The sequence below is a fragment of the Gordonibacter sp. An230 genome, from assembly GCF_002159915.1.
Taxonomy (GTDB): Bacteria; Actinomycetota; Coriobacteriia; order Coriobacteriales; family Eggerthellaceae; genus Rubneribacter.
Window position 1 is genome coordinate 1 of sequence record NZ_NFJP01000003.1, and the last position, 57,671, is coordinate 57,671.

The window sequence follows — 57,671 nt, forward strand, 5'->3', positions numbered from 1 at the left end:
TCCCCCGCGCGTCGGCCCCACCCCCAGCTCCCTCCCGCTCCCGCGCCGCACCGCGTCGCCGCGTCGCCGCGTCGCACCCCGCTCCCGCAAATCGCTGAAAATATTTTCAAAAAAGTCCTTGACCCTCGACGCGCTTCCGCTATACTGAATCTCGCACTTTTTCGGGGCCTTAGCTCAGCTGGGAGAGCGCATGGCTGGCAGCCATGAGGTCAGGGGTTCGATCCCCCTAGGCTCCACCACTTGTCATCGAGCCGGATCGCAGATCCGGCTCGTTTTGCGTTCTGGCCAACAGAAGCACCTGCCACCGATCTTTCCACCACGGCGCAAAGCCAGCCCGCAAAGTCGGCCCATCCGGCCGTCCCCCCCTGCCGCGCTTCGCACGCAACACGTTCCCCTGCCCCACCGCCCCACCAACACGCACGCCGCACCTCAGAGAGCAACGCCCAATCGTGGATAGCGAACACGGGGTGGCGAATCGCGCAACGCCTAGCGCGCGCCCAAATGCGCGGACGAAGGCAGCGCGCCAAACCCTGCCGTCAGCGCCCTGCGGCCCCGAAGCACGACCGTCGTCCACGCGCCAGCACCCGCCACCCAGGCAGACCCCTCGAAACGACCGGGGGCGGCTGCTTTCAGCAGCCGCCCCCGTATCCGTCACTCCGCTTTCTCGGATGCGTAGAACGTGGCCTTGTCGAACACGTCGGCGATCGACTTCCCATCCGCGAACGGCAGGGTCAAAAACTCGCTCAGCGTCGGCACCAGCTCGCTCGCATCGACGTAGTGGCCCTTCTCGTTGAGCTTCGTCGTGTCCTGCGCCCGCCAGTACTGGTCGTTCACATCGGTGAGGTAGTACGTCGCGCCGTCGACCTCCATGTACACGGAATGCTTCGCGTGCAGATAGGTCGGCAGCTCGTCGAAGGACACGTCGAGCGCCTCGGCTGCTTTCGTTCCCATAGCGACCCCTTTCGTCCGGGAATACCTTGCCCTTCATCATAGCAAGAACGCCGACCGAATGCATCGAGAAAAACCGATTCGGACGGCAGATTCAGACATCGTCTCCGTCACCTCTGCCGTCTTCGCGCTTTGCGAAGAAGCGCTCGGCGATGCGAGCAGCCTCGGCGGCGTCCTTGCCGTAGAAGTCGGCTCCGATCTGCGCGGCGTACTCGGGCGTGAGCACCGCCCCGCCCACGAACACCCGCGCTTCGGGCGCTCGCTCGTGCACGAGGCGCACCGTCTCCTCCATGGCCCGCACCGTGGTGGTCATGAGGGCCGACAGCCCCACGAGGCGCGCGCCCGTGCGCTCCACGGCGCGCACCACTTCCTCGGGATCGACATCGCGCCCGAGGTCCACCACGCGAAAGCCGTAGTTCTCCAGCAGCATCTTCACGATGTTCTTGCCGATGTCGTGGATGTCGCCTTTCACCGTGGCCACCACGATGGTCTTCGCGTCGTCAACCTCGGGCGCGGCGCCTTGGCGGGCGCGCACCACGTCGAAGCCGGCTTTCACGGCTTCGGCCGACGCCATGAGCTGCGGCAGGAAGAACGAGCCGCGCTCGAAGCGCGCGCCCACCTCGTCGAGCGCGGGAATGAACACGCCGTTCACCACGTCGAGCGGATCATGGTCGGAAAGAAGGCGCTCGGCAGCCTGCGCCATGGGGCCCTTGCGGCCCGTGAGGATGAGATGCGCCATCGCGCGCACGTCCTCGGCAGCGTCGGCAAGGGCGGGCGGGACGGGAAAGGAGTCGGCACCCTGCACCCGGGGAGAGCCCGCATCGGCGCCCTGAGCCCCCGGCACCCCCGCGAGAGCCGCGCCCGCGCCAGCTGCGGGCACCGTCTTCTCAGCGCTCGCCAGCGCATACGGGTCGAGCGCGCCCGCATAGCCCTCGATGAACGCACGCGCGCCCGCATCTTGGCCGTTCAGCACCTTGAAGGCCGCCACGGTGTCGCGATAGCGCGCCGAGAGCGGGTTCAAGATGGGCAGGTCGAGCCCCGCTCCGAAGGCCGCCGCCAGAAACGTCGCGTTCACCAGGCCGCGCTGCGGCAGGCCGAAGCTCACGTTCGACACGCCGAGCACCGTGCGCACGCCGAGGCGCTCCTTCACGAGCGCGACGGCGCGCACGATCTCGCGCGCCTCGTCCTGGTTCGTGGCGGCCGCCATGACGAGGCAGTCCACCGCCACGTCTTCGCGCGGGATGCCGCGACGCTCGGCCTCGGCCACGATGCGCTCCGCCACGCGCAGACGCCCCTCGGCCGTGGGCGGGATGCCGTCTTCGTCGAGCGTGAGGGCCACCACGGCGCAGCCGTACTTCTTGACCAGGGGAAGCACGGCGTCCATGCTCTCGCGCGTGCCGTTCACGGAGTTCACGAGCGGCTTTCCGGCGTAACCGCGCACAGCGGCCTCCACGGCGACCGGATCGCTCGAGTCCACCACCAAAGGCAGCGTGACCGTAGCTTGCAACTTCTCCACGGCGGCACGCAGCACGGCCGGCTCGTCAAGCTCGGGCAGACCCACGTTCACGTCGAGCACGTCGGCGCCGGCCTCCTGCTGGGCCACGGCCTCTCCCACGAGGTGGTCGAGGTCGCCCGCGCGCAAGGCCTCCTTGAGCTTCGGCTTGCCCGTGGGGTTGATGCGCTCGCCGATGACGGCGATCCGCGCCGCGCCGCGCGGCAGCACGACGGCCTCTTGCGCGCTCGTCACCACGAACGCCTCCTCGCGCGCAGGGGGCGCGGGCACCGCGCGGGCGTCGACGAGCGCGCGCAAACGCGCGATGAACTCGGGCGACGTGCCGCAGCAGCCTCCCACGAGGCTCGCCCCGGCCTCCACGACGGCCTCCATCGAGCGCGCGAAGGCGTCGGAGTCCACGTCGTACACCGTGCGCCCGCCCTCGACGCGCGGTAGGCCGGCGTTGGGCTGCACGAGCAGCGGGCAGCGGGCGAAGCGCGCCATCTCGCGCACCGACGGCAGCACTTCGTCCGGCCCGAGCGAACAGTTCAGGCCCACGGCGTGCGCGCCCATCGCCGAGAGCGCGGCCGCGGCCACGCCCGGAGGCGTGCCGAGGAACGTGCGGCCGTCCTCGCCGAAGGTCATCGTCGCGATCACGGGCAGATCGCAGCGCTCCTTCGCAGCCAGAAGGGCCGCCTTCGCCTCGCGCAGATCGGCCATCGTCTCGATGAGCACGAGGTCGCACCCCGCCGCGACGACCGCGTCCACCTGCTCGGCGAACAGATCGTACGCCTCCTCGAACGAGCAGGTGCCCAAAGGCTCCAGAAGCAATCCCGACGGCCCGACGTCGCCCGCCACGTAGCGCGCCCCCGCCGCCCGGGCGCACGCCGCGGCCGCGCGGTACGTCTCGGCCACGCTCGCCGCGCCCGCCAGCTTGCAAGCGTTCGCGCCGAACGTGTTGGTGGTGACGACCTCGGCTCCGGCGGCCACGTAGTCGGCATGGATGGCGGCGATCTCGTCTGCGTGCGTGAAGTTCAAAAGCTCCGGCAGCGCGCCCGCCTCGGCCAGGCCGCGCACCTGAAGCTGCGTGCCCATCGCGCCGTCGAACACGAGGAACCCCTCGCCGCGCAGGGCGCGCCCCAAACGCTCGTCCTTGACGGCGACGTCGGCAAGCGGGTCGCGAAGCGTCGTCTCAGCCATGGCAGGTCCGTCCTTTCCCTTTGAGCAGGCACCCCTCGCGCGCAGGGCACGTCGCGCAGTCGGCGTGGGCGCGCACGGGCGCTCGGCCCGAGGCTCCGTCCCGCGCGCCGCCCCGGTTCGCGTCCCGCGCGCCGTCTGATCCCCCGCCGTCCGCGCGAGCCTCGTCGAACAGGCCGATCACGGCCGTCACGCTCTTCGTGGGCACGAGCAGGTTGCCCGCCGTCACCGAAAGCCCGATGCGGCGCGTCGCGTCGAGCGCCTTGAGGAACGCCGGCTGCACGGACAGCGGCAAGTCGCCGTAACCGGGGCTGTAGCGGGCGCTCGCGCGCAGACCGCGCGCGGCGGCCTGCGACGCCACGGCGGCGTCGCAGGCGTCTGCAGCCGCTTCGACGAGCGCGGAGGCAGCCGCCCCGTACAAAAGCGCGTCGGTCGGGCTGATCGCCGCGTGCTTGCGCAGCTCGCGCTCGCAGGCCGCGCCGAGCGTGCACGCCAGAAGCGCCACCTCGCGCGCGCCGCGCAGATGCCGCGCGATGTCGCGGCCCGGCAGCACGAGGCCGCAACCGGCGAGGACCACCTGCGGGCCCTCGCCGTCCTCGCCGTCCCAGCGGGTGAGCGCCTCGTCCACGGGAAACGACGCGCTCGCGCACGCCGGTCGCAGCTCGCGCTCGCATGCGCTCGCAAGCTCCTCGAAGCGCGCAAGCAGCTGCGCGTCCAGCTTCTGACCGGCATAGCCCAGATAGCGCAGCGCCTCGTCGCGATCAAGCGACAAGACGGCCCCGCCCGCGCCCGATCGGGAGGGCAACGCGCCATCCGACGGCGCGCCGCCGCCCTCGCGGCCCGCGGCCCCGCGCTCTACGGCGCGAACCGAGCCTACGCCCGCCATGCCGCCCTCAGCGCCGCCATGCTCGCCCGCGCGATGTCGGGCTGGTTCATCGTGTAGACGTGCAGCCCGTCCACCCCGTGCGCGTCCAAGTCGACGAGCTGGGCGCACGCGTACTCGACGCCCGCGCGGCGCAGGTCGTCCGGTCTGTCCTCGAAGCGCGCGAGCAGCTTGACGACAGGCGACGGCAGCGACGCGCCGCACATGAACACCATGCGCTGGATTTGGGCCTTCCCCAGAAACGGCATGATGCCGCACGCGATGGGCGCCGTGACGCCCGCGTTTCGCGCTGCCTCCCAGAACCGGTAGAAGAACTCGTTGTCGAAGAACAGCTGCGTGACGAAGAAGCTCGCGCCCGCGTCCTGCTTCTGCTTGAGGTGCTCGATGTTCGCGCGCGCGTCGTCGCAAGCGATGTGCCCCTCGGGATACGCCGCCGCGCCCACGCAGAACCCCTCTTCGGCCAAACGCGAGATCAAGTCGCGGGCATAGCGGTACGTCCCCGGCTCGTCGGCGCCCGCCGCGTCTCCGCGCAGGGCGAGCACGTTGTCGATGCCATGGGCTCGCAGGTCGTCCACGGCGCGCGCGATCGTCTCCTCCGTGGCCCCGACGCAGGTGAGGTGCGCCACGGCGGGCACGTCGAAATCCCGTTGGATCATCTGCGCAACGTCGGCGGTGGCCCGCTTGTTGCCGCTGCCGCCCGCCGAATACGTCACGCTGATGAAGTCGGGGGCGAGCTCGGCAAGCTCTCCGGCCACGTCATGGGCCGTCTCAAGCGTGAGATCGCCCTTCGGCGGGAATATCTCGAACGAGACGGGGCGGCGCCCGCAAGCGCGCGCCGTGCGGTATATGCTTCGTATCGTGGTCATGGAGCCATTATACGAAAGCCCGGACGCCCGCCGCGCCGAAGCCCTCCAGGCCGCAAAATCGCCACGAGCCCCCCGGCACGCCGGGGCTCCGGCTGACGCCGCCGGGATGCGCGGGCGAGCAGCGGGCGGGCGCGTACGCATGCGGACGGCGGCTGCGCCCGGTGCGGGACAGGGTGCCATCGCTCCGCCCGCGCACCCCGCACGCACGCCTATCCCGCCCGCACGCCCGCCTCGCATGCGCGTTTCACCCGCGCGCCCCGCACGCACGCCGCGCTACCTGCGCAGGCCGCGCAGCGCGCCCGTCGGCAGAAACGTGAGGATGCCGCCCACCGCGCACAGCAGAAGCACGACAGCCGCCGTGAATCCCGACACCGGAGCCACGTTCACGCCCACGCCCACGAGCGCCCACAGGAACACCACGGGAAACACCCAGTCGTCGTAGCTCTTCTTCATGAGGTAGCCGAGCGCCAGCACGCCTGCCGAGAGCGCGATGGCCGACAGCCCGTTGAAGAACGGCAGCCCGCCGTCGAGCGCGCGCGTGATGAGGATGGCCATGTTCGCGATGGTGGCCACCGTCACCCACGCGGTGTACAGGGAGATGGGCATCCACTCCGCGCCGCGCCGCGCCGTTTTCCGCACGTTCAGGTACAGCGCGGCGAGCACCACCCATTCGGCCAAGATCACGACGAACGACACGCCCACGGCCTCGAAGTGCCACAACGCCAGCCACAGCACGTTGAGCACGCAGCTCGCGATGAACAGCGCCGAGGTGGCGGTGAACGCCTTCGGGCGGGTCGCGGCGTTTCGCGTGTAGGCCACGAGCCACACGATGAGGGCCACGTAGATGACCGACCAGATGGCGAACACGTAGCCGGCGGGCGTGAACCACGTGAACACGCCGTACGCCACCGTGGCCGAGGTGTTGCCGCCCACCTGCCCTCCCTCGATCACGGCGTTGCCCACGAGCGTGAGCGCGTAGACGATCCACATGGTGACGGTCTCCACCGTCAGGTAGCCGCCGCGTTCGAGCCTACGACCCGTCTTCGTGTTGCGGGCGCGCTGGACGACGCCCGGTGCCGACGCGGCACGATACGCATGATTCGACATGATGCACCTCGCTTTCCTTCAAAGGTCGGTGCTTTAGTGTAGCGCCGCGCACGCGCGAAGGCCGTTACGGGAGCTTCGCAGTCCCTCATCGCTTCGGCGCAGATCAGAAGCGTGTTTATCAGCGATGAGAAGGCGCGTCAGCCCACGCGGGCGCGCAGGTAGTCGCCGGGCGCGAGCGCGGCGTGAACCTCGAAGGAGTAGCGCTCGGCCGAACGGTTCGCCACGGCGACGGGCACGGGCGCGGCGTCACTCGGATCGTCCGGCGCGGGCGCGGGAAGCCATGCCAGGTTGCGCACCCGCACGCGCGCGACGGGACGGCGCGGCGAGAGCACCTCGAGCTCGTCGCCCTCGCGAAAGCGGTTGTGGCACACGACGACCACGCGCGCGCCCGCCCGTTCCACCGTGGCCGCGTGCACGCACTCCCTCACGTAGCCGTCGCGCTCGGGCGACTGTTCGGCGCGCCCGTAGTAGAACCCGGTCGAGTACGGCCGGTGCGAGATGGCGTCCAGCTCGGCAGCCGCCTCGGACACGTCCGCGCCGTCGAGCACCGAACGGTAGGCGTGCACCGCCGTGGCCACGTAGAACGCCTTCTTGTTGCGCCCCTCTATCTTGAGCGAATCGACGCCGGCCTCAATCAGGTCGTCCAAGTGGGCGATCATGTTGAGGTCGCGCGCGTTCATGACGTAGGCGCCGCGCACATCCTCCTCCACCGGATAGAACTCCCCGGGCCGCCTCTCCTCCACAAGCGCGTAGCTCCAACGGCACGGCTGGGCGCAGTGCCCCTTGTTGCCCGAGCGCCCCGTCATGACGGAGCTGATCAGGCACCGCCCCGACACGGCCATGCACATGGCGCCGTGCACGAACGCCTCGATCTCCAGATCGCGCGGCGCGTCGGCACGCAGACGAGCGATGTCGGCCACGCTCATCTCTCGGGCGCACACCACGCGGCTCGCCCCCAACTCGTACCACATGCGCGCGGCCTCGGCGTTCATCACGCCCGCCTGCGTGCTCACATGCAGCTCCAGGGAAGGCGCGTGCTTGCGCGCGAGCGAGAGCGCGCCGAGGTCGCTCACGATGAGCGCGTCCGCGCCAGCCGCGTCGAGCGCCTCCAGGTAGGCGGGCAGCGCCGCCACGTCGTCGGCGTCCATGAGCGTGTTGAGCGCCACGTACGCCCGCGCTCCGGACGCGTGCGCGCACGCCACAGCCGACGGCACCTCGTCAAGCGCGAAGTTCTCCGCGCGCTGGCGCAGCCCGAAGCGGTCGCACGCGAAGTACACCGCGTCCGCGCCGAAGCGCACCGCGGCCTCAAGCTGCGCCCGCCCGCCGGCGGGCGCAAGAAGCTCGGGAGTGTGGTTTCGTTCGAACATGGTTGGATGCCCTGTCTGCCCTGCCGTTCGCGATGCCAGCGAGAAGCGCAGGGGCGCCGCCCGCCGAAAGCCCTCCGAAGCGCGCTTTCCCGCACGCGAGGAGGGCTTGAGGCGGCAAGGCAGAACGCCTCCGCGCTTCGCGGCGTCGATCCGACGCGCCGTCTCAGGCCCGCACGACCCTCGGGCCCTGCGGAGTGTCCTCGACGGCGAGGCCCAGGCCCGAAAGGCCGTCGCGCACGGCGTCGGCGCGGGGCCAGTCCTTCGCCGCGCGGGCTTCCGAACGGGCCGCGAGCAGCGCGTCCACAGCCTCCGCAGCGTTTTCGCCCTCGTACCCGGCCATTTCGGCGGCCAATCCCACAACCTCGGCGGGATACGCGCCGTCCGCACCCTCGGCCTCCTGCGCCGCAGCCTCCACGTCGACCCCGAGCACGCCGAGCAGATCGACCACGAGCACGCGCGCGTCGCGCACGAAGGGCACGTCGGTGAGCGCGAGGGTCTTGCCCGTCGTCCGCGCGTTCACGTCGGCGACGAAGTCGAAGATCTCCCCGAGGGCCTTGCACGTGTTGAAGTCGTCGTCCATGGCGAGGATGAAGCCCATCTTCGCCTCGCGGGTGCGCTCCATGAGCGCGCGCACATCGAGCGGCGAGGGGATGTCCTCGGCGTTGGCCAGGAGCCAATCGAGGTTCTTCACAGCGTTTCTGATGCGCCCGAGCGCCGCGCCGGCCTCGGCCAGACGCTCGTCGGAGAAGTCGAGCGGGCTGCGGTAGTGCGTCTGCAGCATGAGGAAGCGCAGCACGGCGGGATCGGTCGTCTCGAGCACGTCGTGCAGCAGCTTGAAGTTGCCAAGCGACTTGCTCATCTTCTCAGAATTGATCTGCAGCATGCCGCCGTGCATCCAGTGGTTCGCGAACGTGCAACCGCACGCGGCCTCGCTCTGCGCGCGCTCGTTCTCGTGGTGCGGGAACACGAGGTCGGCGCCGCCGCCGTGGATGTCGAACGGCAGGCCCAGGTACTTGCGCGACATGGCCGAGCACTCGATGTGCCAACCGGGCCGGCCCATCCCCCACGGCGACTCCCACGCGGGCTCTCCGGGCTTGGCCGCCTTCCACAGCGCGAAGTCGAGCGGATCGCGCTTGCGGTCGGCCACGTGCCCCGCGCCGTCGATCTCGGCGCGCAGCTCGCGATGCCCGCTCTCCATCTCGTCGACGTTGCGGCCGGACAGCTCGCCGTACGCCGGATACGAGCGCACGGCGAAGTACACGTCTCCGTCCACCTCGTAGGCGTGCCCTCCGTCGATGAGCTCTTGGACGAGCTCGATCATGGCGGGGATTTCCTCGGTTGCCTTCGGGCGCACGTCGGGATCGAGCACGTTTGCGGCACGCATGTCCTCGATGAACGCCTCGGTGTACTCGGCGGCCACCTCGGCGGCGTCGCGCCCCTCCTCGGCGGCCTTCGCGATGATCTTGTCATCCACGTCGGTGACGTTCTGCACGAACGTCACGTCGAAGCCGCGCCACATGAGATAGCGGCGGATGACGTCGAAGCTGATGAACGTGCGCGCGTTGCCGATATGGATGCGGTTGTACACGGTGGGGCCGCACACGTACATGCCCACCTTGCCGCGCTCAAGCGTCTCAAAGTTCTGCTTGCTGCGCGTCTTCGTGTCGTAAAGCCTGATCATAGAAACGTTCCTTCGCTCGTTGGAAACGTGTCGGATACGGTGCGCCTATCGTAGCACAACAAGGCCCCGCGCCGGTCGAGATGCGCGGGGCAATCGACGCGGCAACGGCGTCGGAAAAGGCGCGGCGAAGCGGCAGCCACCCGCGATCCACGGCGGCCGACCCCTACGAGCACCGGCAGAGCAAGCACACGGCGCTCGCGGAGATGCCCTCCTCGCGGCCCTCGAATCCCAACCGCTCGGTGGTGGTGGCCTTCACGCCCACGTTCTCCACGGGAACGCCCATGGCGCGGGCAAGGTTCTCGCGCATGGCGTCGCGGTACGGCGAGAGCTTCGGCGCCTGCGCGGCGATGACGGAGTCCACGTCAAGGATGTCGTAGCCCTCGGCGCGCACCTTGTCGGCCACGGCGGCCAAGAGCTTGAGCGAGTCGGCCCCTTCATAGGCGGGGTCGGTGTCGGGGAACAGCTTGCCGATGTCGCCGCCGCGGATGCCACCCAGAAGCGCATCGGCAACAGCGTGCGCGAGCACGTCGGCGTCGGAGTGGCCCAAGAGCCCCCGCGTGTGCGGGACGTCCACGCCGCCCAGGATGAGCTTGCGGCCCTCAGCGAACGCATGCACGTCGAAGCCCTGCCCGATGCGCAAGGACGCAGGATCGAACGCGTGACTCGGCGACGGTCCCATCACTCCTCGACCCCCTTCATATACATCGTGCGCACGGCGGCGGCCAGCATGAGGTAGTCCTCCGGCACCGTCAGCTTGATGTTGTCGCGCTTGCCCTCCACCACGAGCACGCGCCCGCCCAGCCGCTCGATGAGCGACGAGTCGTCGGTGCCCATGAAGCCGTCGGAGAGCGCCGAGGCGTGCGCGCGGCGGTAGATGCCGGCGCGGAACACCTGCGGCGTCTGCGCGTTCCAGAACACACGGCGGTCGGGCGTGCCCACGATCACGCCGTTCTCCACTACCTTGAGCGTGTCGACGGCCGGATGCGCCACCACGGCCCCATCGCAGTCAATGTTGCCCTTGAGCGTGGCGATGGTGTGCGCAATGAGATCGGGCGTGATGAGCGGGCGAGCGCCGTCGTGCAAGACGACGTAGTCGTAATCGTCCGGCACGTATTCCAGGCCCGAGAACGCCGACTCCTGACGGCTCGGTCCCGCAGGCGCCACCACGATGGGCGTGACGAACGGGAACGGGTCGATGGCGCGCTTAAGGTACTCGTCGCAGCGCTCCTCGGGGCACACGATGACGATGAGGCCGATGTCGCCCACCGCATCGAACGCCTCGGCCGACCAGGTGAGGATGGGCTTGCCCGCGATCTCCACGAGCTGCTTGCCGCCCTCCTTGCCGAAGCGCTCCCCCGTGCCCCCGGCCAGGATGATGGCCGCCGTCTGCGGGTTTTTGTCCACCTCGCCCTTGAGGCCGACGAGCGATTGCGCAAGCGTGTCGATGTCGAGATCGTCGCACGCCAGCTCGGGCGCGCGCAGCACCTCGGACGAGAACACGGGGTCGATTGTCTGGGTCATAAAGCCTTCCTCTCCGCCTTGCGCATTCCTTCTCCGCCCGTCTGCGTCGCTGCGGACAGCGACGACTCCGTGCGATGCCTGCAAGCATCGCCCGCCGCCCACCACGCCGCGCCCGCCGTCCGCAGCATCGGCGAAGAACGCCGTCGACTTCGCACGGGCGATCGCATGCGCGCCAGCCTAGTCTCGCTCGTCCGGCCGGCGAACGGTGATCTCCTGCGCCTTCAGCGTCACGCGGGAATGGGGTGGAACCGACGAGGTGACGAACGCGGAGCCGGCGATGACCGACCCTTTCCCGATCACCGTCTCGCCGCCGAGCACCGAGGCGTTGGAGTAGATGGTCACGTCGTCTTCGATGGTGGGATGGCGCTTCACCCCGGCCAGCCGCTGCCCGCCGCGCGTAGACAGTGCGCCGAGCGTGACGCCCTGGTACAGCTTCACATGGTCGCCGATGACGGTGGTCTCGCCGATCACCACGCCCGTGCCGTGGTCGATGAAGAAGTACTCGCCTATCTCGGCGCCGGCGCCGATGTCGATGCCCGTGCCGCTGTGCGCCAGCTCGGTCATGATGCGCGGAATGATGGGCACGTTCTGCTGGTAGAGCACGTGCGCGACGCGGTACACGTAGATGGCGTACAGGCCGGGATACGAGAAGATGACCTCCTCTTTCGAGCCTGCCGCCGGATCGCCGTCGTAGAGGGCCTGCACGTCGGTGAGCAGCACCTGCTGGATGCGGGGAAGCTCGTCGAAGAACACCGTGCACACCTCGGAGGCGCGCTTGCAGATATGCTCGGGCGTTCCCCCGCCGCACAGATGGCGGGCCGGGTCGGCCTCCGCGGCATCGCGGTCGTCGGAGGTGTAGGAGAGGGCGAGGACGATCTGCTCGCGCAGCACGCGCTCGATCTGGATGAGCGTCTCGCCGATGAAGTACTCCGGGCTCGTGGAGGGCGTGAGCATCTCGTCGCCGAAGTAGCCTGGAAACAGCACCCGGCGCAGATCCTTGATAACCCACTTCACAGCCGACCGGCTGGGAAACCTCCGCCCGGGCTTCGTGAAGAATATCTCGTCGGCCTCGTAGTTCTTCTCGATGCCCTTCACGATGCGGTCAAGGTTGTCTCCGAACATGGAACCTCCTGAGGTCGGCCGATCCGCTGCGCCTTCCGCAACAGCGACGTTTCCAGTATACGACAAATGCCGGCGCACGACGCAGGAAACCCCTGCTCTTCGGGCTTCGGATTCCACAACCCAAAGAACAGGGGCCCCAACGAACCGCTCTGCGAAGCCAGTCCGTCGCGCCGCTAGTCTGCCGCGCCGCCCGACATCGAGCCGCCTCTGCGCACGCCGGCGTGGCCCAGGTCGTAGTTCGTCAGCAAAAGCTCGGCCTCGCGCGCGATGCTGTCGCGCTTGCGCGGCTCGGGCACGGCCCCCGAGCCTTGCGAGAACACGAGCTCGCCGTCTGCCGCATCCACGTCGATGATGGATCCGGCAGTCCACTTGCCCTCCAAGATCTCCTCGGACAGCGGATCCTCCAGCAAGCGCTGGATGGCGCGGCGCAACGGGCGCGCCCCGTACGTGGCGTCGGTGCCCTCCTTGGCGATGAGCTTGCAGGCCGCCTCGGTCAGGTTGATGGACATGTTCTGCTCGATCAAGCGCTCGCGCAAATCGGCCACCATGAGCTTCACGATCTCGGCGATCTGCTCGGCGGTGAGGCTCTTGAACACGATGATCTCGTCGATGCGGTTCAAGAACTCGGGCCTGAACAGCTTCTTCATCTCGGCCATCACGCGGCTTTTAATCTCTTTGTCGGAAAGCCCCGCATGCTCCTCGGTGGAGAAGCCGAGCGTCGTGGGCTGGGCGATCTCGCGCGCACCCACGTTCGACGTCATGATGATCACCGTGTTGCGGAAGTCCACCGTGCGGCCTTGCGCGTCGGTCAGACGGCCCTCCTCCAGAATCTGGAGCAGGATGTTGAACACGTCGGGGTGCGCCTTCTCGATCTCGTCGAACAGAACCACCGAGTAGGGACGCTGGCGCACGGCCTTCGTGAGCTGGCCGCCCTCGTCGAAGCCCACGTAGCCCGGAGGCGAGCCCACGAGGCGCGACACGCTGTGCTTCTCCATGTACTCGGACATGTCGAACGACAGCAGCGCGTCCTCGGAGTTGAACAGGAACTCGGCGAGCGCCTTCGAAAGCTCGGTCTTGCCCACGCCCGAGGGGCCAAGGAAGATGAACGATCCGGCGGGGCGCTTCGGATCCTTGAGGCCCGATCGCGAACGGCGAATGGCCTTCGACAGCGCCGTGACGGCCTCCTCCTGGCCGATCACGCGCTCATGCAGCACGGCCTCCATGCGCAGAAGCTTCTCCGTCTCGGCTTCGGTGAGGTTGCTCACGGGCACGCCGGTCGTCATGGACACCACGTCGGCGATATCCTCGACGGTGACCTGGTGGATGGACTTCTGCGCGTCCTCCTCCCACTTCTTCTCGGCCTCTTCGCGCTTCTTCTTCAGCTCCGATTCCTGGTCGCGCAGCTGGGCGGCGCGCTCGAAGTCCTGCGCGGCGATGGCCCCGTCCTTCTCGCCGCGCAGACGACGCAGCTCGTCGTCGAGATCGCGCAACTCCTTCGGCAGCGTCATGTTGCGGATGCGCATGCGGGCGCCGGCCTCGTCGAGCACGTCGATGGCCTTGTCGGGCAGAAAGCGGTCCTGGATGTAGCGGCTTGACAGCGCCACAGCCGCTTGCAGCGCGTCGTCGGTGAAATGCACCTGGTGATGGGCCTCGTAGCGGTCGCGCAAGCCCTCCATGATGCGCATGGCCTGCTCCTCGTTCGGCTCCCCCACGGTGATGGGCTGGAAGCGCCGCTCGAGCGCCGAGTCCTTCTCGAGGTGCTTGCGGTACTCGTCGATGGTGGTGGCGCCGATCACTTGGATCTCGCCGCGCGACAGCGGCGGCTTCAGGATGGCGGCCGCGTCGATGGAGCCCTCGGCCGAGCCCGCGCCGATGAGCGTGTGCATCTCGTCGATGAACAGGATGATGTCGTCCGCGTCCATGACCTCCTTGATGCACTTCTTCAGGCGCTCCTCGAACTCGCCGCGGTACTTCGATCCGGCCACGAGCGCGCTCACGTCGAGCGTGAACAGGCGCTTGCCGCGCAGGATGTCGGGCACCTGGTTCGACACGATGAGCTGCGCCAAGCCTTCCACGACGGCGGTCTTGCCCACGCCAGGCTCGCCGATAAGGAGCGGGTTGTTCTTCTGGCGGCGCGAGAGCACCTGCATGACGCGCTCGATCTCGCCCGCACGGCCGATGACCGGGTCGAGCTTGCCGTCGCGCGCCTTGCTCGTGAGGTCGGTGCCGAACTCCTTGAGCACGCTGTCGGAGCCTTGGCCCTGCGCGTCGAACGCGTTGCGGCCGGCGTACACGGGACTTTGGCCCACGAGGTCGTTGAGCGCTCCGCGCACGTCGTCGCCGGACACGCCAAGGCGCGTGAGCACCTCGAGCGCGGTGCCGTCGCCCTCGCGCACGATGCCGAGCAGCAAGTGCTCGGTGGAGATGTAGGATTGGCCCATCTGCATGGCCTCGCGCAGGCTGTTCTCAAGCACGCGCTTGACGCGGGGCGTGAAGGACAGGTGCCCGGACACGTCGGTGTCCTCGTCGATGGCGACCACCTGGCGAATGGCTTGCACCACGCCGTCGTACTTGACGTTCAAGCGGTCGAGGGCTTGGGCGGCCAGGCCGTCCTTCTCTTGTATGAGGCCGAGCAGGATGTGCTCGGTGCCCACGTAGGGCTGATGCAGCGAGCGGGCCTCATCCTGCGCGAGGACGAGCACCTTGCGCGCCTTGTCCGTGAACTTCTCAAATGACATGTCAGCCTCGATTCTCGCGGCGGTACTTCGGTGTTACCCGCACTATGCTAGCACTCACACGCAAAGAGTGCCAACGCGGCTCATGCCGCACACGCCCGCTCCATAACTTGCGGCGCGCGAGGCGGCGCGGCAAGCGGCGTGATCGGGCACGGCGGCTCGATAATGCAGCGTGATCAGGCAACGCGATCGAGCGTGGCGGCTTGACCGGGCGCGGCGGCGCGACAATCCTACCATGGCGGGCCTCGATGCGCGGCGGAGGCCCCGGTTGCCTCCGAACGTGCTCGCATCTGAGACGATTCTGAAACGTGCCGCGCGCTGAAGGGCGAACGGGGCGAACAGCGGCGGTCGCTCAGCAGAGCGCGCGAAACCGCGTGCGTAGTGGCGGGTTTTGAGGCTCCTATTTCCCGTCAAGCCCTATTCTGGGTTTCCCCATCTTTCTCCGGCGGACAGGCTCTCGAGCCAGCTCCGGTGCCTTTGGAGAAGGGGCGCGTCCACGAGGCGCCCCCTTTCCATCTCGCTTATCCGCGCGCTCGCCACGCCGAGGGCGCGGGAGGCCTGGGCCTGCGTGGCCCCGGCTCTCAGGCGCTCCGACTTGGCCGCCCTCGCCGACGCCCTGTAGGGCTCGCAAGCCGCGTCCGTCGGGCGCACGAGGGCGCCGTACACCTCCCGCGCGATGTAGCGAACGAGGATGCGCTCGATCTCGCGCCTGCTCTTGCCCTCCTTCGTGCGCTTGTCGACGTACAGCTTCGTGCGGGAGTCCCGCCTCATGCGCTGGCGGGCGATGGTGTGCAGCGCCCGGTTCGCCTGCCGGTCGCCGCCGCGGTTCAGGCGATGCCGCTTGGCCTTGCCGCTGGAGGCCTCGACGGGGGAGGCTCCGCAAAGGGAGGCGAACGCCGACTCGCCGCTCACCCTCTCGGGGTTGTCCCCGGCGGTCACGGCGAGCCTCGCGGCGCTTATCGTGCCGCAGCAGTGGATGCCGGGCAGGGCGGGCGCGTTGGCGAGCAGTATCTCCCTCATGGCCTCCTCGTGGGCCGCGGCCGCCTTCTTCGCGCCGATCCACGACAGCGACAGGGACCGGAGGGACTCCCAGAGCGACGACTCGACGACGTCGCGGGCCCTGCGCCTGCGGGAGAGCGCCTTCATCAGGGCGGGGGTCTTCATGCCGCCGAGCTCCCCGCGGATCGGCGCCGGCGCGGTCACGATGAGCGCGTGCGCGGAGTTCGCCGCCCTGGTCGACTCGCTGACGGCGGCGTCGCGCGCGACCATGCGGAACCTGAGGGCCTCCGCCCAGCCGCCGCCGGCCTTCGGGGTGCCGGACGCCTTGCCGGCCAGGGCGTCCCGCGCGGCCCTCTCCGCGTCGGCCGGGTCGTTCTTGTCCCGGCCCGCCATCCTCCTCTCGCGCTTGGGCCTCACCGCCTCGACGACGTCGTAGCCCAGCTCTGCGAGCCTCCTGGAGATCCCGGCCCCGTACGAGCCGGTCCCCTCCACCCCGACCACGACGCAGTCGCGCGGGTCGCCGATCGCCGCGGCGATCCGGTCGTACCCCTCGCCGTCGGCGGCGTACGAGCCGGTCGCCACGACGCGGCCGACGAGGTCGATCACGCACAGCGCGTGCGTGTCCTTGTGGGTGTCTATCCCGGCGGCGACCGTCCCTCTCTCGTTCATCCTTCTCCTCTCCTCGGGTGCTCGGCGACCCTCGGGCGGGCAGACGCGTCACTGGCGGGAGCGCTATAATGCAGATGCTGCTCTGCGGCCGCGCCCATGCTCCTATCAAGTCATGGCCGGTCCTCGGGTCGCCGGGACGGCGCGGGGCGACTCAAACCAAAGACAGCCCTCGGGCGTCGGACGGAAAACGAGCCACCGCGCCGTCCCTGCAACGCAGGTTACCCTTCTCTGGCCAGAAGAAAAAAAGAAGGGCGAACCCATTGACGATTATCAGTGACGGAAAACCGCGGTCGAAGGGGGCCGCCGAGGGCGGCGCCTTCCCGCTGTTTCGTGAAACGCCTGGTCGCGCCCGCGCCCGCGCACCCGCCCATCGCGAGCGCATACGAGCGACCGCGGTTTTCCGTCAAAACCCGCCACGAACCCCCGGTCTCATGGCTCCAAGGTGCAACTCTCGGCATCCGACTCCCTGCCTTAAGCGCCCCGTGCACCCATCGCAATCGCAAGCGCCTCCTCCGCCAAAGTTCTGGAACGAGTGCGGTTTCGTGCGCAGCTTGGACGCGCCGCCGCAGATCTACGACAAGCCGAGGCTTTCGATGCGCCGATCCGCGCATCGAAAGCGCACAAGGCCCGCCAACGAAGCCTCGCGGCTGTTTTGACATGCCGCCGCACGCGTGCGTTGCAAGCGCGCGCCCGTCAACTCCTGCGCATCGCCGCGCATCGTCGCGAGAGCACGCGGCTCGGCAACTCTCAAGTACCGCCCCAAGCGCACGCGATCCGGCAACCCCCGCACGCCGTCGCGAATGCACGCGGCACGAACACACGCAGCTTGTCGGCTCCTGCGCGACGAGCCTTGGGCGACCTCGGATCGCCCTCCTCTCCGCGCAAGCCGCGTTCGGCAAGCCCCGCGTGAACCCTCGATCGGCAATCCCGCTTCGGGGCTCGCTCGGAAAACCATGCGGAAACCTTGCGCGAATCCAGCGCGAATCCAGTGCGGATCCGATGCGGATCTTGCACAGATCAAGCGCGGATCAAGCGAAAACCCCACGCGGCTCCAACGTGGGAAAATAGACGGTTCACCTGGCCATACACCGTGCTACACTCACAACATGAGAACCATCCTCTCCCATACATCGGCCTTGGAGCTCTGGCGGTCGGAGTGGGGCGACTCCGAATCGGCCCGCGCGCGATGCCGTGCGCACGAAGTGCCCCGAAGCGCGCCGCCATCCCGCGATATGCGCGTCAATCCGTTCGTCCTGGACGGAACCCTGACCCTCCCCGTACACGTGCTTGCGCTCGAAGGCCGCCAAAAAAGCGCCGCTCTCTCAGCTCATCGGACAGGTCCTTTGCCGGAGGGCTCGCTGCGCGCGCTCGCCCTTCCGGGATGCGACGAACCCCTCTTCGTCACAAGCCCCGAGCTCACCTTCGTCCACATGGCATCGCTTTTGGGATTCGCGCTCACGGTCCACCTCGGATACGAGCTCTGCGGAACGTACGCGCCCGACGAATCCCAACCGTTCGGGCTGAGGTCCCGAAAACCCCTCTCCGCTCCGGAGAAACTCGGCTCCTACCTGGACAGGGCGACGGGCATGCGCGGCGCGAAGAAAGCCCGAGTCGCCCTTCCCCACGTCATAAGGGGGTCGGCCTCACCGCGAGAATCGACGCTCGCCGAGCTCGTCACGCTTCCCTATCTGCGCGGAGGAAGCAGCATCGAGCATCCGGTCATGAACGAGGTCCTTCCCATCCCCGCGAGAAATCGCTGGGCGACCGACCGCTCATCGCTGCGCTGCGACCTCCTCTGGCCCGAGAAACGCGTGGCCGTGGAGTACGACAGCACGCTTTGCCACACCGGAGCCGAGCGCATAGCCGAAGACGCCTCCCGCAAAAACGCGCTCGAAGCCCTCGGCTTCATCGTGGTGACCGCGACATGGAAGCAGGTGGAGAACTACCGCGAGTACAACCGCTTCGCGAAGGCGCTGGCCAAGCACCTTGGCGGAAGGATCAGGCCAGCTTGCTCCGACTTTCCCGCTCGCCAGTTCGCGCTCCGCAGGGAGCTGCTCGAACCAATCCGGCCCTCTTTCCCGAGCGCCCAGGCAAGCCGAATGCCCATTCGTGGCGGGTTTTGACGGAAAACCGTGGTAGCCCGCACGCCCTTGCGGCGTGCGGACGCACGGGCACCGGTGCGACCAGGCATTTCCCGAAGCAGGGAAGAGGCGCCGCCCTCGGCGGCCCCCTTCGACCGCGGTTTTCCGTCAAAACCCGCCACGAAGCAAGGGCATCTCTGTCAAACCAGGATTGACATAGGCCAGATCGGCCCCGCCGCGCGCGGATCGCCCAGATGCCTCGGAAGCCCCCGATCCGTCAGGCGGGAACCTTGCGGGGCGCCCGACCAGAGGGGTCTAGCTCGGATCTAGAGGAACATGGGTTCGTATCGATCCTGATTTAACAGAGACGAAAGGTTGAGCGCGCGAACGCCGACAAATGGAACCTCCCGCTCGGTTGCGAGGCCAAGAGCACCGCGCCCGCGCCAAGCGGTCTGCACGCCAAAACGCCCCGAAGCGCAAAACACCGTCGAACCATCGCCCCTTCTGCACCGACGAAGCGCAAACGTCCGAAGGCCGCCCGGCGGAGAGCCGGGCGGCCTTCTCGAAGATCGTGCGCGGCAGCGCTAGTACAGCTTCGCGCCGGCGGGGATGCGGTCGTCCACCATGAGCAGATTCAGGCGCTCCTCGCCCTCCTCCTCGTGGACGGCGCTGATGATCATGCCGCACGAATCGATGCCCATCATCTTGCGCGGCGGCAGGTTCGTGATGGCGACGAGCGTCTTGCCCAGCAAATCCTCCGGTTCGTAGTAGGCGTGGATGCCGGAGAGGATGATGCGGTCTGCATCTGTGCCGTCATCGAGCGTGAACTTGAGCAGCTTCTTGCTCTTGGGCACCGCGACGCACTCCTTCACCTTGACCGCGCGGAAGTCCGACTTGCTGAACGTCTCGAAGTCCACCTGCTCTTCGAACAAAGGCTCGATGACCACCTTCGAGAAGTCGAAGGCGGCGGGGGCGGGGGCGTCGGAAGCGGCGGCGTCGGCGGCCGCTTCCGCAGCGCGCTCCCGCCCGCCATCCGGAGTTTCGTCCCGCATGTGCGGGATCGAACGGTCCAGTGGACTGCTCGAAGACATACTTCCCGCCCGAGCGGGCGCGTGCTGCTCGTCCCTCATGTGAGGGAACAGCAGCACATCCCTGATGGACGGCGCGTCGGCGAGCAACATGACCAAACGGTCGATGCCCACGCCCACGCCGCCCGCCGGCGGCATGCCGTACTCGAGCGCGCGCACGTAGTCCTCGTCGTAGCCCATGGCCTCGTCGTCGCCCATGTCCTTCGCCTCAACCTGCGCGCGGAAACGCTCGGCCTGGTCGACCGGGTCGTTCAGCTCGCCGAAGGCGTTGGCGTACTCGTGCCCGCAGATGAACAGCTCGAAACGCTCAGTGAGGTTGGGGTCGCCGGCCTTCTTCTTGGCCAGCGGCGACACCTCGAGCGGATGGTCGATCACGAACGTGGGCTGGATGAGCTTCTCCTCGGCCACGGCCTCGAAGATCTCGGCGATGAGCTTGCCTTTGCCCCACGCGCTGTCCGCATGCCCGCCGTTCTTCTCAAGGATGGCCGCCAGCTCGTCGCGCGTGCGTGCGAAGCTCACGTCCTCGCCCGCGCCCGCGCTCGCCAGCTCGATCATCGACTTGCGCGGCCACTCGCCCGACAGGTCCACTTCCTGGCCCTGGTAGGTGATCTGCAGCGTGCCGCATGCGGCCATCGCCGCCGCCTGGATGTAGCCCTGGGTGAGCTCCATCATGCCCTCGAGGTCGGAGAACGCCTGATAGGCCTCCATCGTGGTGAACTCGGGGTTGTGGTAGGGATCCATGCCCTCGTTGCGGAACTGGCGGCCGATCTCGAACACCTTCTCGAACCCGCCCACCAAAAGGCGCTTGAGCGGCAGTTCCGTGGCGATGCGCAGGTAGTAGTCGCGATCGAGCGCGTTGAAGTGCGTGACGAAGGGCTTCGCGTTCGCGCCGCCCAGGATGGGATGCAGAAACGGAGTCTCAACCTCGTAGAAGCCCTGCTCCTCCATGTAGCGGCGAATGGCCGCCACGATCTTGAAGCGCTTCTCGAACACCTGCTTGACCTCGGGGTTCATCACCAAGTCCACGTAGCGCTGGCGGTAGCGCGTCTCCTTGTCGGCCAAGCCGTGGAACTTCTCCGGCAGCGGGCGCAAGCTCTTGCTCAGAAGCTCGAACGACGCCACGGCAACGGACAGCTGCCCGCGCTTCGTGCGCATCATGGTGCCGCGCACGCCGATCCAGTCGCCCACGTCGAGATCCTTCAGCTGGCGATAAGCCTCCTCGCCCAGCGCGTTGACGCGGCAGAACAGCTGCATGTCGCCCGACGAGTCACGCAGCTCGAGAAACGCCAGCTTGCCCTGGTCGCGCTTGGCCATGACGCGGCCCGCCACCTGCACCTCGTCTTCAGTGGACGCGCCGTCCTCGAGATCAGCGTAGCGCTCGTTCAACTCGGCCAGATGGTGCGAGTGCTTGAACGCATGCCCGTACGGGTCCTTTCCCGCAGCGATGAGCGCCTCGCGCTTGGCGCGGCGCACCGCGATGGGATCGTCTTCGATGATCTGCTGGGTCTGGTCGGGAGTTTCGCTCATAGGTTGTCCTCGAACTCGCAGGTTGGCGTGGTAAGTCAGCAAGGGCGGCTGGGGTGCTCGAGATTCGCGGGGCGACGGAGGGCGAAGCGTACTTCGGTACGCGAACCCGCGTCGCCGTGCGAAGATTGGGCGCGCCAGCCGTCCGCAGCGTCGGCAGGCTCCGGCGCTCTGCCGAACGCCGGAGCCCAAATCCTTAGTGCTCGATCTTGACGATGGTCATGGAGATGGCGCGGCCGGTCGGGCCGGTCGTCTCCACCTTGTCCCCCTTCTTGCGGCCCAGAAGCGCCGAACCCACCGGCGACTCGTTGGATATCTTGCCAGCCGCAGCGTCGCTTTCCGCACCGCCCACGATGGTGAACACGCGCTCGCGACCACCCATGTCCACCGTCACCGTCGAGCCGATGTGCACGTTGTTCGAACGCTTCGGCGTGTTGACCACGGTGGCCTCGGAGAGGATGCGGCTGATCTCGGCGATGCGCGCCTCCATCATGCCCTGCTCGTTTTTCGCGTCGTCGTACTCCGAGTTCTCGGAGATATCGCCAAACTCCCGCGCCACCTTGATGCGCTCGCCGATCTCGGCGCGCTTCTCCGTCTCGAGATAGTGCAGCTCGGCCTCGAGGTTCTCCTTGCCTTCCGGCGTGAGGATAAAGTTGTTGTCAGCCATGTTCCTCCACCTGTCCACTTGCATAAAACAGGCACGCTTTCCACAAGCGTGCGATCCGGCTCTTCTTGCGATGGAAGCGCGAGTGCATCGCGCCGATATGAAAAAAGCGGTATGTGCGAGGCGTGGGCCGTCTGCACATACCGCGCTCGAACGAAAATCAGAGGGTTACTCGGCCTTCTTCCTGACCGTCGTCTTCTTCGCCGTCGTCTTCTTGACAGGCTGCTCCTCAACCTCCTCGACGACCTCTTCCTCGTCATCGGCGTCTTCGATGGCCTTCTCGCCGCCACCGATGCCCTCGCGGAGGTTCTTGACGGTCTTGCCAAGAGCGCTGCCGAGCTTCGGAAGGTTCTTCGGGCCGAAGATGAGCAGAATCACCACAAGGATGATGAGAAGCTCCGGCATTCCCATTCCAAGGATCTTCATACGTTCCTCCAAGTTGCTCGCGCGGATCCGCCCGCTGCGGTTCCACCCCGCCCCATCGTCTTCGACAAAGCGGCTCTCCGATGCAAAAAAGGGATGTTCGCTTTGATGGAAACATCCCCTTTAGCTCCATGGTCGGGATGACAGGATTTGAACCTGCGGCCTCTGCGTCCCGAACGCAGCGCTCTACCAAGCTGAGCCACATCCCGATGGCTGCTCACGCAGCGACGGTTATAATAGCACAACGAATTGAAAAGCAAAAGCAATAACGCCGACAATTTCGCATCCATCGCTTCTCCACCGAAGCCGTCACCAAAGCCCCCTCGCCGAAGTCGGTAACTTTCGGCATCTTTTCAATTCCCGCTTTCCGCCCCAGGCCATCATGGCAGATTGAAACCAACCGGGGTTCGCTATCGACGTTTTACGCTGCGATGCTGGAAAAGGCTACCAATACTCGCAGCTCGACCTCGCACGGCCAGGGTTTTGCCTTAGAAGTCTTCAAGCCTCGACTCGCCGATGCCGCGAAACCGGTTCGCCGGATTTCGCCGCCGATCGAGCAGGGCGAACACCTTCACGATGCCCGAGGCGGCATCCAGCGTGTAGCAGATCGTCTTGGTGGTGCCGGGCAGATGGTACTCCCTGCAAGTAGATGGCAACTCGTCTTCGCCGGGCTCGGCCTCGTGCCCATGGCCGATCTCGGGGAAGCGCTGCAAGAGATCGACCGCGTTGAAGAACCGGTTTTGACCCGGCCCGTCATCGACGCCAAGTCCTCGATCGCGGGCCGGGCGATCAGCACCCTGCAAGCGCTACTCATCGCCCGCCCGCTCCATGCCGAGCGCCTGCTTCGCCTGCTCGACGGCGAGCATGTCGCCGCTTTCCATGGCGGCGACCCCGCGCCGGAACTGGCGGGCTTTGCAGCCGGCCCGATCCCGCTCGTTCGACGTGCGAAGCGTCACGGGGAAGGGCAGCCCTCGCTCCCTGATGACGGAGCGGGCGAAAAGGTTGACGGCCGTGGTCGCGTTCATGCCCAGCTCGCCGACGATCTTGGTGAACTCCTGCTTGACCGCATCGTCCATGTTCACGGAAAGACTCTGCACCTCCTAGCACGCCTTTTCGACACGGTGAAGCGGGATGCGCTCTATTGCCCCCAATTGGTCCGGACTTCGTTTTACGACAATTTCGGAGTCGACATAAGCACGAACGAAGTATTGGGAACGATTATTCATCCGCCGGAGATCATAAATTCCGAAGAATGCGTTCTCATGTACCTGCAGCAAAACGATTAGCAGTTGCGAGCATCTTCGAGTCGGTTATGTGCCCGTCAACGCTTTAGCCTGCGAAATGTGCTTTGATGTGCAAGGATCAGTTTTGGCAAGGCGCAGACGACGCGCTCCGCATGCCGCCTGCGCCTGCCGCGACCAGAGGATTGACGATGAAACGAACCATTGCCCGCCTTCTAACCGGCGCGACGCTCTTCATGGCGGCGACCTGCTTTTGCGGCTGCGCCTCGGACGAAGGGCCGACCGCCCCGGTCGACGCCGCCATCGGCGTCATCGAAACGCGATCAGCGGAAGAGACGAGCAGGATCGTCTTCTACGACAGGGAGATGAACGAGGTGGCGCAGCTCCCCCTCGGCTGCGCAACGCTGGGGAACATCTTTTACGACCCGCTGGTCTACGAAGGTAGCCTGTTCGCCATCCCCCAAGGAAACTTCAAGACCAAAGACGGCGAGGCCGTCCTGCAAGTCGATCTGGACTCCCTCGCCACCGAAACGCACACCATCCGGCAGCCGGCCATGAACGACGTGGCCGCAAGCGACGCGTACGTCTTCACTTGCAACACGCTGAATTACGCGTCTTACATAAACCGTTGCCGAACCGACGACGGAGAGGTGTCGAGCGTGTCCATCGAGGGGGTCTACGTGTCGAAGATCATCTGGCACGAAGGCAGCCTGTACGCTTTCGGACTGGACCTCGACGACAATTCTCCGATGATCCTGCGCTACGACGAGAACCTGACCCTCAGGAAATCGATCGATTGCGGCGGCTGCGTCTACGCTTCGAGCGTCTACAGGGCGGTTGCGGACGAGAGCCGCATCTATTTCTGCAGCTTCGACGTCGCATCGAGAGGCCAGATCGGCGTCCTGGAAACGAAAAGCGACACGCTGAGCTCCATCCAGCTGAACGAGAGGGGCGCTTCGAGCATAGCCTTGGCGGACGGCAAGCTCTACGTCGCCCATTGCGACATCATGCAAGAGCAAGGCGACAGCGTGCTGAGCGTCGTGGATCTGGAGACGGGGTCCGTCGAGGAGCGCGCCCTTGAGCACGGGACGGACCAGATGACCGTAACCGACGGGTCGATATACATGCTCGACAATTGGTCGATACACCGATACGACGCCGAAAGCATGGAGCCCGCGGGAAGCAAGCCGATCGAGAAGATGCCCGGCAGCTACAGCTATCTTTCAGGATTGTTCCCGGTGAAGTAGCCCTCAAACTATCACGATTTCGGCACCCAACAGGAGAAGGGCGCATTCCGCCGGAGGCCCAATGCGAAACAAAGCGCTGCGGCCACCTGCGCTCCTCAAAACCGAACATACGCACGGGCGTGACGGATGCTAACGTTTTTGAGTTTGCAGCGCGAGCCGCAAACTCCTTTGACCGGATCGGCAAACGCGCCGAAAAGCGCGCCCGCTTCATCAGCCGGCATCGGCCAGCGAAATCCCTTCGGAAAAGAAGGCGTCTCGAAACCCGCATACCACCTCTGGGCTGCCCATAAGCTCGAAGGCGTCAAACGCTCGACGAGATTATGCATACTCGTCACAGCTAACCGGCATCGTTTCAAGAACAAAAAAGCGATGCTGCGGCTAATTCTTGCTCTGAAATGGCCTAACATTTACGAGAGGCGCGCTGCAAGCTTTTCCTGTTGCAAAAGCTCAAGAAAGCAAGAAGCCAGCACCCCTCCCCCGACCCTGAATCACCCTCTTCTTTAACCGGAACGAGAACGGCGTTTCCAGCCATGCGAGCATATCAGAGCTCTGCAGCAAATCGACAGCATTCACCATCGAAAGCGATTCCGACAGCGCACGTCGCTTAATAATTACGGCATCAAAATACGCCGATCATGGGCTATGACCTTTTTGTCCCGAATCAGCTAAGGCAAAACTGCACCTAGCATATCTCGCTTGCGACATCAACGATTGCGAGCAGGGCCCTTCGGTGGGAAACCATCCCGAAAGCAACTTCTCCACCGAAGCCCCGCCGTCGACGGCGGGCAATGCCCGCCCGCGCTTCGTCCACCACCGCCCGAAGCGCGACGGCCTTGCCATGCCCGCCGCCCAACGACTGCCAGCTGGGGACGGACGCCGCCGAGTGTCCGGTGCCGACGCGCACGCGCTCGGGTATACTGATGCACGAGAACCGCGAAGCCCGCCTCCGCACGGGCACGTTGAAGGAGATGCCCATGGCCCTAGTAGACACGCTGCGCATCACGACGGTATCCGTTGCGAAGGACCGCGTGGAGGCGACGATGCCCATCACGCCCGATCTGTTCCAACCCTTCGGGTTTTTGCACGGAGGCGCCACCATCGCGCTGCTCGAGACGGTGGCGAGCATCGGAACGGAGCAGAGCACCGACTTCGACGTCGAGCGCCCGTTCGGCATCGACGTGCACGTGCGCCATCGCAAAAGCGGCACAGCCGGCCTTCTGCGCGGCGTGGCCGAGCTCGAGCGCGAAGAGCCCGCGCGCTCGGGCGGAATCAAGCAGTTCTGGCGCGTCACTGCCTTCGACGACGAGGGCGACGTCGTCTCCGACGGCACCGTCATGACGAAGATCGTGCCCCTCGCGCGCCTGGAGGAGAAGGCCCGCGAACGCGCCGCGAGCCGCGAGCAGGTCCTTTAGCGCTCGCCGCCCGTCGAATCCGACCGCGCATCCGCACGCTGCGGAACCGCCGTCTGCGAGGCGTCTGCGACCCTGAACGCCTCCTCCGCCCTCGAAGCGCGATCTGTCTGCGCGCGGTCCTCAGTCTGCGGATGCGCTGCCCGGGCACGCGCCCCAGTCTGCGAATGCGTCGCTCGCCCAGCCGCCTCTGCCCGCGGATGCACCTCCGGCCGAGGCGCACGCAAAGCCTCCTCGTCGAGGCGCTTCGCCACATGGGCCGTGCCGCCGATGCGGCCCTTGCCCTTCTCCTGATCGCGCGCGACGCGCTTCGCCTCGCGCTTGAACGTCTTGGTGGTTTGGATGAGCACCGCGCCCACGAGGAACGGGAACCAGAACACGATGCCGCGGTACACGAGCGCGATGGACAGGCCCGCCGCACCCGACGCGCCGAACGAGGTGAACGCCACCACGACGGCCGCCTCCACGACCCCCACGCCCTGCGGCGTGATCGAGATCATGGCGAACAGGGTGGCGACCACATAGCCGCAGATGAGCGCTTCGGGATGCGTGACGCCGAAACCGACGCCCACCAGGCTGAAGCACGCGAGCTCGCACGTGCTGGCGAATATGGAGCAAGCGAACGCCTTCGCGGTGGTCTTGGGGTTGTGCCCGATGAGGCCCGCCGCATCCGAGAACGAGGCCACGGCGCGCTCCACCCACGGATCGAGCGCGGGCTTCTTGAAGCGCGCGAGGATGCGGTTCACCAGCCGCTCGACAGGGCGCAGCAGCCTGAGCACGAGCGCCGGCCGCTTGCGTCCGAGCACGAGCACGAGCACCATCCCGCCCACGAGCACGATGACGAGCAGCCCCAGCAGAAACCACAGAGGCGACAGCCCCACCGTGAACGCGAGGATGGCGAATCCCACGAGCATGATGGTGGCGAAGCCCGAGTCGATGGTGATCTGCATGAGCAGCGCCGCGCTCGTGGCCTTGCCGGGAGCGATGCCGCGACGGCGCGCGTCGTCCACCACGAGCGTCGTGCCCGCCAAGTTGAGCGAGGGCGCGATGGTGTTCATGAAGAACGTGCCGAACACGAGCGGCAGCGTCTCGCGCGGGCCCATGCGCTCGTCGACGGCCTCGAAGGCGTAGGAGTACGCGAAGCTCTGTGCGAAGTACTTGCCCAGCTGCGTGAGCAGCGCCGCGACAAGCGGGACGACGGAGCCCTTCCTGATGGTGTCCGCCAGCTCCACCAGCTGGTCTCCGCGCAAAAGCACCACCGCGAGCACGATGACGATGATCAGCCCCACAAGCAGGTTTCTGATGCTGAATTTCACGATGGCGCCCCGATTTCCTCCCCCCGCGCCTAGCGGAGGAACTCCTTGAGGTCGGAGCACATGAGGAAGTCCAGTTCGTCTGCCGAATCCGCATCCGTCTCGAGGAAGAGGAAGCCGTAGCTGCCCACGCGATCCGCATCGAAGCGCCGCAGCTCGAGCACGTTCGAGAAGCGGGCGGCGAACGCGTCGTAGTCGAACGCCTCCTCACCCGTGGCGTCGGCCGGCGGGTTCAGAAGCGACATCGTGTACACCTTGCCGTCCTTGCCGGAGAACGCGGCGTCGAAATCGGGATCGCGCCCTTCGAGGAACGCCTCGTACGTGCGGTAGCCGTACGCGTGGAAGCTCACGTCGGTGCCGCCGAGGCCCGCGAAGCGCAGCGGGTTGAACTCGATGGGCGTGAAGTGCCCGTCCTTCACGCGCACCTCCACGTGCACGGGAACGCTGCGCGCGCCCACGAGCGCGTTCACACGATCGAGCCATGTGGCGAACAGGGGCGCCGTCTCGCGCACGAGAGGCGCGCTCGTCACGTACATGCGGTCGGACGTGTCCGCAGCCGATGCGAAATCGTGGCGCAGCACGTTGAGCAGATGCGCGCGGCCCTCCTCGTCGAAGTAGGCGTCGAGGGCGTACTCGGTGCCCTCGACGTAGCCCTCGAGGATGAACGAGCCCGAGCCGACGACGCTTTCCGGATACCTGCTCCGCCAGACCGAGGAGTTCTTCCGTATGTCGGCGAGCGCGCGCTCCCAATCGTCGCGGTTTCGAATCACGTGGACGCCCATGCTGCAGAAGCCCACGGAGGGCTTGAGCACGAACGGAGGCTCGAGCCGGGAGAAATCGAGCTCGAACAGCTCGTCGGCCGAACACGTCTTGAAGAGCAGGCCGGGGTCGAGCTGCGCAAGGGCGGCGCGCATGGCCGCCTTGTCCTTGAACAGGCTGATGGCGCGCACGAGGTCGTCGTTGCGCACGTTGTCCGCGATCCAAGCGAGCGCGTTCTCCGAGTTCGTGTAGACGCGCTCGCCGCCTTCGAGGCGCGAGACGGCCTCTTCGCGCGGCACGAGGTTGAGGCGCGCGGGCGCGAGCGAGCGGGCGAAGCCGTTGTCGAGCACGGGATGCTGCGACTCCTCGAGCCAAGAGACGAGAAGCTCGGATGCGTACGGCTCGTCGAGCACTATCACGGCAGATCCTCCTTCGGTGCGATCGCGACGCCCGCAAGCACGAACGGAGGGCGTCCGTGCGAACAAGGGCGGCACAGGGCAGCATACCCGCCCGCGCCGTCGCGCGGGCGGTCTGCGCGCTTTCTTCAGCCTGTCGTTTTCAAGTCGTTTTCCGTTGCACCCTTCGCGCGAGGGCGCGGTTGCGCGCTCGATCCGGCCATCCCGCGAACGTCGACCCGGAAGGCCCCAGTATAGCACGAGCCCCGGCCCGCCTCGGCGCACGAAAACGCCCCGAATCGGCACCTGTCGCCCCGCCGCTCCGAAAGGAGGGCGAACCGACCGGGCGCTTCTCTCAAACGCGTCTCCCCCGTCCGCCGACAGGCGTTCGAAGCAACGATGATTCGGATCCTTTTCGCCCACGGCTCGAAAAGCCGCGGATGCGGGCAGACCGGCGGAGCAGAGGCAGCAGACGAAGAGGCGGGGCGCGTCCGGTAGACGGACGGAAGGCGAGCAGCGGGCAAACGTCGCGCGGACCAGCGGCAACCGTCCAAAAACGCCGCCCCGCCTTCGAAGCCAGAGCAGAAGGCGGGGCGGCATCAGCGAGAGCCGATCAGTGGCGGAAGTGGCGGTGGCCGGTGAACACCATCGCGATGCCCTGCTCGTCGGCAGCAGCGATGACCTCCTCGTCGCGGATGGAGCCGCCCGGCTGGATGACGGCCGTCACGCCGGCCTGCGCCAGCACATCGAAGCCGTCACGGAACGGGAAGAACGCGTCCGAAGCCGCCACGGCACCCTGGGCCTTTTCGCCCGCTTGCTCCACGGCGATGCGCGCGGAGTTCACGCGGTTCGGCTGACCGCCGCCCACGCCCACCGTGGCGTGGTCCTTCGAGATAAGGATGGCGTTGCTCTTCACCGACTTGCACGCCTTCCACGCGAACAGAAGCTCGGTCAGCTCCTCGTCGCTGGGCTGGCGCTTCGTGGGCACCGTGAAGCTGGCGGGGTCCTCATGCACGGCGTCGCTGTCCTGGCACAGAAGGCCGCCCTCCACCGAGCGGTACTCCACTTCCCCGCCGGCGGGGTTCACGCCGCCCGTGGACAGCAGGCGCGCGTTCTTCTTCGCGGCGTACATCTCCAGCGCGTCGGCCGCGAACTCGGGCGCGATGATGGCCTCCACGAACTGCTTGTTCTCGAAGATCGCCACCACGACGTCGCTTGTGACCGGGCGGTTGAACGCCATCACTCCGCCGTAAGCGCTCACCGGGTCGCACGCGTGCGCGCGCTGGTAGGCGACCACGAGGTCGCTGTCCTCGCACACGCCGCAGGGCGTGAGGTGCTTCACGATCACGCACGCCGGGTTGTCGTACTCGCGCACGGCCGCCCACGCGGCGTCCACGTCGAGGTAGTTGTTGTACGACATCTCCTTGCCCTGATGCTGCGTGGCGTGGGCCAGGCTGTGCGCCGCGCCCGCGTAGTCGTCGCGGCGGTAGAACGCGGCGGACTGGTGCGGGTTCTCGCCGTAGCGCAGGTCCTGCGCCTTTGAGAGCCCGAGCGCGCGGGCGGCGGGGAACTTGTCGTCCTGCGAGGCATCGGCGGCGGCCGCCTCGCCCAGCTGCACGCCCATCCACGCGGCGATGGCCCCGTCGTAGGCGTTCGTGGTCTGGAACACGCGCAGCGCCAGCTTCGCGCGCGTCTCGCGCGTGGTGGCGCCGTTGTTGGCGCGCATCTCAGCCAAGATAGCGTCGTAGCTGGCCGGGTCGGTGACCACGGCCACGCTCTCGAAGTTCTTCGCAGCGCTGCGCAGCATGGACGGCCCGCCGATGTCGATGTTCTCGATGCACGTGGCGAAGCCCGCGCCGCCCGCCACCGTCTTCTCGAACGCGTAGAGGTTCACCACCACCATGTCGATCATGCCGATGCCGTGCTCGGCCGCCTGCGCCATGTGGTCGGCGTTGTCGCGCTTCGCCAGCAGGCCGCCGTGGACCATCGGGTGCAGCGTCTTCACGCGGCCATCCATCATCTCGGGGAAGTTCGTCACCTCGTCGATGGGCGTGACCGGCACCCCGGCCTCGGCGATGACGCGCGCCGTGCCGCCCGTCGAGATGATCTCCGCGCCGAACTCCTCAGACAGGGCGCGAGCGAACTCCACCACCCCCGTCTTGTCCGTCACCGACATCAAAACCCGCTTGATCTGAGGATCGCTCATATGGCCTTACATCCTTTCTTTCGGCGACGGCGCCTGAAACGCGCTGCCGCATTCCCGTGCTGGCTGCGCCAACCCACAACGTTTCCATTATGAACCCGCACAGCTGCCCGGACTCCCGCGCATAGGCCGCCCCCTCCCACAACTCGGCAGACGGCGGAAATAGGGCAAGAACCGGAGGCGTCGGAGCGGCGCACGAGAACCGTCATTGGAGGTGCGCGAGAGCCGCCATGGCGGCGCGAAGATCGAACGGCCGCCGAATTCAAAAGCTTTACCCGCCCTTTGCACGGGTCTGCTACAATCGCACCCGCTGTTTTCAAGAAAGGAGAAGCGAGATCATGTCCCGTGCGCACTGGATGGCCCTCATCGGGCTGGCGTTTTCCGCATTCGTGATGAACACGTCGGAGTTCATGCCCATCGGGCTTCTGATCGACATAGCGGAAAGCTTCTCCTTGACCGAGGCCGAGGCAGGGCTCATCATCTCGCTGTACGCATGGGCGGTCGCGCTCTTGTCGATCCCCCTCATGGTGCTCGCCTCGCGGTTCAACCTCAAGGCCGTGCTGCTGGCCTCCATCGCCCTGTTTGCCGCAGGGCAGGTCGCCTCGGCGCTGGCTCCCTCGTTTTCCCTGCTCGCAGGCGCGCGCCTCATGGTGGCGGCGGCCCATGCGGTGTTCTGGTCCATCGCTTCGCCGTTGGCGGTGCGCGTGGTGGGCGAGAAGCACAGCAGCGTCGCGGTGGGCGTCATCGTCACGGGATCGTCCGTCGCCATGGTGTGCGGGCTACCGCTCGGCCGCGCCATCGGGCTGCTCCTCGGCTGGCGCATGACGTTCGCCTGCGTGGGCGCGGTGGCGCTGGGCATCCTGGCCTACCTCGCCGCGGCCACCCCTCGCCTCGCCGCGGGAAAACCCTTCTCGCCCCGCGAGCTTCCGACGCTCTTCGCCGCGCCCGCGCTGCGCAACATCTACGTGGTCACCGCGCTGTTCGCCACCGCACACTTCACCTGCTACAGCTACATCGAGCCGTTCTTGCAGCAGGTGGCTCATTTCCCCGACGGACTGATCACCTTCACGCTGGTGCTCTACGGTGCGGCGGGCATGGCGGGCAGCGCCCTGCTCTCGCGCGCCTACGGCCGCATGCGTTTCCCGCTCATGCGAGCCGTCGTCATCGGCGTGGCGGCGTCGATGGCCCTGCTTTTGGCGACGGCGGCAAGCGCGGCCGCGACGGTGGCCGTATGCGCGCTGTGGGGCGCATGCTACACCGCCTACAACGTGGCGTTCCAGTCGGAAGTGCTGGCCAATTCGACAGAGGATGCCTCGGCGGTGGCCATGTCGGCGTACTCGGGCATCTTCAACTTGGGGATAGGAAGCGGCACGTGGATCGGCGGGGCCGTGGCGCAAGCAGCGGGCATCGCCGACGTGGGATTGGCAGGCGCGCTCGTAGGGTTGGCGGCGTTCGCCGTGTGCTCTGTGCACCTCGTGCGCTCCATCAAGCGCGCGGAGGCGCGCGCGGCGTAAGACGGACGGGAGCGGGCCGACGGCGAGGCAAGGCGGCCGCCCCGTCCCCGGCGACCCCAGGGGCGTCGATAGGGAACGCAGGGTGACTCACCATCGCAAAATGAAACCCAAGCGGGTTGGGGTTGGCGACCCGGCATCCCGAACCGCCAACCCCATCCTTGTCGCAGGAAGCGCGCGGGCGAATACTAACGCGCAGCCCTACTCCCGCCCGAGGCTCTTCTCGTGCTTGGCGCGGGCCTCCTCGCTGTAGCGTTGGCGGTAACGCACGTCCACCAGCTCGGCGACGATGGCGATGGCCAGCTCGGCGGGGGTCTTGGCGCCGAACTTCAGACCGATGGGGCGCTTGACGCGCTCCCAGTCGGCCTCGGTGGCGCCGGCGGCCAACACGAGGTCGTGGACGCGGTCGTTCTTGCCCGCGCACCCCATGAGCCCGACATAGTGCGCGCCGTGCCGCGTGGCCCACACGCAGCCCTCGGGGTCGAACATGTGGCCGCGCGTCAGCACGCACACGTAGTCCTGCGGCGCGCACGCAAGATCGGCCAGCCCATCGAAGCCGCCGCCCTCAAGCACGATGCGCCGCGCGCTCGGGAAACGCGCCTCGCTCACGTAGGCAGGATCATAATCCACCACCGTCACGTCGAAGCCCACGTGCGCGGCCAGCGCCGCCACCTCGCTCGCCGCGTCCGACGCACCCAGAAGCCATACGCGCACCGCCTCGAACAGCGGCACGGAAAGCCAGGTGAGGCCCTCGAACTGCTCATTGTGCATGCTGGGGCCGCGCGTGACGTCCTTCATCTGGAACACGTCGCGCGGACTCGGCTCGCGCGACGCCACGATCTCCTTCGCGTCGTTGCAGAAGAACACGAGCGGCTCCCCGTCGGCCGAGCCTGTGTCGCCGTACTTCTTCGTCACCTCGTTGTCGGTGTTGCGCTGCGCCTCGTCCGCATCGTAGACGACCTTGAAACCCAGCCACGCCAAGTCGCCCTCGTCGATGGCGCGCAGCGCACGCTCGAACGTGGGGATGTCGGCCGCCGTGAGGCGTTTCGCCAGCATGTCCAAATACGCGGGCGACACATGCCCGTTGCCTTCCAGGGCCTCCGCCGAGAAGCAGGGGAAGTCCTCCGCGGAAAGCACGGGCGCGCGCCCGGCCCTCAGATCGGCGATGATGGTCTGCAATACGGCTTTTTCCATGATGGGAACTCCTTCGCGCTATCGGGGACGGCTCTCACGACACGGCGTCGATGCGCACTGTCCTTTCAGGGGTGATGCTCACGCGGCCCTCCGCCACCCAGCGCAACACGCGCGGGTACAGCGCATGCTCCACCGCGTGGATAGCCGCCTCCAACTCGTCGAGCGACATGCCCTCCTCCACGCGCACCGGCTCCTGCGCCACGATGGGGCCCTTGTCGTAGTCCTCGTTCGCGAAATGCACGGTCACGCCCGTCACCTTCACGCCCGCCTCGTAAGCGTCGCGGATGGCGTGCGCGCCCTTGAACGACGGCAGAAGCGCCGGGTGCAGGTTCAGCACGCGATCGGGGAAGGCGTCCAGCATCACGGGCGTGAGCTTGCGCATGTAGCCCGCCATCGCCACGTACTCCGCGCCCGCCGCGCGCAGCTCCTCCACGATGCGCGCGTCGGCGGCCAGCGGGTCGGCGTACACGTCGCGGTTGAGCGCCACCGCGGGGATGCCCGCCGTCCGCGCGCGCTCGATGCCGTACGCGCCCGGCCGCGACGAGATCACCTTCACGATATCCACCGGCAACCCCTCGCCCGCCACCGCGTCGATGATGGCCTGCAGGTTCGTCCCGCTGCCGGAAAGCAGCACCCCGATCTTCAACGGCTCCATCGCGCCTCCTTCCGATTCCCAACCTTCCATCTCTGCCCGTTTCACGCTGCAACGCGAAACGGCGCGCCTCCTCTTTGCAGAACCGCCCGCGCGCACACCGACCATCTCAAAGCTCCCGAGCGGTCACGCGCCGCCGGCTACCGCCTTCTTCCCCGATCGCACAGCGCCGTTCAAACCCATCGCAAACCGATGCCGATCAAAGCACCGCGCGCCGCAGCATGCGAGCGCGAACCGCAAACCCGCGGAACGCATCGCTCATCTGCAAGCCCGGCCCGACGCCTACCCCTCGTAGCCATACAGCGCGCCCTCGTTCGCGTAGCGCACCGCCTTCGAACCCGCGACGATGCGGCCCGCGCGGTAGGTCGTCTCGCCGGCGGCGCGCAAGGCGGCCTCCACCTCCTCGGCGCGGGCGGGATCCACGATGAGGATCATGCCCAAACCCATGTTGGACGTCTTGAGCGCCTCCCCCTCGTCAAGGTGCGCCGCGTCGCACACGAACTTCGCGATGGGAGGAACGGGCCACGTGCCCAGATCGACTTCGGCGTCGCACGCTTCGGGCAGCGCGCGGTCGAGGTTCTCCGTGATGCCGCCGCCCGTGATGTGCGCGAGCGCGCGCACGGCACCGGGGCATGCCTTAAGTGCGGACAGCACCGGCTTCACGTAGATGCGCGTGGGGGTCAAAAGCGCCTCCTCGACGCTGGCGCCGCCAAGCTCTTCGCGCGCAAGGCGCAGCTCGTAGTGCGTCTTCCCCTCCACGCACACCTTGCGCGCGAGCGAGTAGCCGTTGGAGTGCAAGCCGCTCGACGCGAGGCCGACGAGCACGTCGCCCTCGCGCACGCTCTCGGGATCGAGCATGCGCGACCGATCCACCACGCCCACGCAGAAGCCGGACAAGTCGTAGTCGTCCGCCTCCATCACGCCGGGATGCTCGGCCATCTCGCCGCCGATGAGCGCGCAGCCCGCCTGCTTGCACCCCTCGCCGATGCCCTTCACGATCTCGGCCACATTCTCGGCCTTCAACTTGCCGATGGCCACGTAGTCCAAGAAGAACAAAGGCTCGGCCCCGCACGCTAGGATGTCGTTTACGCACATGGCCACCAAATCGATGCCCACCGTGTCGTGCTTGCCGGCCAGCTGTGCCACCTTGAGCTTCGTGCCCACGCCGTCGGTGCCGCTCACTAGAAGCGGATCCTCCATGCCCTTGGCCGCCGCGATAGAGAACAGGCCGCCGAAGCCGCCGATGTCGCCCACCACCTCGGGACGGTACGTGGCGTGCACCACGTCCTTGATGGCCTCGACGGCGCGCGCGCCCTCGGCGGTGTCGACGCCCGCCTGGGCGTAGGTCACAGCCTCCTCGCCCATCCAGCTGGGCAGAGAGGGGGCGTCGCTATTCTGGGCCGGGTTGACGGTGATTCTGTCGGTCATGCTCTCTCCTTGCACCTCTGGGTTCTATGCGTCGGCGCCCTTGGCGCCTTCGGCGTACACGTCCTCGAAATCCTTCTTGGTTGAAAAGCTTTTCGCTGCGAGCGCCTCAGGGATGGCCACCGGGTAGTCTCCCGTGAAGCAAGCATCGCAAAAGCCCTGGTGTCGTGCATCGGGCACAGCCGCCCGCAATCCTTCGAGCGAGATGAAGGCCAAAGAATCGGAACCGATCCACGCGTTCATCTCGTCTAGGCTCATGTTCGCCGCGATCAGTTGATCGCGCGTGTCGGTGTCGATGCCGTAGAAGCACGGCCACTTGACCTCGGGGCTCACGATGCGCAGATGCACCTCGGCCGCGCCCGCGTCGCGCAGCATCTGCACGAGCTTCTTCGAAGTGTTGCCGCGCACGATGCTGTCGTCGATGACGACGAGCCGCTTGCCGCGGATGACCGATGGAAGCGGGTTGAGTTTGAGGCGTATTCCCAGCTGGCGCATGGCCTGCGTCGGCTCGATGAACGTGCGGCCCACGTAGCGGTTCTTCACGATGCCGTCCGCATACGGGATGCCGCTCTCTGCCGCGAACCCGAGGGCCGAGGGCACGCCCGAGTCGGGCACGCCCAGCACGAGATCGGCCTCCGCGGGCGCCTCTTGCGCGAGGATGCGGCCCAAAGAGCGCCGGGCTTGGTAGACGCTCTGATGGTCGATCACGCTGTCGGGGCGGGCGAAGTAGACGTACTCGAAGATGCACGAAGCGCGCCGACCTGCGGGGACGCCCTGTTCGGAGTGCACGCCCTCGGCGTTGAACCGCACGATCTCGCCCGGCTCCACGTCGCGCACGTACGTCGCGCCCACGATGTCGAGCCCGCACGTCTCGGAGGACACGACCCAGCCGCGCCCCTGCGGCAGCTCGCCGATGCACAGCGGACGGATGCCGTTCGGGTCGCGGAACGCGTAGAGCGCGTCAGGGCTGGCCAGCACCATGGCGTAGGCACCCTCGATCGCCTCCATCGCGTGCCGGATGCCGTTGCGCAAATGGTGCGTCTTCTGCGTCACCTGGCCGATGAGCTTCGCGGCTGCTTCGCTGTCGGTGCCGGCGCGCAGCTGCACGCCGTCGCGGACGAGCCGGGCGCGCAACGCCGCCGTGTTCACGAGCGTGCCGTTGTGCGCGAGCGCGATCAGCACGTCGTCGATGGCCGAGATGTGCGGCTGGGCCGCCTCCCACGAGGCCGCGCCGCCGCTCGTGGAGTAGCGCACGTGCCCCACGGCCACGAATCCCTCGAGCGCAGCCAGCGTGGCCTCGTCGAACACCTGCGTGACCAATCCCAGGTCCTTCGCCGCCATCATCGTCTCGCCGTCGCCCACGGCGATGCCCGCGCTCTCCTGGCCGCGATGCTGCAAGGCCTGCAAGCCGAAGCACGTCATGCGCGCGACGTCCTCGCCTGGAGCGAACACGCCGAAGACGGCGCACTCCTCCTCCAACCGGTCGGGACGCTCCGATCGGCCAAGGCGGGCGCGATGTCGAAGGACGCTCACGCGGCGGCCTCCCCGGCATCGTCAGAGGACGCCTCGCCGACGGCCTCCCCCGTCGTCTCGGCGGCCGCCTCCCCCACCGCCTGGACGGCGTCGGGATCGGCCGAAGCGTCGGCCGTGCTCTCAGTCACGGAGGCGAACAGCACGTAGCGCTTGCTCGAAACGACGTTGTCGCACGTGGCGAACGCGAACGTGCGCCCCATGTCGGAGGCTGCGGCGATGCCGTCGGCCTTCACGACCGAGCGGTCGATCTTGTCCTGCACGTACTCCACGCGAGCGGCGTCGTCGGTGAACCTCGTCTGCGCGAGCGGATCGTTCTCGTCCACGTGCATGAGCGAGAACGTGGTCAGGCGGTAGTTGCCTTGGGGCGTGAGCAGGTAGATCGTCCGATGCTCGTCGAAGGTGGCCTGGTCGGCGAAATCCGCAAAGCACGCGAACATCGACCCGTTGTTCAAATGGTGGCCGTAGACGATGTTGTTCGGATCGGAGAAATCGCCCGTGTTCGCCGCCGACAGGAAGATGGTGCCGTACGTGGGCAGCCAGGACCCCCCCTCGTTGCCGTTGAAGTCGCGCGTGAGATAGGTGCTGTCGTCGTCGGTGTGCACGATGGGGTAGTTCACCACCGTGCCGGGAACGTAGATCCAGCCCACCACGTCGGGGTTGATGGCGCGCAGCGCATCCCAGTCCACCGAAAGGTCGGCAAGCGACGTGCCCTCGATGTCGGACGGAGCCGAGAACGCCTGCTCGGCGATGTCGTCGTAGGCGCGCTGGCCCTGCCAGTAGCTAAATCCGATCACGCCGAGGGCCGCGAGCGCGATGACGAACACGACGAGCGCGATCCAGAACACGACACGCCACGGGCCGCCCTTCTTCGGCGCTGCGGACGGTCCGCGACCGGCTGCGGGCTGCGCCGGACGGTAGCCTCCCGCAGGCTGCGCCGGACGGTACGTTCCGGAAGCGCCCTGGGGCCTTTGCGTCCCTGGCACGCCTTGCGGACGGCGCTGCCCCGTCTGCCACGCGGCGTCCTGCGGACGGTACGACCCCGCCTGCCGCGCGCCCTGGGGCCTTCCCTGCGCCGGCTGCGCAGCGTCGCCCTGGGGGCGAGCGCCCTGGTGCGGGTGCGGCGCGCTCTGGGACGCCGGCGCGGTGCCCGGTCGGCGGTACGCGTTCGCAGCGGGAGGGATCTGGCCGGGCCGAGGCTGCGCACCGGCCCGATCACCCGCCTGAGACGCGGGCCGACCCGCGCCGAAGCTGCGCTGCGGCTGCGATGCCGGATCCTGGGGCGCCGGCCCGCGCGCATGGCGACCGCGCGGGGGAACGTCGGGATGCTGTGGATATTCGGACATACTCGCCCTCCAAACGCCGTCGAACGGAGGCGCCGAACCCGCCGAACGCCGCCGCAGGACAGTCGCAACTTGCCGTCTCTCAACCGTTACATAATAAACAAACGCCCCCGAGATGGGGGCGCGTTCTGCGAAAAACGCACGTTTCCGACGGGAGCCGGAGACGGCGCCCTACTTCTTCATCTCGTCGATGAAGCCTTTCGCGATGAACACCACAATGATGAGCACGATGATGGCCACGATGATCCAGATGGCCTCCATGGGCACGGTGATTCCGAAAAGCGTCATGCTGATTACCCCTTTTTGCATTCAAGCGCGCAAGCGCGCACGGTCGCGTTCGATGTCGGCATCCATAGTAGCGCTATCTCAGGTTTCCCGCAAGCGCGCTTCGAGGGCGTCGTTGATGATTTTGAGCGCCTCGACGCGGGCGCGGCGCTTGTCGTCGCTCTCGAGCACTATCCAGGGGGCGATGGGCGTGGACGTGAGGCGCAGCATATCGTCCACCGCGGCTTGGTACTGGGGGCGCTTGTCGCGGTTGCGCCAGTCCTCGTCGGTGATCTTCCACCTTTTGGCGGGATCCTCCTCGCGGTCGCGAAAGCGGCGCAGCTGCTCTTCGGGGCTCACGTCCACCCAGAACTTCAGCAGGATGGCACCCCAACGCACCAACTCGCGCTCGAATTCGTTGATCTCGTCATAGGCGCGCGTCCATTCAGCCACCGACGCGAAGCCCTCCACGCGCTCCACGAGCACGCGTCCGTACCAGCTGCGGTCGTAGATGCCCACGTGGCCCGCTTTCGGCAACCGTGTCCAGTAGCGCCACAGGTGCGGGTGCAGAAGCTCGGGCTTGGTGGGGGCGGGGCTGGGGAAGATGGTGTAGGCGCGCGCGTCGAGCGCCTGGGCCACGCGCTTGATGTTGCCACCCTTGCCGGCCGCGTCCCATCCTTCGTACATGAGCATGAGGGGGATGCGCTTTTGGTACATCTCCATCTCCAGCCGGTTGAGGCGTTTCTGCTGCTCCTTGAGCTCACGCTTGTAGACTTCCGGGTCGAGGGCGGGCGCGCTGTCCTTTCCATCGGCCTCCGGCGGGTCGGGCAGAAGACGGAAGCGCGACGCGCGCGGGGCGCGGGCGCTTGCCTCGGCCGCGGCGCGCTCGGCCTCCTCGAGGACGCGCGCCGCCTCCTCGGGCGTGCGCTCTGCGCACGAAGCGCCCGCCAGCGCGCCGGCCGAGTTCGCCTGCGCCTTCGCTGCGGCTTGGGCGGCCTCGGCATCGGGCGCCGCCGCGAGCGCGGCTTCGAGCGCGTCGACAAGCGTTTTCGCTATCTCGAGGTTCGCACGGCGCTTGTCCTCTCCGTTGACCAGGTGCCACGGCGCATAGGAGAAATCGCTTCCTTCGAGCAGGTTGTCGTAGAGGCGGTAAGCCTCCTCGTAGGCGTCGACGCTCGCCAGCTTGCGCTCGTCCACACGCCAGCGCGTGGCGGGATCGTCGTGCAGACGGACGAGGCGCTTTCTCTGCGCCTCCTTCGTGACGTGCACGAAGAACTTCGTCACGAGATAGCCGTCGTCGACGAGCTGCCGCTCGAAGTCGGCCGCCGAGGTGAGCGCACGACGCAGCGAGTCGATGTGGCGCTCGTCGCGCGCCTCGGCGATGGCCTCGGCCATCGGCTTCCTCTCCCCCTTCGCGTTCTTGCTCCCCTCGGCGCTGCGACCGCCCAGCACAAGATCGCCGTACTCGGCATAGAGCATGCGCTGGGTGGCGACGGTGTACCAGCCGCGGTCGTAGAACGTGATGGTGCCGCGCATGCCGAGCGTCTGCCAGAACTGCTGCATGGCGGGATAGAAGCCGGTGACGCCGTACTCGGCCCCCGCAAAGGCGCGCGCGGCCTCCACGTCGAGGTTCTCGGTGACGTGCACGCTCGTGGCGCGCGCGTCGAGATGGTACATCAGATCGGAGATGCGGCTTCCCTTGCCGGCGCCGTCCCACCCCTCGAACAGCACGACGAGGCCCACACCCCGTTCGCGCGCTTGCTGCTGCAGCACGACCAGGCGCTTCATGAGCGCATCGCGCTGCTGTCGGTACTCTTCTTTCGGCAGCGGCGCAAGCGAGAAGTCGACGGTTTCCAGCATGGCTCGTCCTTTCTCCGGTAGCCCGGCCATCATACCACAGGGGCGGGCCGACCCCGACTCGCAGGGAAAGAGCCGGAAATGCGGAAACGCAGGGAATCGCAAGCGCAACGTGAGAGCGGATGCGCGAGCGCAACTCAAGAACGCGGAGGAGCAAACGCCTGACCCCGCCGCGCGCATCCATCCCGTGCGGACTGTTCGTCGCGAAATGGCCACGGATCGGTGTTCTGGCACGAAATGCACCCGCCCGGGCACGACCTCCAGTTCGCCACCTGGGGATTCGCCATCTTCTCTCCCCCTCTTCGCATGGAAAGCGCCGAAATCCGTGCCAGAACGCCGATCCGTGGCCAAAAAACCGCTCGCCCGCTGCACGCCAGAGGGCCACGCGCCCGCATCGCCCCCTCTCGCCTGGAAGACTCCACAATCCGACCTAACGGAAGAGAGCGGAGAACGCCGGGGGGGGGGGCGATCGGACGCATGTCGGCAGAAGCTCGGCGGAAGAAGACGCGTGCGCGAGCGCGAAAGGACAGCTGCAGCGAAGACTGGACCGCGACCGGGCAAGCTCCCCTCGTGCCCGCACCCTCAGCGCACGGCCACCGACGCCTCTCCATCAAGCCCCGGTAAAATCTTGGCGGCAATCCGTCAGCGCGCTTTGCGCGACGGGCGCGGGTTCTTTAGAATGGAATCGTTGAGCGAGCCGCGCAGCGTCCGAGGAGGCGACGCGCAGCCGCAGAACGCGAAGCGCAAGAGACAAGGAAGCACCATGCCCAACTACGGAGTCGTCGACCTCGGATCGAACTCCATCCGCCTCGTCGTGTACGAGGTGAAAGACGACCGCCTGACCGCGTACACGAACCGCGACTTCAAAAGCCTCGCCAACGACAAGGTGATGGCGGGGCTCGCGGCCTACGTGGAGAACGGAGCATTCACACAGGCCGGCATCGAGAAGGCCGCGAGCGTGCTCAAGGGCCACGCGAAGCGGGCGCGCTTCTACCGCTGCAAGCGCCTCGAGGTGTTCGCCACCGCCGTGCTGCGCAACGCGACGAACCGCGCCGAGGCCGTTGCCGCCATCGAGGACGCGAGCGGGCTGCCCATCAACCTGCTGTCCGCTCGCGACGAGGCGCACCTCGGCTTCGTCGGCGCCACGTGCGACCGCTCGGTGAAACGCGGCACGCTCGTGGACATCGGCGGCGGATCCACCGAGCTCACGCGCATCGAGAACGGGCGCGACTTCGACGACGCGAGCATAGGCCAAGGATCGCTCTCGTCGTTCGCCGCGCACGTGCGATCCATCCTGCCCACCGGACCCGAGATGGACGCCATCGCCGCCGAGCTGCTTGGACGTCTGGCCGAGCTACCACAGGCCGAGGCGTACCGCGCCGAAACGCTCTTCGGCATCGGGGGCAGCGTCCGCGCCGCCGCCAAGATGCTCGCACAGACCGCAGGCGGGGGCGCTCGCCCAAAAACCATGACGCCCGACGACGTTCGTGCCATACTGCACTGGTGCCGCGTCGACCCCGACGCGTTCGCGCATACGGCGCTCAAGGCCTCTGCCGAGCGTATCCACACGCTCGTGCCGGGCTGCGTCATCCTCCTCGCGCTGTTCGAGGCCTTCGAAGCCAAGCGCCTGGAGATCTGCAAATACGGCGTGCGCGAGGGCTACCTCATCGAGCGCATGCTGTCGCCGTCGGCGCGTTGAGCGCGCGGTCGGCAACGTACAGGAAGGGGACGTCTATGAAAACGCCGAACAAGCCGTCGATCGACCTCGTCGAGAAGAAGCAGACCTCGCAGCCGAAGGCAGCGCCCGATGTCGCGCAAGCGGCTGCGAGGAAAGGCGACGCCCGCAGTGCAGACGCCGACCAAGCCTACGCCTCCCTGTCGGGCGGGCAGAGCGCCGCAGATGCCGAGAAGATCGCGCCGATCGCGCCCCCTTACCTGCAGAATCGCGAGCTTTCATGGCTCGCGTTCAACGAACGTGTGCTCGACCAAGGCGCCGACGAGACGGTGCCTTTGCTCGAACGCCTCAACTTCATCTCCATCTTCTGGAGCAACTTGCAGGAGTTCTTCATGGTGCGCGTGGGCAGTCTGACCGACCTCGCGCTCGTGAAGAAGCACATCGTCGACTCGAAGTCGGGCCTCACGCCAGCCGAGCAGCTCGCCGCCATCTACGCGCGCTGCCACGAGCTCTACCCCATCCAGGAGCGCACGTTCGAGGAGGTGCGCCGTCTGCTGCGCGAGCGCGGCGTGAGCCACCTGCGCCCCGAGGACTTAAACGACGAGCAGCGCGCGTTTCTGACCCGCCACGTGCACCAAAACGTCATGCCGTTCCTCTCGCCGCAGATCATCAACGCGCGCCATCCGTTCCCCCACCTGGAGAACGGCGCTTTGTACGTGGTGGTGCGCCTCGACGAGGGTCACGATGCCGCCAAGAAGAAGGCTGCGAAGGCCAAAGGCACCGACAAGGCCGAGAAAGCCGACAAGGCGAAGAACCTCGGCGCCGAGGGCGTGACGCTCGGCCTCGTACCCATGCCGCGCCAATGCGAGCGCGTGATCGAGCTGCCGGGCGAGGGCATGCAGTTCATCCTGCTCGAGCACGCCATCGAGATGGTGGCCGCCGAGATATTCAGCATGTACGCTGTGAAGCACACGAACGTCGTCTGCGTCACGCGCAACGCCGACCTCGATGCCACCGAAGGGTCGGACGAGGCGGACGAGGACTACCGCGAGCACATGAAGCGCATCCTCAAAAAGCGCTCGCGCTTGGCCCCGGTGCGCTTGGAATGCGAGCGGCCGCTCTCGAGCACGCTCGAGAAGCTTCTGCTCAAGCGCCTCGGCCTGAAGGCGTACCAGGTGTACGCCACCGCGGTGCCGCTCGATATGGGCTACACGTGGGGCCTCGGCGCGCGTCTGCCCGAGAAGCTGCGCGCCGCGCTCACGAACCCGCCGTTCTCGCCCCAGTGGCCCGCATGCCTCGACCGCAACCGGCGCATCATCGACCAGGTGGCCGAGCGCGAGGTGCTTCTGTCCTACCCCTACGAGAGCATGGACGCCTTCGTGCAGCTTCTGCGCGAGGCAGCGAACGATCCGTCGGTCATCTCCATCAAGATCACGCTGTACCGCCTGGCCAGCCAGTCACATCTCGCCGAAGCGCTCATCGCCGCAGCCGAGAACGGCAAGGAGGTCACGGCGCTGTTCGAGTTGCGCGCCCGCTTCGACGAAAGCAACAACATCGAGTGGTCTCAGCGCTTCGAACAGGCCGGCTGCAAGGTGATCTACGGCTTTCGCGACTTCAAGGTGCACTCGAAGATCTGCTGCATCACGCGCCAGACCGAGCACGGCCTGCAGCACATCACGCAGCTGGGCACCGGCAACTACAACGAGAAGACGGCGAAGCTCTACACCGACCTGTCGTTCATCACCGCCGATGAGACGATCGGCCGCGACGCCACCGAGTTCTTCCGCAACATGGGGCTTGAGAACACCTCCGACAACTACGGCATCCTCTGGGTGGCTCCCCTGCAGATCAAACCGATGATCCTGGCGAACATCGACGCGCAGATCGAGCGGGCGCGCGCAGAGCAGCCGTGCGGCCTGTTCTTCAAAACGAACTCCGTCACCGACAAGGACGTGATCGAGAAGATCGTCGAGGCGTCGCAGGCCGGCGTGCCCGTGACCATGTTCGTGCGCGGCATCTCGTGCATCGTGCCGGGAATCGAAGGGTTCACCGACAACGTGCGCGTGGTGTCCATCGTCGGACGGCTTCTGGAGCACAGCCGCATCTACGGTTTCGGCCCGCGCGAGGACATGAAAGTGCACCTGTCGAGCGCCGACCTCATGACGCGCAACATGGACAAACGCATCGAGATCGCCTGGCCCATCCTCGATGCCGACCTGCGCGAGCAGATCCTCGGCTATCTGGACGCGTGCATGAGCGACACGGCGAAGCTGCGCGAGCTTCTGCCCGACAGAAGCTACACGCCTCTCGGAGCGTTCGCGAAGCGCGGCAGCGAAGGCGAGACGGAGCTGTTCGACTCGCAGGACTTCCTCATCAAGCGCGCCCAGCAGCGCAGACTCGAGGCGGCCGAGCGGGAGGCCTCTCGCGACGTGGCGCGGCGTCGGGCCGAGCAGCTGATGGCAACGAACGAGATGACCGAGCGCGAGGCCGGCAAAGGGAACGCGCGCCTGTCCGATGCGCGCGCGAGCGCGCACGAGGCCGAAGTGATCGCCGCCGCAGCGAACACCGCCGCCGAACTGGCAGCGCAAGCCGCCGCGCGCGCCGTCGAGCAGGCGGCTCAGGCGGCCAAGACCGCCGAAGGCCGAACAGAGGACGGCGAACATGAGAAGACGGCGCTCGAAGCCGACGTCATCGAGGTTTCCGTCGCCGAGAGCAGTGCGCTACGCACAGCGGAAACGCAGCTGAGCCGCATGACCTCCGCCTCGGAACCTAATGTGCGCAAACCGAGCCTGCTCGTGCGCATCTTGAGCAAATTCGCGCGTTGAGGCGTCTGCGCGCAGCGCAAGCGCAGACGCGCTCCGCGAGAAGCACCCCACCCCGGGGCTTTAGGGTGCCAAGCACACAGCCGCCCCTTGCGCAACGTGTCGCAAGGGGCGGCTGGCTGTAGCTTTACCTAGATTTCGCGCTCAACCACCTCGGCGATGGCGCGCGCATGGCGCTCGGCGTCTTCGGCGCACGCGGCCTCCACCATGACGCGCACCACCGGCTCGGTTCCCGAAGGACGCAAAAGCACGCGTCCGGAATCCCCCAAAGCCGCCTCGGCGGCGGCCACGGCCTCCCGCACGGCGGCGTTGCCGCCCACGGCGTGCTTGTCGGCCACCTCCACGTTGATGAGCGTCTGGGGGAAGCGCGTCATCACGCGCGCAGCCTCTTCGACCGACGCGCCCGCACGGCGGCACGCCACCAAGAACTGCAACGCCGTCACGAGGCCGTCGCCCGTTGAATTGTGCTCGAGGAAGATCATGTGGCCGCTCTGCTCGCCGCCGATGGCGAAACCGCCTTCGCGCATGGCCTCGAGCACGTAGCGGTCGCCCACCTTCGTCTGGACAAGCTCGATGCCCGCATCGCGCAGCGCATGTGAGAGGCCCAGGTTGCACATGACCGTCGACACCGCCGTGTTGCCGGGCAACAGCCCGCGCTTCTTGAGGTCGATGGCGCACACGGCCTCCACCACGTCGCCGTCGATCTCGTTGCCCCGCGCGTCCACCATCATCACGCGGTCGGCGTCGCCGTCGTGCGCGATGCCCACGTCCGCCCCGATCTCGGCCACGAGCGCGCGCACGGGCTCGAGATGGGTCGAGCCGCACTGGACGTTGATGTCGGTGCCGTCGAAGTCCTCGTTGATCACCGTCACGTCGGCGCCCAGACGACGCAGCGCCTCGGCGCTCGTCATGCACGACGCCCCATGGCCCACGTCGAGCGCCACCTTGAGGCCCGCAAGATCGATTCCCTCATCAGCTACCGTGGACACAGCATGGGCGATGTAGAGCTCGCACGCCTCCTCCACCGGCAGCGCCACGCCCACGGCATCGCCCGCCGGCAGATCCTCAGCCGCCGCGCCGCCCGCAGCCACGAACGCCTCGATCTCGTCCTCCACCGCGTCGGGCAGCTTGAAGCCCTGGTTGTCGAACAGCTTGATGCCGTTGTACTCGGGCGGGTTGTGCGATGCCGAGATCACGATGCCGCCGTCGCAGGCGAGCTCGCGCACCAGAAGCGCGATGGCCGGCGTGGGGATGATGCCCGCCAGAAGCGCCGTGCCGCCCATGGACATGACGCCAGCTGCTACAGCCGACTCCAGCATGTCGCCCGACAGGCGCGTGTCCTTGCCGATGAGAATGGTCTTTCCCTGAAACGCCACAGCCGCTTGACCGAGTTTGAACGCCAAATCGCACGTGAGCTGCGTGTTGGCCACGCCGCGCACGCCGTCGGTCCCGAAAAGTCGTGCCATGTTGATACCCCTCTCCAATCTAGTCGGTTCAGTAAACGTTAGCGGGGGCTTCAGCAGCACCCGAGATCGAGGGGATGGCGACGACGAAGCGCGCTATGGTACGCAGATCGTCGGCGCCGCCGCGAAGGTCGGGCGCTGCTGAAGGTCGCAGCGTCGAGCGGTCCGACAGCCATAGGCCGCCGAAACCGCCTACTTTCCTCTCTTGATATGTTCTTCGCACAAGCGAACGGCGCCCCGTGGGCGTTCGGCCTCGGTCATCCTCGCGTTCAACTCCGCAGCGAACTCGTCGAGATCGATGCCGTAACGCTCGAGCACGACGAGAAGATGATACACCACATCGGCCGCCTCGTAGCGCAGGTGGTCGACGGCGGCGGCGTACTCGGGCGGCAACTCCACGGACAAGACGCCGCCCTCATCTGCGTCAGCCACCGCAAGCGTGGCGGCAATCGACGAAGTGGCCCAGGACTCGACATCCTTCGCGGCCAGCGCCATCTCGCCAGACTCCTCCATGACCTTCTTCAGCACGTCGTCCGGCGAACCGAAGAGCAAGCGATGCGTGTAGCTCTCGTCGCCTGCGCCGCGTCGGGCGGCGATGGTGGCGGCAAGGGCCTCGAGCGTCGCCCCAATCTGAGACGACGGCGAATCCTCGTTTTCCGGGAGATAGGTTTTGAGCGCCATGAGAGCCCCTTTCAGGTCGCGGGAAAGGAAGAGGAACTGCAGAAGAGGGCTTTGCGCGAAAGCGGTCGACGCGCGCATCGCGCGACCATCCTGCCACCGCGAGCCTTTCGCTGCGGCAGAGAAGCGGCACGCTTGCTCCATCGCCTCCGCCACGGAAAAAGCAGGGCGCAATAACCCTTTCTTGAAAAGGAGGGGGCGCGCCGCAGCGCACCCCCTCCTGTTCGCGTGGCCTACTCCTCCACATCCTCGGCATCGTTGGATGCCTGTTCATCTTCTTTGCTGGTCAGCCCGAAACCAAGCGACCCGACCGAACCCAGAAGCGCGTCCAGCTCCTCCAAGTTGCGCTGGTAGGAGCGCGGCGGCAGGGCCTCGCCCAGCATGTCCTCGCCGGACGTGTCGAACGTGGGCGGCTCGTCCCCGCCGATGAGGATCGTGTCGTCAGGACTGAACACCATGTCGAGCAGCTGCGACATGTCGTCGCTTGTGGCGGCAAGGTCGTCCTCGATCACGTGCATGAGGTCGCGCGCCGCCAAACCCTCTTTCAGCTCCTCGATGGCCTTCACGCCGATGCCCTCGATGCGCAGCAGGTCCTCCTCGGTATGCCCCACGAGATCGGCCACCGTCTCAATGCCCGCCTCGGAGAACTTGTTGGCCCAGCGCTGCGACACGCCCAGATCGTCGTAGATGTACAGGCGCGCGTCCTCGTCGGATAGCTGCGGCCCGCGGTGGCCGAGGGAAAGCCCGCTGTAGTAGCTGCCGTAGTTCGACCCCATGTTGAGGTAGCCCTCGCCATCGAGCGACCAATCCTGCGGCTGCGGCAGCAGCTCTTCGATCTCGCGAAGCGCGTCGGGCGCGAAGTCGGGCAGCTGCTCGCCCTGCACGCCCGCCACCGGACGGCCCTTGTAGGTGAGCCCCACCTCGCGGTAGCGCGAAAGGCCGGTGCCCGCCGGGATGGGCTTGCCGATGATGACGTTCTCCTTGAGGCCGGCCAGATGGTCCACCTTGCCCTCGATGGCCGCGTCGGTGAGCACCTTCGTCGTCTCTTGGAAGGAGGCAGCCGACAAGAACGAATCCGTGGCGAGCGACGCCTTCGTGATGCCGAGCAGAAGCGGCTGGCCCACCGGCGGCTCCTTGCCCTCGGCGATCAGCTCGTTGGCCACCTTCTCGAACTCGAAGCGGTTCACCTGGCGACCCGGCAGGTAGTCGGAGTCGCCGGCGTCCATCACGGCCACCTTGCGCAGCATCTGGCGCGCGATGACCTCGATGTGCTTGTCGTTGATGTCCACGCCCTGACTCACGTACACGCCCTGCACCTGGCTCACGATGTAGCGCAGCGTGGTGTTCGGGTCGGTGAGGCGCAGCAGGTCATGCGGGTTCACGGAGCCCTTGGTGAGCTGCTGGCCCACCGTGACCTCGCAACCGTCCGCAACGCCCGGCAGCATCTGGGCGCGGGCGCTCACCACGTACTCGCGGAAGTTGCCCTGCTGGTCGTGGATCGTGAGCGTCTTCTGCTGCTTGTCGCCCGAGATCTGCAGCGTGCCGGAGATCTCGGCGAGCACGGCGAGGCCCTTGGGCTTGCGCGCCTCGAACAGCTCCTGGACGCGCGGCAGACCGTGCGTGATGTCCTCGCCGGCCACGCCGCCGGTGTGGAACGTGCGCATGGTGAGCTGGGTGCCCGGCTCGCCGATGGACTGGGCGGCGATGATGCCCACCGCCGTGCCGATGTTCACCGGACGGCTCGTGGCGAGATCCCAGCCATAGCACTTCTGGCACACGCCGTGGTCGGCGTGGCAGGTCATGACCGTGCGGATGACCACTTCCTCGATGCCGGCACGATCCATCTCGCGCAGCTGCTCCATGCGCTCGATGTACTCGCCAGCGGCCAGCACCACTTCCCCGTCGGCACCCGCAGCGTCCTCGAGCAGGCAGCGGCCGATGAGGTTCTCGTCCAGATCGCCCTTCTCGTTGCGCAGCGGATACGGCACGCCGTCGGTCGTGCCGCAATCGATCTCGCGGATGATGACGTCTTGCGCCACGTCCACGAGACGGCGGGTGAGGTATCCCGAGTCGGCGGTGCGCAGCGCCGTGTCGGCGAGGCCCTTGCGGGCGCCGTGCGTGGAGATGAAGTACTCGAGCACCGACAAGCCCTCGCGGAAGTTCGCCTTGATGGGGCGGTCGATGATCTCGCCCTTCGGGTCGGACATGAGGCCGCGCATGCCGGCGAGCTGGCGGATCTGCTTGATGTTGCCTCGAGCGCCGGAGAACGCCATCATGTAGATGGGGTTGAACTTGTCGAAGTTCTCGGCCATGGCGTCGCCGACTTCTTCGTTCGCCTCGTTCCAGATGTCGACGACCTGCTTGTGACGCTCTTCGCGGCTCATGAGGCCCATCTCGTAGTCCTCGTCGATGGCCGCGACCTTCGCGTCGGCGGCCGCCAAGATCTCGCCTTTGTTCGGCGGAACCGTGGCGTCGTACACCGACACGGTGACGCCGGCGCGCGTAGCGTAGTGGAAGCCCGCGTCCTTCAGGCCGTCGAGGATGGCCGGCACGTCGGAAAGCTCGTAGCGGTTGCAGACGTCCTCGACGAGGCGGCTGATCTCCTTCTTGTTCATCTCGTAGTTGAGGAACGGGTAGTCCTCGGGCAGCACCTTGTTGAACGTGATGCGGCCGATGGTCGTCTCGATGCGCTCGCCCGCGCGACGATCCTCGAACACGCCGAAAGCCGTGGCCACCTGCGTGTCCTTCGTGAGGCGCACCCAGATCTTGGCCTGCAGGTCAAGCTCGGCGCGCGCGTCGTAGGCGTTCATGGCGTCGTCGAAGTCGATGAATGCGCGTCCCTCGCCCGGGAAGCCCTCGCGAGCCGCCGTGAGGTAGTACAGGCCGATGATCATGTCCTGCGTGGGCACGGTGAGCGGACGGCCATGCGCCGGCGACTTGATGTTGTTGGCGGAGAGCATGAGCACGCGGGCCTCGGCCTGCGCCTCGGCGCCGAGCGGCACGTGCACAGCCATCTGGTCGCCGTCGAAGTCGGCGTTGAAGGCGGTGCAGACCAGCGGGTGCAGCTTGATGGCCTTGCCCTCGACGAGCACCGGCTCGAAGGCCTGGATGCCCAGACGATGCAGGGTTGGCGCGCGGTTCAAGAGCACCGGATGCTCGGTGATAACCTCTTCGAGCACGTCCCACACGTAGCTGGCACCGCGGTCGACCGCGCGCTTGGCGGCCTTGATGTTGGCGGCGTACTCCAGCTCCACCAGGCGCTTCATCACGAACGGCTTGAACAGCTCGAGCGCCATCTGGCTCGGCAGACCGCACTGGTGCAGCTTGAGCTGCGGGCCCACGACGATGACCGAGCGGCCGGAGTAGTCCACGCGCTTGCCCAGCAGGTTCTGACGGAAGCGGCCCTGCTTGCCCTTGAGCATGTCGGAGAGCGACTTGAGCGGGCGGTTGCCCGGACCCGTGACGGGGCGGCCGCGGCGGCCGTTGTCGAACAGGCTGTCGACGGCCTCCTGCAGCATGCGCTTCTCGTTGTTCACGATGATCTCGGGCGCACCGAGGTCGAGCAAGCGCTTGAGGCGGTTGTTGCGGTTGATGACGCGACGGTACAGGTCGTTGAGGTCCGACGTCGCGAAGCGGCCGCCGTCGAGCTGCACCATCGGGCGCAGATCGGGCGGGATGACCGGGATGACGTCGAGGATCATGTCCGTCGGCTTGTTCGTGGACTTCAGGAACGCGTCCACCACCTTGAGGCGCTTGATGGCCTTGGCGCGCTTCTGGCCCTTCCCGTTGGCGATGACCTCGCGCAGCTCCTCGGCCACGGCCTCGAGATCCATGGCCTCCAGCAAATCGCGCACGCTCTCGGCGCCCATGCCGCCCGTGAAGTAGTCGCGGTAGTTCAGGCGCATCTCGCGGTAGAGGGCCTCGTCGGGCACGAGCTGCTTCGGCTCGATCTTCATGAAGGCGTCGAACGCGTCCTGGCGCAGGGCCTTGCGCTCGCTGAACTCCTCGTAGATGTCGGCGATCTCCTCTTCGACCTCTTCGGGCGTCATGCGCTCGTCCTCGTCGATGTCATCGACGAAGTCGTCGTCCTCGGGCACATAGTCCACCGACAGCTTGCGCGTGGCCTCGATGAGGCGCTCGCGCTCGGCATCCAACTCCTCAAGATCGGCGGCCAGCTCGTCGCGCAGCTCGTCGACGTCCTCCTCGCGGGCTTCCTTGTCCACGCTCGTGATGATGGAGGAGGCGAAATACAGCACCTTCTCCAGCTCCTTCGGCGGAATGTCCAAGAGGTAGCCCAGGCGCGAAGGCGAGCCCTTGAAGTACCAGATATGGCTCACGGGCGCAGCCAGCTCGATGTGGCCCATGCGCTCACGGCGCACCTTGGAGCGCGTGACCTCCACGCCGCAGCGCTCGCACACGATGCCCTTGAAGCGCACGCGCTTGTACTTGCCGCACGCGCACTCCCAGTCCTTCGTGGGACCGAAGATCTTCTCGCAGAACAGGCCGTCCTTCTCGGGCTTGAGCGTGCGGTAGTTGATGGTCTCGGGCTTTTTGACCTCGCCGCGAGACCAGCTGCGCACGTCCTCGGCGTTGGCGAGGGAGATGCGCAAGGCGTCGAAATTGGTGACGTCGAATTCCGTCGTCATTTACAGCTCCTCCCCTTCTCCGATGAGGTCGTTCTTCTCGTTTTTGGTTTCGCCCATCAATTCTCCCAGTTCGGCGGCGATGCTGTCGAGCGCGTTCGCCGCGTCGTCCTCTTCGGTCTTGCGCGCGTCGGCGGCTATCGCATCGTACAGCGCGCGGTCGGAGTCCTCTTGGCCGTCGGCATCGCGGGTGACGTCGATGGTCTGATGGTCGTGGCCCTCAAGCTCCACGTTCAGGCACAGCGACTTCATCTCCTTCACGAGCACCTTGAAGCTCTCGGGCACCTCGGCGGCGGGGATGTTCTCGCCCTTCACGATGGACTCGTAGCTCTTCACGCGGCCGGCAGTGTCGTCGGACTTCACGGTGAGGATCTCCTGCAGCACGTTGGAGGCGCCGTAGGCGTAAAGCGCCCACACCTCCATCTCGCCGAAGCGCTGACCGCCGAACTGCGCCTTGCCGCCGAGCGGCTGCTGGGTGATCAGGCTGTAGGGGCCGGTCGAGCGAGCGTGGATCTTGTCGTCCACCATGTGGCCGAGCTTGAGGATGTAGCTTTGGCCCACCGTGATCTTCTCGCGGAAGCGCTCGCCGGTGCGGCCGTCGTACAGCCACGTCTTGCCCTCGCGGGACAGCTGCGGCACGAACTCGTCGCGCGCTTTGTCGCCGTATTTCGCGTGGTTCATGTTGATGAGGTTGCGGTTGGCCTTCTCGATAGCGTCTGAGATCTCGCGCTCCGTGGCGCCATCGAACACAGGCGTGGCCACGTGCATGGGACCCTCCACGACCTCTTCGGTCTCCTCGGCGTCCGACCAGCCCCACTTCGCCGCCCAGCCCAGATGGTTCTCAAGCAGCTGGCCGACGTTCATGCGGGACGGAACGCCGAGCGGGTTCAGGATGACGTCGATGGGGGTGCCGTCGGCAAGGTAGGGCATGTCTTCCACCGGCAGCACGCGGGAGATGACGCCCTTGTTGCCGTGGCGGCCGGACAGCTTGTCGCCCTGCTGCACCTTGCGCTTCTGGGCCACGTAGATGCGCACGAGCTCGTTGACGCCCGGAGCCAGCTCGTCGCCGGCTTCGCGGGAGAAACGGCTCATGCCGATGACGCGGCCGCCGGAGCCGTGCGGCACCTTGAGGGAGGTGTCGCGCACCTCGCGAGCCTTCTCGCCGAAGATGGCGCGCAGGAGGCGCTCCTCGGCCGTGAGCTCCGTCTCGCCCTTCGGCGTGACCTTGCCCACCAGCACATCTCCCGGGAACACCTCGGCGCCCACGCGGATGATGCCGTCGGCGTCCAGGTCGCTGATCATGTCCTCGGAGATGTTGGGGATCTCGCGGGTGATCTCCTCGGGGCCGAGCTTGGTGTCGCGCGCATCGATCTCGTACTCGGAGATATGGATGGAGGTGAGCAGGTCCTCGGCCACCACGCGCTCGGACACGATGATAGCGTCCTCGTAGTTGTAACCCTCCCACGGCATGTAGGCCACCATGAGGTTCTGGCCGAGCGCGAGCTCGCCGCCGTCGCAGCTGGGGCCGTCAGCCAGCACGTCGCCCGCCTGCACCTCGTCACCCTTGCGCACGATCGGGCGATGGTTGATGCAGCCAGACTGGTTGGAACGCTGGAACTTCGGCACGAGGTACTCGTCGTACTCGCCGTCGTCGTTCAGGATGATGATGGTCTGGCCGTCCACGTAGTCCACGACGCCCGGGTTCTGGGCGACGAGGATCTCGCCGGAGTCCACCGCGATGCGGTGCTCGATGCCGGTTCCCACGAGCGGGGCGCTCGGACGCAACAGCGGCACAGCCTGGCGCTGCATGTTCGAGCCCATGAGGGCGCGGTTCGCGTCGTCGTGCTCGAGGAACGGGATGAGCGAGGTGGCCACCGACACCATCTGACGCGGGGACACGTCCATGTAGTCCACCTGCGCGGGCGGCACCTCGTCGGGCTCGCCGAACACGCCGGCGGCGTCCTTCGTGCGGCACAGCACGCGCGCGGCCTCGTGGAAAACGCCCTGGTCGTCGAACGTGCCGAACTTGCGCGTCTCGGGGTCGAACAGGTCGTTGGCCTGGGCGATGACGTAGTTCTCCTCCTCGTCGGCCGTGAGGTAGTCCACGTCGTCGGTGACCTTGCCGTCCACGACCCGGCGGTACGGCGTCTCGATGAAGCCGTAGGGGTTGATGCGAGCGTAGGTGGCCAGCGAACCGATCAGGCCGATGTTCGGGCCTTCAGGCGTCTCGATGGGGCACATGCGGCCGTAGTGAGAGGTGTGCACGTCGCGCACCTCGAAGCCGGCGCGCTCGCGCGAGAGGCCGCCCGGGCCGAGGGCCGACAGACGGCGCTTGTGCGTGATGCCGGCGGCGGGATTGGTCTGGTCCATGAACTGCGACAGCTGCGAGCTTCCGAAGAACTCCTTGATGGCCGCCACGATGGGACGGATGTTGACCAGGGACTGCGGCGTGATCTCGTCGGGCTCCTGCATGCTCATGCGCTCGCGCACGACGCGCTCCATGCGCGACAGCCCGATGCGGAACTGGTTCTGGATGAGCTCGCCCACCGTGCGGATGCGACGGTTGCCGAAGTGGTCGATGTCGTCGGTCTGGAAGCCCTCCTGGCCCTCGTGGAGCGCCACGATGTAGCGCATCGTGCGCACGATGTCCTCGTCGGTGAGGGTGGACGCCTCGTAGTCGGGTTCGAACCCGAGCTTCTTGTTGATCTTGTAGCGGCCGACCTTCGCCAAGTCGTAGCGCTGCGGGTTGAAGAACAGGCCCTCGAGCAGCGTCCGCGCGGAGTCGATGGTGGGCGGCTCGCCGGGACGGAAGCGCTTGTACAGCTCGATGAGCGACTCCTCCTTCGTGGTGGCGGGATCGCGGTCGAGCGTACGCAGGACCATCTCGCTCGAGCCGAGGAGCTCGACGATCTCCTCGCGAGACTCGGCGAGGCCGAGGGCGCGCACGAGCAGCGTGGCGGGCTGCTTGCGCTTGCGGTCGATGCGCACGGACAGGATGTCGCGCTTGTCGGTCTCGAACTCGAGCCACGCGCCGCGGCTCGGAATGACCTTCGCGTTGTAGATGGTCTTGTCGGAGGCCTTGTCGCGCTCGGCGGCGAAGTAGACGCCCGGGGAGCGCACGAGCTGCGACACCACGACGCGCTCGGTGCCGTTGATGATGAACGTGCCGCGCGGCGTCATGAGCGGGAAGTCGCCCACGAACACGTCCTGCTCCTTTATCTCGCCGGTCTCGCGGTTGATGAAGCGGATCTCCACGAACAGCGGCGCCTGGTAGGAGACGTCCTTCTCCTTGCATTCGTCCACCGTGTACTTCGGCTCGCCGAACTCATGGCGGCCAAACTCCACGCACATGTCCTTCGTGCTGTTCTCGATGGGGCTGATGTCCCTAAACGCTTGCGCCAGACCCTCGCCCTTGAAAAACTCGAAGCTATCCGTCTGGATGGCGATGAGGTTCGGGACGTCCATGACGTCGGGGATCTTCGCGAAGCTTCGCCGATCCCTGTAAAGGCTGGTCTGATCAGTCGCTTTTTCTTGAGCCACGAGGCGTTTCCTCCTTCATGAGCACCCGCACAAATGCGAAAAATTCGCAATTGATTAAAATACGATGCACGTCAAGTGCTGTCAAGGAAAATTTTTACAAACTGTGGAAATTTACTGTTGATTTGGGCTTTTAACTGGGATGATGAGAGTATGTCAACCGAACGGCCCGCCCGACCGTCCTCGTCCACCCCGGCATCTCGACCACAGGGAGCTCCCATGAAACTGCGCAAAGACTTCACCTGCCCGCTCGAACTCGTCCACGACATGATGAGGGGCAAATGGAAATGCATCATAATTTGGAGGCTTCGCCTCGGTCCTACCTCGCCCTCCGATCTGCTGAGGGACATAGAGGGCATCACCGAGAAGATGCTGCGGCAGCATCTGCGAGAGATGATCGACTTCTCTTTGGTGGAGCGGCGCAGCTTCGACGGCTACCCCTTGAGAACGGAGTACCTGCTGACCGAAAACGGCAAGAAAGTGCTCGACGCCCTCAAGATCTACCAGCAGCTGGGCATCGAGTACCTCGTGAAGATGGGTCGGGAGGACGTGCTTCGAGAAAAGGGGCTGCTGTAAAAGCGCCCGCAACCCCTTCCCTGGGCTTTGCGAAGGCGACGCTTGAGAGCCGAAGCCATACCGACGAAAAAGTGGGTAATGGACAGCGCCGACGCATCCGACGAAGATGAGCTTGTCCGAAACGAGAAAGGAGAGCCATCATGAAAGCGAAAAGCGAAGGGATCGTAAACGGCGTCATCGATGACCGCTACGGTAAACGCGGAGAGGTCAACGGGTTCGGCATGCCCGTGCTGTCGCCGCCGCTCGAGTTCGTCGACGCCCCGGCGGAAACGCAGAGCTTCGCGGTTTTCATCGAGGACAAGGACGCTTACCCGGTGAGCGGCGGATTCTCCTGGGTCCATTGGATGGCCGCCAACATCGAGAGCCCGCTTCTGAGCGAGGACGCAAGCCGTAATCCCGGGAACATGGTGCAAGGGGCCAACAGCTGGATGAGCGCCCAAGGCGGCTCCAACCCACCCGAGCTCTGCTCGTGCTACGGCGGCATGGCGCCGCCCGACAAAGAGCACCTGTACGAAATTCACGTCTACGCTCTCGACACCGTGCTCGACCTGAAGAACGGGTTCCACCTCAACGAGCTGTTCCGCGCGATGGAAGGGCACGTGCTCGACCAAACAACCTTGAAAGGCCGGTATTCGGCATGAGCCTTTTCGAGGCGTTCATGCTTCTCTGCTTCGGCGCCGCATGGCCGTTCTCCATCTACCGCTCGCTGAAATCGCGATCCACCGGCGGAAAGAGCCTGATCTTCATGCTCGCGCTCATAGCCGGATATGCATCGGGCATCGTCAACAAGCTGATAAGCGGAATCGATGCCGTGCTGTGCCTGTACGTCTTGAACATCGTGATGGTTGGCATCGACGCAGCCCTTTGGCTGCGCAATCGCCGCCATGAGCTGCGAGAGCAAAAAGCACCCCGGTGCCCATCGATTCCCGGATAGCGCGCCCGGCGGTGCACGAGCCCCTCTGGCGAGCGCGCCGCGAGCGGATACGCAACGAAGGGGCGGAATGACGCCCTGAGGGCGCAGCGTCATCCCCGCCCCTTCGTTGCCTCCGGACAAGAGCGGCGGAGCGGCGCATTGCGGGCGGCAGGGACGAGCGGGGAGGACGACCAACTCCCAAATCCCTCCCTCGTCACCAAGATCGCGCACGAACGGCGCGGAACTGATATGATATGCCGGAACGAAAAAGCCGCACGCCTCATCGACGGCGTGCTCGCACTGCGACGGCGCATCGACGGCCCGTCGCCCCGCGATAGGACCGAGAAAGGGTTCGCAGTGAACGCAAAGACCGCCCTCGCATCCGCCGCCCTCGCAGCGGCCATGTCCTGCACGATGCTCGGTTGCAGCTCCGACGCCGAGATCCCGGTCGCCCCGGGCGACTCCAATGCCGGTGCGACTTCGAGCGACAGCTACACGCTCACCGACGAGGACAAGCTCTCGGCCCTCGCAGTCGGCGAGACGGCCGTGTGGAAGGACTATGAGGTGACGGTGAGCTCCATCGACCGCACCGGAGGCCAGCTGGTCGCACACGTGCAGGTGAAAAGCCACGGACGGCCGCTTACGCTCGAAACC

At 66.7% G+C, this 57,671-nt stretch carries 39 protein-coding genes and 2 tRNA genes (1 of these 41 running past the window's edge); 12 read left to right on the top strand and 29 right to left on the bottom strand.

Features of this window, described 5'->3' with window-relative positions; genetic code table 11:
- Positions 1–163 precede the first annotated feature (163 nt).
- Positions 164–239: transfer RNA gene (locus B5F40_RS02155), tRNA-Ala, on the top strand.
- Positions 240–651: 412 nt separating this feature from the next.
- Here the strand turns inward: B5F40_RS02155 and B5F40_RS02160 are convergent.
- The 12 genes from B5F40_RS02160 to B5F40_RS02215 all read right to left on the bottom strand — a co-directional run bounded on the left by B5F40_RS02160 (position 652) and on the right by B5F40_RS02215 (position 16,587).
- Positions 652–951 carry a CDP-alcohol phosphatidyltransferase gene (locus tag B5F40_RS02160; protein WP_087192745.1) on the bottom strand — a complete coding sequence of 100 codons (300 nt, stop codon included), beginning with the start codon at positions 949–951 and terminating at the stop codon, positions 652–654.
- A gap of 91 nt (positions 952–1,042) precedes the next feature.
- The gene (locus B5F40_RS02165; protein WP_087192746.1) at positions 1,043–3,640 is read right to left on the bottom strand and encodes a homocysteine S-methyltransferase family protein; all 2,598 of its coding nucleotides are present in this window, start codon (positions 3,638–3,640) and stop codon (positions 1,043–1,045) included.
- Complete coding sequence (locus B5F40_RS02170) at positions 3,633–4,523, bottom strand: hypothetical protein (protein ID WP_087192747.1); 891 nt, start codon at positions 4,521–4,523, stop codon at positions 3,633–3,635. The genes B5F40_RS02165 and B5F40_RS02170 overlap by 8 nt, the downstream gene beginning before the upstream one ends.
- Positions 4,511–5,386, bottom strand: a complete 876-nt coding sequence (locus tag B5F40_RS02175; protein WP_087192748.1) for a methylenetetrahydrofolate reductase — start codon at positions 5,384–5,386, stop codon at positions 4,511–4,513. Before B5F40_RS02175 ends, B5F40_RS02170 begins: the two co-directional genes overlap by 13 nt.
- A gap of 273 nt (positions 5,387–5,659) precedes the next feature.
- Positions 5,660–6,493: a TspO/MBR family protein gene (locus B5F40_RS02180; RefSeq protein WP_087192749.1), complete on the bottom strand. Its 834-nt coding sequence runs from the start codon at positions 6,491–6,493 to the stop codon at positions 5,660–5,662.
- A gap of 137 nt (positions 6,494–6,630) precedes the next feature.
- Positions 6,631–7,860: a peptidase U32 family protein gene (locus B5F40_RS02185; protein WP_087192750.1), complete on the bottom strand. Its 1,230-nt coding sequence runs from the start codon at positions 7,858–7,860 to the stop codon at positions 6,631–6,633.
- Positions 7,861–8,023: 163 nt separating this feature from the next.
- Positions 8,024–9,541, bottom strand: a complete 1,518-nt coding sequence (gene cysS / locus B5F40_RS02190; RefSeq protein WP_087192751.1) for a cysteine--tRNA ligase — start codon at positions 9,539–9,541, stop codon at positions 8,024–8,026.
- A gap of 163 nt (positions 9,542–9,704) precedes the next feature.
- On the bottom strand, positions 9,705–10,220 hold the full coding sequence (gene ispF, locus B5F40_RS02195; RefSeq protein ID WP_087192752.1) for a 2-C-methyl-D-erythritol 2,4-cyclodiphosphate synthase: 516 nt from the start codon (positions 10,218–10,220) through the stop codon (positions 9,705–9,707).
- Entirely contained in the window at positions 10,220–11,062 is an 843-nt protein-coding gene (ispD, locus tag B5F40_RS02200) for a 2-C-methyl-D-erythritol 4-phosphate cytidylyltransferase (RefSeq protein ID WP_087192753.1), read from the bottom strand. The genes ispF and ispD overlap by 1 nt, the downstream gene beginning before the upstream one ends.
- A gap of 177 nt (positions 11,063–11,239) precedes the next feature.
- Positions 11,240–12,184: a serine O-acetyltransferase gene (locus B5F40_RS02205; RefSeq protein WP_087192754.1), complete on the bottom strand. Its 945-nt coding sequence runs from the start codon at positions 12,182–12,184 to the stop codon at positions 11,240–11,242.
- A gap of 173 nt (positions 12,185–12,357) precedes the next feature.
- Positions 12,358–14,922: an ATP-dependent Clp protease ATP-binding subunit gene (locus B5F40_RS02210; protein WP_087192755.1), complete on the bottom strand. Its 2,565-nt coding sequence runs from the start codon at positions 14,920–14,922 to the stop codon at positions 12,358–12,360.
- A gap of 414 nt (positions 14,923–15,336) precedes the next feature.
- The gene (locus B5F40_RS02215) at positions 15,337–16,587 is read right to left on the bottom strand and encodes an IS110 family transposase (protein WP_087192756.1); all 1,251 of its coding nucleotides are present in this window, start codon (positions 16,585–16,587) and stop codon (positions 15,337–15,339) included.
- Between the two features lie 1,343 nt (positions 16,588–17,930).
- Here B5F40_RS02215 and B5F40_RS02225 point away from each other — a divergent pair.
- Positions 17,931–18,710 (top strand): hypothetical protein, encoded by a 780-nt coding sequence (locus B5F40_RS02225; protein WP_204217296.1) that lies wholly within the window; start codon positions 17,931–17,933, stop codon positions 18,708–18,710.
- Positions 18,711–19,252: 542 nt separating this feature from the next.
- Here B5F40_RS02225 and lysS read toward each other — a convergent pair.
- The 4 genes from lysS to B5F40_RS02245 form a co-directional block, all read right to left on the bottom strand.
- A complete protein-coding gene (lysS, locus tag B5F40_RS02230; protein ID WP_087192758.1) occupies positions 19,253–21,283 on the bottom strand; it encodes a lysine--tRNA ligase in 2,031 nt (676 codons plus the stop codon).
- Between the two features lie 193 nt (positions 21,284–21,476).
- The gene (gene greA, locus B5F40_RS02235) at positions 21,477–21,947 is read right to left on the bottom strand and encodes a transcription elongation factor GreA (protein ID WP_087192759.1); all 471 of its coding nucleotides are present in this window, start codon (positions 21,945–21,947) and stop codon (positions 21,477–21,479) included.
- A gap of 165 nt (positions 21,948–22,112) precedes the next feature.
- Positions 22,113–22,370: a twin-arginine translocase TatA/TatE family subunit gene (gene tatA / locus B5F40_RS02240; protein ID WP_087192760.1), complete on the bottom strand. Its 258-nt coding sequence runs from the start codon at positions 22,368–22,370 to the stop codon at positions 22,113–22,115.
- A 129-nt stretch (positions 22,371–22,499) separates the two neighbouring features.
- Positions 22,500–22,576 (bottom strand) — tRNA-Pro (locus tag B5F40_RS02245).
- A gap of 222 nt (positions 22,577–22,798) precedes the next feature.
- Between B5F40_RS02245 and B5F40_RS16560 the strand changes: the two genes are divergently transcribed.
- The 3 genes from B5F40_RS16560 to B5F40_RS02270 all read left to right on the top strand — a co-directional run bounded on the left by B5F40_RS16560 (position 22,799) and on the right by B5F40_RS02270 (position 26,267).
- Positions 22,799–23,653 carry a hypothetical protein gene (locus B5F40_RS16560; RefSeq protein ID WP_239442863.1) on the top strand — a complete coding sequence of 285 codons (855 nt, stop codon included), beginning with the start codon at positions 22,799–22,801 and terminating at the stop codon, positions 23,651–23,653.
- Positions 23,654–23,799: 146 nt separating this feature from the next.
- A complete protein-coding gene (locus B5F40_RS02260) occupies positions 23,800–24,855 on the top strand; it encodes a hypothetical protein (RefSeq protein WP_087192763.1) in 1,056 nt (351 codons plus the stop codon).
- A 974-nt stretch (positions 24,856–25,829) separates the two neighbouring features.
- Positions 25,830–26,267, top strand: a complete 438-nt coding sequence (locus tag B5F40_RS02270; protein WP_087192765.1) for a PaaI family thioesterase — start codon at positions 25,830–25,832, stop codon at positions 26,265–26,267.
- Here the strand turns inward: B5F40_RS02270 and B5F40_RS02275 are convergent.
- From B5F40_RS02275 to purH, 3 genes are all read right to left on the bottom strand, one after another.
- Entirely contained in the window at positions 26,264–27,580 is a 1,317-nt protein-coding gene (locus tag B5F40_RS02275; RefSeq protein ID WP_239442864.1) for a lysylphosphatidylglycerol synthase transmembrane domain-containing protein, read from the bottom strand. The genes B5F40_RS02270 and B5F40_RS02275 overlap by 4 nt on opposite strands.
- 29 nt (positions 27,581–27,609) lie before the next feature.
- Positions 27,610–28,755 (bottom strand): ATP-grasp domain-containing protein, encoded by a 1,146-nt coding sequence (locus tag B5F40_RS02280; RefSeq protein WP_087192766.1) that lies wholly within the window; start codon positions 28,753–28,755, stop codon positions 27,610–27,612.
- A gap of 589 nt (positions 28,756–29,344) precedes the next feature.
- Positions 29,345–30,937, bottom strand: a complete 1,593-nt coding sequence (gene purH, locus B5F40_RS02285) for a bifunctional phosphoribosylaminoimidazolecarboxamide formyltransferase/IMP cyclohydrolase (protein WP_087192767.1) — start codon at positions 30,935–30,937, stop codon at positions 29,345–29,347.
- A 335-nt stretch (positions 30,938–31,272) separates the two neighbouring features.
- Between purH and B5F40_RS02290 the strand changes: the two genes are divergently transcribed.
- The gene (locus B5F40_RS02290) at positions 31,273–32,448 is read left to right on the top strand and encodes an MFS transporter (RefSeq protein ID WP_087192768.1); all 1,176 of its coding nucleotides are present in this window, start codon (positions 31,273–31,275) and stop codon (positions 32,446–32,448) included.
- 198 nt (positions 32,449–32,646) lie between these two features.
- On the opposite strand, the gene B5F40_RS02295 is transcribed toward B5F40_RS02290, so the two are convergent.
- The 6 genes from B5F40_RS02295 to B5F40_RS02320 all read right to left on the bottom strand — a co-directional run bounded on the left by B5F40_RS02295 (position 32,647) and on the right by B5F40_RS02320 (position 40,713).
- Positions 32,647–33,639, bottom strand: coding sequence for an XdhC family protein (locus B5F40_RS02295; RefSeq protein WP_087192769.1), 993 nt, complete (start codon positions 33,637–33,639; stop codon positions 32,647–32,649).
- Between the two features lie 34 nt (positions 33,640–33,673).
- Positions 33,674–34,294 (bottom strand): phosphoribosylglycinamide formyltransferase, encoded by a 621-nt coding sequence (gene purN, locus B5F40_RS02300; RefSeq protein ID WP_087192770.1) that lies wholly within the window; start codon positions 34,292–34,294, stop codon positions 33,674–33,676.
- A 279-nt stretch (positions 34,295–34,573) separates the two neighbouring features.
- Positions 34,574–35,719, bottom strand: coding sequence for a phosphoribosylformylglycinamidine cyclo-ligase (purM, locus tag B5F40_RS02305; RefSeq protein WP_087192771.1), 1,146 nt, complete (start codon positions 35,717–35,719; stop codon positions 34,574–34,576).
- A 24-nt stretch (positions 35,720–35,743) separates the two neighbouring features.
- The gene (gene purF, locus B5F40_RS02310; protein WP_087192772.1) at positions 35,744–37,249 is read right to left on the bottom strand and encodes an amidophosphoribosyltransferase; all 1,506 of its coding nucleotides are present in this window, start codon (positions 37,247–37,249) and stop codon (positions 35,744–35,746) included.
- Complete coding sequence (gene srtB / locus B5F40_RS02315) at positions 37,246–38,592, bottom strand: class B sortase (protein ID WP_087192773.1); 1,347 nt, start codon at positions 38,590–38,592, stop codon at positions 37,246–37,248. The genes purF and srtB overlap by 4 nt, the downstream gene beginning before the upstream one ends.
- A 363-nt stretch (positions 38,593–38,955) precedes the next feature.
- On the bottom strand, positions 38,956–40,713 hold the full coding sequence (locus B5F40_RS02320) for a polyphosphate--AMP phosphotransferase (RefSeq protein WP_087192774.1): 1,758 nt from the start codon (positions 40,711–40,713) through the stop codon (positions 38,956–38,958).
- Between the two features lie 760 nt (positions 40,714–41,473).
- On the opposite strand from B5F40_RS02320, the gene B5F40_RS02325 reads away from it, so the two are divergent.
- A complete protein-coding gene (locus tag B5F40_RS02325) occupies positions 41,474–42,409 on the top strand; it encodes a Ppx/GppA phosphatase family protein (RefSeq protein WP_087192775.1) in 936 nt (311 codons plus the stop codon).
- Between the two features lie 35 nt (positions 42,410–42,444).
- On the top strand, positions 42,445–45,210 hold the full coding sequence (gene ppk1 / locus B5F40_RS02330) for a polyphosphate kinase 1 (protein WP_239442865.1): 2,766 nt from the start codon (positions 42,445–42,447) through the stop codon (positions 45,208–45,210).
- A 128-nt stretch (positions 45,211–45,338) separates the two neighbouring features.
- Here ppk1 and glmM read toward each other — a convergent pair whose 3' ends face one another.
- The 4 genes from glmM to rpoB form a co-directional block, all read right to left on the bottom strand.
- Positions 45,339–46,673 carry a phosphoglucosamine mutase gene (gene glmM, locus B5F40_RS02335; protein WP_087192776.1) on the bottom strand — a complete coding sequence of 445 codons (1,335 nt, stop codon included), beginning with the start codon at positions 46,671–46,673 and terminating at the stop codon, positions 45,339–45,341.
- 189 nt (positions 46,674–46,862) lie between these two features.
- A complete protein-coding gene (locus B5F40_RS02340; protein ID WP_087192884.1) occupies positions 46,863–47,351 on the bottom strand; it encodes a phosphoribosyl-ATP pyrophosphatase in 489 nt (162 codons plus the stop codon).
- 230 nt (positions 47,352–47,581) lie between these two features.
- Positions 47,582–51,994: a DNA-directed RNA polymerase subunit beta' gene (locus B5F40_RS02345; RefSeq protein WP_087192777.1), complete on the bottom strand. Its 4,413-nt coding sequence runs from the start codon at positions 51,992–51,994 to the stop codon at positions 47,582–47,584.
- Positions 51,995–55,531, bottom strand: a complete 3,537-nt coding sequence (gene rpoB / locus B5F40_RS02350) for a DNA-directed RNA polymerase subunit beta (RefSeq protein ID WP_087192778.1) — start codon at positions 55,529–55,531, stop codon at positions 51,995–51,997. It lies immediately after the preceding gene.
- 216 nt (positions 55,532–55,747) lie between these two features.
- Here rpoB and B5F40_RS02355 point away from each other — a divergent pair, with 216 nt between their 5' ends.
- The 4 genes from B5F40_RS02355 to B5F40_RS02370 all read left to right on the top strand — a co-directional run.
- Positions 55,748–56,104, top strand: a complete 357-nt coding sequence (locus tag B5F40_RS02355) for a winged helix-turn-helix transcriptional regulator (protein ID WP_087192779.1) — start codon at positions 55,748–55,750, stop codon at positions 56,102–56,104.
- A 140-nt stretch (positions 56,105–56,244) separates the two neighbouring features.
- A complete protein-coding gene (locus B5F40_RS02360; protein ID WP_087192780.1) occupies positions 56,245–56,745 on the top strand; it encodes a YbhB/YbcL family Raf kinase inhibitor-like protein in 501 nt (166 codons plus the stop codon).
- Positions 56,742–57,038: a hypothetical protein gene (locus B5F40_RS02365; protein ID WP_087192781.1), complete on the top strand. Its 297-nt coding sequence runs from the start codon at positions 56,742–56,744 to the stop codon at positions 57,036–57,038. Before B5F40_RS02360 ends, B5F40_RS02365 begins: the two co-directional genes overlap by 4 nt.
- 336 nt (positions 57,039–57,374) lie before the next feature.
- Positions 57,375–57,671 carry the 5' portion of a hypothetical protein gene (locus tag B5F40_RS02370; RefSeq protein WP_140396385.1) on the top strand. It continues 528 nt past the right edge of the window, so the window shows 297 of its 825 coding nt (coding positions 1–297); the start codon lies at positions 57,375–57,377; its stop codon lies beyond the right edge, outside the window.

Coding starts and splice junctions, on each gene's coding strand:
- B5F40_RS02160 (WP_087192745.1), bottom strand. CDS start 951: ATGGGAACGAAAGCAGCCGAGGCGCTCGACGTGTCCTTCGACGAGCTG.
- B5F40_RS02165 (WP_087192746.1), bottom strand. CDS start 3,640: ATGGCTGAGACGACGCTTCGCGACCCGCTTGCCGACGTCGCCGTCAAG.
- B5F40_RS02170 (WP_087192747.1), bottom strand. CDS start 4,523: ATGGCGGGCGTAGGCTCGGTTCGCGCCGTAGAGCGCGGGGCCGCGGGC.
- B5F40_RS02175 (WP_087192748.1), bottom strand. CDS start 5,386: ATGACCACGATACGAAGCATATACCGCACGGCGCGCGCTTGCGGGCGC.
- B5F40_RS02180 (WP_087192749.1), bottom strand. CDS start 6,493: ATGTCGAATCATGCGTATCGTGCCGCGTCGGCACCGGGCGTCGTCCAG.
- B5F40_RS02185 (WP_087192750.1), bottom strand. CDS start 7,860: ATGTTCGAACGAAACCACACTCCCGAGCTTCTTGCGCCCGCCGGCGGG.
- cysS (WP_087192751.1), bottom strand. CDS start 9,541: ATGATCAGGCTTTACGACACGAAGACGCGCAGCAAGCAGAACTTTGAG.
- ispF (WP_087192752.1), bottom strand. CDS start 10,220: ATGGGACCGTCGCCGAGTCACGCGTTCGATCCTGCGTCCTTGCGCATC.
- ispD (WP_087192753.1), bottom strand. CDS start 11,062: ATGACCCAGACAATCGACCCCGTGTTCTCGTCCGAGGTGCTGCGCGCG.
- B5F40_RS02205 (WP_087192754.1), bottom strand. CDS start 12,184: ATGTTCGGAGACAACCTTGACCGCATCGTGAAGGGCATCGAGAAGAAC.
- B5F40_RS02210 (WP_087192755.1), bottom strand. CDS start 14,922: ATGTCATTTGAGAAGTTCACGGACAAGGCGCGCAAGGTGCTCGTCCTC.
- B5F40_RS02215 (WP_087192756.1), bottom strand. CDS start 16,587: ATGAACGAGAGAGGGACGGTCGCCGCCGGGATAGACACCCACAAGGAC.
- lysS (WP_087192758.1), bottom strand. CDS start 21,283: ATGAGCGAAACTCCCGACCAGACCCAGCAGATCATCGAAGACGATCCC.
- greA (WP_087192759.1), bottom strand. CDS start 21,947: ATGGCTGACAACAACTTTATCCTCACGCCGGAAGGCAAGGAGAACCTC.
- tatA (WP_087192760.1), bottom strand. CDS start 22,370: ATGAAGATCCTTGGAATGGGAATGCCGGAGCTTCTCATCATCCTTGTG.
- B5F40_RS16560 (WP_239442863.1), top strand. CDS start 22,799: ATGCTGGAAAAGGCTACCAATACTCGCAGCTCGACCTCGCACGGCCAG.
- B5F40_RS02260 (WP_087192763.1), top strand. CDS start 23,800: ATGAAACGAACCATTGCCCGCCTTCTAACCGGCGCGACGCTCTTCATG.
- B5F40_RS02270 (WP_087192765.1), top strand. CDS start 25,830: ATGGCCCTAGTAGACACGCTGCGCATCACGACGGTATCCGTTGCGAAG.
- purH (WP_087192767.1), bottom strand. CDS start 30,937: ATGAGCGATCCTCAGATCAAGCGGGTTTTGATGTCGGTGACGGACAAG.
- B5F40_RS02290 (WP_087192768.1), top strand. CDS start 31,273: ATGTCCCGTGCGCACTGGATGGCCCTCATCGGGCTGGCGTTTTCCGCA.
- B5F40_RS02295 (WP_087192769.1), bottom strand. CDS start 33,639: ATGGAAAAAGCCGTATTGCAGACCATCATCGCCGATCTGAGGGCCGGG.
- purN (WP_087192770.1), bottom strand. CDS start 34,294: ATGGAGCCGTTGAAGATCGGGGTGCTGCTTTCCGGCAGCGGGACGAAC.
- purM (WP_087192771.1), bottom strand. CDS start 35,719: ATGACCGACAGAATCACCGTCAACCCGGCCCAGAATAGCGACGCCCCC.
- srtB (WP_087192773.1), bottom strand. CDS start 38,592: ATGTCCGAATATCCACAGCATCCCGACGTTCCCCCGCGCGGTCGCCAT.
- B5F40_RS02320 (WP_087192774.1), bottom strand. CDS start 40,713: ATGCTGGAAACCGTCGACTTCTCGCTTGCGCCGCTGCCGAAAGAAGAG.
- B5F40_RS02325 (WP_087192775.1), top strand. CDS start 41,474: ATGCCCAACTACGGAGTCGTCGACCTCGGATCGAACTCCATCCGCCTC.
- ppk1 (WP_239442865.1), top strand. CDS start 42,445: ATGAAAACGCCGAACAAGCCGTCGATCGACCTCGTCGAGAAGAAGCAG.
- glmM (WP_087192776.1), bottom strand. CDS start 46,673: ATGGCACGACTTTTCGGGACCGACGGCGTGCGCGGCGTGGCCAACACG.
- B5F40_RS02340 (WP_087192884.1), bottom strand. CDS start 47,351: ATGGCGCTCAAAACCTATCTCCCGGAAAACGAGGATTCGCCGTCGTCT.
- B5F40_RS02345 (WP_087192777.1), bottom strand. CDS start 51,994: ATGACGACGGAATTCGACGTCACCAATTTCGACGCCTTGCGCATCTCC.
- B5F40_RS02355 (WP_087192779.1), top strand. CDS start 55,748: ATGAAACTGCGCAAAGACTTCACCTGCCCGCTCGAACTCGTCCACGAC.
- B5F40_RS02360 (WP_087192780.1), top strand. CDS start 56,245: ATGAAAGCGAAAAGCGAAGGGATCGTAAACGGCGTCATCGATGACCGC.
- B5F40_RS02365 (WP_087192781.1), top strand. CDS start 56,742: ATGAGCCTTTTCGAGGCGTTCATGCTTCTCTGCTTCGGCGCCGCATGG.